This window comes from Promicromonospora sp. NPDC060271 (assembly GCF_042726755.1).
Classification (GTDB): Bacteria; Actinomycetota; Actinomycetes; order Actinomycetales; family Cellulomonadaceae; genus Promicromonospora.
In genome coordinates this window covers 1-43,685 of the sequence record NZ_JBHXBG010000023.1, presented here as the reverse complement: position 1 = coordinate 43,685, position 43,685 = coordinate 1, and the positions used below count along the sequence as shown (strand labels likewise).

Annotated in this window: 35 protein-coding genes; 18 read left to right on the top strand and 17 right to left on the bottom strand. The window is 69.9% G+C overall.

Annotation, left to right across the window (positions count from 1 at the left end; translation table 11 throughout):
- Positions 1–18 precede the first annotated feature (18 nt).
- Positions 19–1,176 carry a DUF3418 domain-containing protein gene (locus ACFWE2_RS06155; protein ID WP_377223328.1) on the top strand — a complete coding sequence of 386 codons (1,158 nt, stop codon included), beginning with the start codon at positions 19–21 and terminating at the stop codon, positions 1,174–1,176.
- 58 nt (positions 1,177–1,234) lie between these two features.
- Here ACFWE2_RS06155 and ACFWE2_RS06150 read toward each other — a convergent pair whose 3' ends face one another.
- Complete coding sequence (locus ACFWE2_RS06150) at positions 1,235–3,574, bottom strand: hypothetical protein (RefSeq protein WP_377223326.1); 2,340 nt, start codon at positions 3,572–3,574, stop codon at positions 1,235–1,237.
- Between the two features lie 285 nt (positions 3,575–3,859).
- Here ACFWE2_RS06150 and ACFWE2_RS06145 point away from each other — a divergent pair, with 285 nt between their 5' ends.
- From ACFWE2_RS06145 to ACFWE2_RS06135, 3 genes are all read left to right on the top strand, one after another.
- Complete coding sequence (locus ACFWE2_RS06145) at positions 3,860–4,057, top strand: PspC domain-containing protein (RefSeq protein WP_377223325.1); 198 nt, start codon at positions 3,860–3,862, stop codon at positions 4,055–4,057.
- A 1-nt stretch (position 4,058) separates the two neighbouring features.
- A complete protein-coding gene (locus ACFWE2_RS06140) occupies positions 4,059–4,247 on the top strand; it encodes a PspC domain-containing protein (protein ID WP_377223324.1) in 189 nt (62 codons plus the stop codon).
- A 150-nt stretch (positions 4,248–4,397) separates the two neighbouring features.
- The gene (locus ACFWE2_RS06135) at positions 4,398–5,837 is read left to right on the top strand and encodes an alpha-amylase family protein (protein WP_377223323.1); all 1,440 of its coding nucleotides are present in this window, start codon (positions 4,398–4,400) and stop codon (positions 5,835–5,837) included.
- 121 nt (positions 5,838–5,958) lie between these two features.
- Here ACFWE2_RS06135 and ACFWE2_RS06130 read toward each other — a convergent pair whose 3' ends face one another.
- On the bottom strand, positions 5,959–8,358 hold the full coding sequence (locus ACFWE2_RS06130) for an esterase-like activity of phytase family protein (RefSeq protein WP_377223322.1): 2,400 nt from the start codon (positions 8,356–8,358) through the stop codon (positions 5,959–5,961).
- 158 nt (positions 8,359–8,516) lie between these two features.
- Between ACFWE2_RS06130 and ACFWE2_RS06125 the strand changes: the two genes are divergently transcribed.
- The 3 genes from ACFWE2_RS06125 (at position 8,517) to ACFWE2_RS06115 (ending at position 13,931) form a co-directional block, all read left to right on the top strand.
- Positions 8,517–9,824: an MFS transporter gene (locus ACFWE2_RS06125; RefSeq protein ID WP_377223321.1), complete on the top strand. Its 1,308-nt coding sequence runs from the start codon at positions 8,517–8,519 to the stop codon at positions 9,822–9,824.
- Between the two features lie 106 nt (positions 9,825–9,930).
- On the top strand, positions 9,931–10,335 hold the full coding sequence (locus ACFWE2_RS06120; RefSeq protein WP_116677363.1) for a hypothetical protein: 405 nt from the start codon (positions 9,931–9,933) through the stop codon (positions 10,333–10,335).
- A 311-nt stretch (positions 10,336–10,646) separates the two neighbouring features.
- On the top strand, positions 10,647–13,931 hold the full coding sequence (locus tag ACFWE2_RS06115) for an SNF2-related protein (RefSeq protein WP_377223320.1): 3,285 nt from the start codon (positions 10,647–10,649) through the stop codon (positions 13,929–13,931).
- A gap of 5 nt (positions 13,932–13,936) precedes the next feature.
- On the opposite strand, the gene ACFWE2_RS06110 is transcribed toward ACFWE2_RS06115, so the two are convergent.
- On the bottom strand, positions 13,937–14,290 hold the full coding sequence (locus ACFWE2_RS06110) for an MmcQ/YjbR family DNA-binding protein (protein WP_377223319.1): 354 nt from the start codon (positions 14,288–14,290) through the stop codon (positions 13,937–13,939).
- A 73-nt stretch (positions 14,291–14,363) separates the two neighbouring features.
- Here ACFWE2_RS06110 and ACFWE2_RS06105 point away from each other — a divergent pair, with 73 nt between their 5' ends.
- Positions 14,364–15,119, top strand: a complete 756-nt coding sequence (locus ACFWE2_RS06105; RefSeq protein WP_377223318.1) for a response regulator — start codon at positions 14,364–14,366, stop codon at positions 15,117–15,119.
- 1,747 nt (positions 15,120–16,866) lie between these two features.
- On the opposite strand, the gene ACFWE2_RS06100 is transcribed toward ACFWE2_RS06105, so the two are convergent.
- On the bottom strand, positions 16,867–17,538 hold the full coding sequence (locus ACFWE2_RS06100; RefSeq protein WP_377223317.1) for a hypothetical protein: 672 nt from the start codon (positions 17,536–17,538) through the stop codon (positions 16,867–16,869).
- A 309-nt stretch (positions 17,539–17,847) separates the two neighbouring features.
- On the opposite strand from ACFWE2_RS06100, the gene ACFWE2_RS06095 reads away from it, so the two are divergent.
- A complete protein-coding gene (locus ACFWE2_RS06095; RefSeq protein ID WP_377223316.1) occupies positions 17,848–18,375 on the top strand; it encodes a PDDEXK nuclease domain-containing protein in 528 nt (175 codons plus the stop codon).
- Between the two features lie 41 nt (positions 18,376–18,416).
- Here ACFWE2_RS06095 and ACFWE2_RS06090 read toward each other — a convergent pair whose 3' ends face one another.
- The 13 genes from ACFWE2_RS06090 to ACFWE2_RS06030 all read right to left on the bottom strand — a co-directional run bounded on the left by ACFWE2_RS06090 (position 18,417) and on the right by ACFWE2_RS06030 (position 32,670).
- Positions 18,417–19,298, bottom strand: a complete 882-nt coding sequence (locus ACFWE2_RS06090) for a hypothetical protein (protein ID WP_377223315.1) — start codon at positions 19,296–19,298, stop codon at positions 18,417–18,419.
- Positions 19,295–19,867: a DUF6318 family protein gene (locus ACFWE2_RS06085; RefSeq protein ID WP_377223327.1), complete on the bottom strand. Its 573-nt coding sequence runs from the start codon at positions 19,865–19,867 to the stop codon at positions 19,295–19,297. The genes ACFWE2_RS06090 and ACFWE2_RS06085 overlap by 4 nt, the downstream gene beginning before the upstream one ends.
- A gap of 170 nt (positions 19,868–20,037) precedes the next feature.
- On the bottom strand, positions 20,038–24,624 hold the full coding sequence (locus ACFWE2_RS06080) for a LysM peptidoglycan-binding domain-containing protein (protein WP_377223314.1): 4,587 nt from the start codon (positions 24,622–24,624) through the stop codon (positions 20,038–20,040).
- A complete protein-coding gene (locus ACFWE2_RS06075; RefSeq protein ID WP_377223313.1) occupies positions 24,624–25,073 on the bottom strand; it encodes a pilus assembly protein TadG-related protein in 450 nt (149 codons plus the stop codon). The genes ACFWE2_RS06080 and ACFWE2_RS06075 overlap by 1 nt, the downstream gene beginning before the upstream one ends.
- Positions 25,070–25,498, bottom strand: a complete 429-nt coding sequence (locus ACFWE2_RS06070) for a TadE/TadG family type IV pilus assembly protein (RefSeq protein ID WP_377223312.1) — start codon at positions 25,496–25,498, stop codon at positions 25,070–25,072. The genes ACFWE2_RS06075 and ACFWE2_RS06070 overlap by 4 nt, the downstream gene beginning before the upstream one ends.
- A complete protein-coding gene (locus ACFWE2_RS06065; protein WP_377223311.1) occupies positions 25,495–25,875 on the bottom strand; it encodes a TadE/TadG family type IV pilus assembly protein in 381 nt (126 codons plus the stop codon). The genes ACFWE2_RS06070 and ACFWE2_RS06065 overlap by 4 nt, the downstream gene beginning before the upstream one ends.
- Positions 25,876–25,878: 3 nt before the next feature.
- A complete protein-coding gene (locus ACFWE2_RS06060) occupies positions 25,879–26,178 on the bottom strand; it encodes a hypothetical protein (protein WP_377223310.1) in 300 nt (99 codons plus the stop codon).
- An 86-nt stretch (positions 26,179–26,264) separates the two neighbouring features.
- Positions 26,265–27,158 carry a hypothetical protein gene (locus tag ACFWE2_RS06055; protein WP_377223309.1) on the bottom strand — a complete coding sequence of 298 codons (894 nt, stop codon included), beginning with the start codon at positions 27,156–27,158 and terminating at the stop codon, positions 26,265–26,267.
- Positions 27,159–27,186: 28 nt separating this feature from the next.
- Positions 27,187–28,065 carry a type II secretion system F family protein gene (locus ACFWE2_RS06050; protein ID WP_377223308.1) on the bottom strand — a complete coding sequence of 293 codons (879 nt, stop codon included), beginning with the start codon at positions 28,063–28,065 and terminating at the stop codon, positions 27,187–27,189.
- On the bottom strand, positions 28,062–29,678 hold the full coding sequence (locus ACFWE2_RS06045; protein WP_377223307.1) for a CpaF family protein: 1,617 nt from the start codon (positions 29,676–29,678) through the stop codon (positions 28,062–28,064). Before ACFWE2_RS06045 ends, ACFWE2_RS06050 begins: the two co-directional genes overlap by 4 nt.
- A complete protein-coding gene (locus ACFWE2_RS06040; protein WP_377223306.1) occupies positions 29,675–30,583 on the bottom strand; it encodes a hypothetical protein in 909 nt (302 codons plus the stop codon). Before ACFWE2_RS06040 ends, ACFWE2_RS06045 begins: the two co-directional genes overlap by 4 nt.
- 5 nt (positions 30,584–30,588) lie before the next feature.
- On the bottom strand, positions 30,589–31,293 hold the full coding sequence (locus tag ACFWE2_RS06035; protein ID WP_377223305.1) for a hypothetical protein: 705 nt from the start codon (positions 31,291–31,293) through the stop codon (positions 30,589–30,591).
- Positions 31,294–31,776: 483 nt separating this feature from the next.
- On the bottom strand, positions 31,777–32,670 hold the full coding sequence (locus tag ACFWE2_RS06030) for a hypothetical protein (RefSeq protein WP_377223304.1): 894 nt from the start codon (positions 32,668–32,670) through the stop codon (positions 31,777–31,779).
- Between the two features lie 202 nt (positions 32,671–32,872).
- On the opposite strand from ACFWE2_RS06030, the gene ACFWE2_RS06025 reads away from it, so the two are divergent.
- From ACFWE2_RS06025 to ACFWE2_RS05985, 9 genes are all read left to right on the top strand, one after another.
- Positions 32,873–33,202: a hypothetical protein gene (locus ACFWE2_RS06025; RefSeq protein ID WP_377223303.1), complete on the top strand. Its 330-nt coding sequence runs from the start codon at positions 32,873–32,875 to the stop codon at positions 33,200–33,202.
- A complete protein-coding gene (locus ACFWE2_RS06020) occupies positions 33,199–34,347 on the top strand; it encodes a hypothetical protein (protein WP_377223302.1) in 1,149 nt (382 codons plus the stop codon). Before ACFWE2_RS06025 ends, ACFWE2_RS06020 begins: the two co-directional genes overlap by 4 nt.
- A gap of 12 nt (positions 34,348–34,359) precedes the next feature.
- Complete coding sequence (locus ACFWE2_RS06015) at positions 34,360–34,644, top strand: hypothetical protein (protein WP_377141671.1); 285 nt, start codon at positions 34,360–34,362, stop codon at positions 34,642–34,644.
- Between the two features lie 117 nt (positions 34,645–34,761).
- Positions 34,762–35,421 carry a hypothetical protein gene (locus ACFWE2_RS06010; protein WP_377223301.1) on the top strand — a complete coding sequence of 220 codons (660 nt, stop codon included), beginning with the start codon at positions 34,762–34,764 and terminating at the stop codon, positions 35,419–35,421.
- Positions 35,422–35,427: 6 nt separating this feature from the next.
- Positions 35,428–37,959, top strand: a complete 2,532-nt coding sequence (locus ACFWE2_RS06005; protein WP_377223300.1) for an ATP-binding protein — start codon at positions 35,428–35,430, stop codon at positions 37,957–37,959.
- Positions 37,956–39,950 carry a hypothetical protein gene (locus ACFWE2_RS06000; RefSeq protein WP_377223299.1) on the top strand — a complete coding sequence of 665 codons (1,995 nt, stop codon included), beginning with the start codon at positions 37,956–37,958 and terminating at the stop codon, positions 39,948–39,950. Before ACFWE2_RS06005 ends, ACFWE2_RS06000 begins: the two co-directional genes overlap by 4 nt.
- Complete coding sequence (locus tag ACFWE2_RS05995; protein ID WP_377223298.1) at positions 39,950–40,576, top strand: hypothetical protein; 627 nt, start codon at positions 39,950–39,952, stop codon at positions 40,574–40,576. The genes ACFWE2_RS06000 and ACFWE2_RS05995 overlap by 1 nt, the downstream gene beginning before the upstream one ends.
- Positions 40,573–41,874 carry a M23 family metallopeptidase gene (locus ACFWE2_RS05990; protein ID WP_377223297.1) on the top strand — a complete coding sequence of 434 codons (1,302 nt, stop codon included), beginning with the start codon at positions 40,573–40,575 and terminating at the stop codon, positions 41,872–41,874. Before ACFWE2_RS05995 ends, ACFWE2_RS05990 begins: the two co-directional genes overlap by 4 nt.
- 188 nt (positions 41,875–42,062) lie before the next feature.
- Entirely contained in the window at positions 42,063–43,580 is a 1,518-nt protein-coding gene (locus tag ACFWE2_RS05985; protein WP_377223296.1) for an MDR family MFS transporter, read from the top strand.
- The last annotated feature ends 105 nt before the right edge of the window (positions 43,581–43,685 follow it).

The following is a 43,685-nucleotide window of genomic DNA, read 5'->3' as shown; positions in this document are numbered from 1 at the left end:
GACGTATTCCTTCCCGAAGTGGAGGGCCCCCTGGGGCCCGTGAACGCGTCCGCGCGAGGGTCTTCGCCTTCCACGCCCTCCGTAGGTCCGTCGCCTTTGGAGGTGGGGGCGCGCAGCTCCAGTGGTGGGGTGGTTGGCGGGGATGGTGCTGGTGCCAGTGCCGGTGCCGGTGCTGTTGGTGCTGTTGGTGCTGGTGCTGGTGTTGTTGTTGGGGAGCAGAGTGGGCTGGGGTCTTGGCCTTCTGGGTTGGGGGGCGGCGGGGAGCTGCCGCGTTCCGTGTCCACCGGGGTTGGGGCCGGGGTTGTCGTGCGGGGGTTCCCGGCGCTGGTGGAGGAGGTCGCGCCCAAGGTGAAGGGGCAGGCTCGGTCCGTGGGGGTCGCGCTGCGGATCCTGGCCGACGAGACGCGGCAGGATGCGTTGCACGCCGCAGGGGTTCGGCGGTTGCTGGTGTCCGAGGCTGCGCTCAGCACCGGGCGGGTGACGTCGCGGTGGACCGGGACGCAGTCGCTGACGATGGCGGCGTCGCCGTATCCGAGTACCGAGGCGCTGGTCGCCGATCTGCAGCTTGCGGCCGTCGTGTCGCTGACCTCGGGTGGTGACTCGGCGCGCTATGACACGCCTTCGGGTGGGCCGGATGCTGCGGCCGTCCGGTCTGCCGGTGCTTACGCCGACGCGCTGGCATTCGTGCGCCGGCACCTGGAGGACGAGGTGTACCGCGTCGTCGGGCACGTGGTGGCCGCACTGTCGGCGAGCCGGACGCTCGAGGCGGAGATCCGCGCGTCGGGCAGCCTCGCGCTGCTGAACACGTTGCAGGACCTGCGCGAGCATCGCGCGACCCTCATCCACGACGGATTCGTCTCGGCGACGCCGCCGCGGCGGTTGCCGCACCTCGCACGCTACCTGCGCGCGGACTCGCACCGCCTGACGAAGGCGGCGGAGAACCCGGCACGCGACTCCGACCTCGCGTGGCGGATCGGCGACGTGACCGCCGCGTACGAGAAGGCGCTCGCCACCTACGCGGCGGGCACCCCCGACGCCGCACGCGCCGCCGAGCTGGCAGAGGTGCGCTGGATGCTGGAGGAGCTGCGGGTCTCGTTCTTCGCGCAGCAGCTCGGTACGGACGGCACGGTCAGCGAGAAGCGCATCCGCAAGGTGCTGGTGCCGAACGGCTGGTGAAGCCGGTAGATGCTGAGGGGCCGGTCGTGGACGTCCGCGACCGGCCCCTCCGTCGGTCTCAGCGCTTGTACGCCGCCCGGCCGTAACCGCTCATCAGCGGGCGCCCACCCTTCTTCATCAGCACCACTTGCACGGCCGTGTTGCGGTGTGCGTATGACTCCGTGCCGGCGGCTCCGTTGTTCCTTGCCCAGCCGAGCCACCCGGTGCCCGCCACGTGCACCCGGTAATAGATGTCGTACTGCTCCGCCATCTCACCGGTGAGGCGCATCCGGTACGCGGCGGTCCGGTTGGTGCGGTGGTACGTGCCCGCGACCCTGTCCGTGCTCACGTACGGCCGCCAGCCGTCGCCCTCGACCTTGGCCGACACCTGGAGGCCGCCGGAGTAGGGAGCGTCGACGAGGTTCAGCTTCACCGCGTTGAGACGATGCGACGTCGAGGTCGAGCCCGCCGTGGAGCCACCCATCACCGCCGTCCGCCAGCCCGATGGACGCAGATAGGCCGAGACCTGCACTGCCTGCTGCGTCCCCTTGGAGTAGTACGGCGCGTTTCCGGACACCGACGCCGTCGGCACCTGGCCCTTCGGCAGCACACGGATATGGACGTCTTCCATGGGGTAACCAAATCCCGTGGTGCCAGAGGTCTCGCCGTTCTTGGCCCAGCCGAGCCACCCGTACCTGGGCACGTAGGCGCGGTACCAGACGTCGTAGAAGGACGCGTGGGGGCCGCCAGGCTTGATCCGGAACGCTTCCAGGCGACGCCTCTCGCCGATGGTGCCGACATACGGGGTGTTGTCCCTGTACTTCTGCCCCACCCAGCCACGGCCCGCGACGTAGCCCTCGGTCTCGAACCAGAACGACGCGGGCATCTCGTCGGTCTCGGACGATGGGCTCGTGCCTGTGGTGTACGACTGCGAGGTCGGGTAGGCGATCAGCGCCTGCGCCGTCCGACCGTTACCCGGAAGGCCCGCGCTCTGCCCGTCCGAGGCGACGCAGTAGCAGTAGTTGCTCTCCCACGGGGAGCCGATCCAGCTCAGCCCGTAATCGACGTGCATCGTGTCCCGCGCCCGGACGGTGAACGGTGTCGAGGTAACCGACCTCGGGCTCATGGACGGTCCCTGCGCCGTGATCCGTACGGAGATGCGGTGTCCGACGTCGGCCGGCGAACTGAGGTATTTCTCGGCAGTCGCGTTGGTGATCGCGGCCCCGTCGCGCAGCCACTGATACGTGTACGACGCCGGTTTCGGGGAGAATCCTTCGGTTACGGCCCAGTAGGCGCTGTTGTAGCTCGGGTCGGACTCGCCGCTGAACCACCACGACTTCACCGTCGCGCTGCCCCCGGTGAACGGGCAGGACGAGAGGCAGAACTGTGCGGTGTCAGTCAGGGTCACCGCGCCGGGGAACTGCACGTACTCGAAGCGGAGATCGCGATAGCCACCCCCAGCCAGGCTCCGCCGCACGAGCACGTCTTCCGTCCGGCTGTCGAACGCTACCCGGGCGAGCTCGGTGGTGCCGTCGTAGAGCGCGACCTGACCGGCGCCGCTACCCCAGGGCACCAGGTCTTCGGTAAGGGTGAAGCGGAAGGGCGCCAAGTCGTCGTCCGGCAGACCGTCGGCCAGTCTGCTGACCGTGACGGCGGGCGGGACCGTCTGAGCCGTGCCCTCTGCCGCTACCCGGACGCGCACACTCGTCGCCTGACCGATCAGACCCGTCGAGTCGACCTCGGCCACCCGCAGGTACTGCTCGCCCTCCCTGGTCGGGACGAAAGGGATCACGGCGTTCTCCGTCGCGGGTACGGTCCGCCACTCGGGCTCGAAGCGGAGGTCCATCGAGTAGCCGTAGGCGAACGAGACCGCGTCCGGAGTCCGAGGAGATGCCACGGCGAACGCACCGGGCACACCGACACCACCTCGTCGACTGCCATCGGAGACATAGACGGTCTCGGCGCCGAGCACCGGGAACACCGAGAGCACGGAGGACGGTCCGCGGTGCAGCAGGAACGAGCACTCCACCGCAGGGCCGGTAGTGCCGTCCTCGTTCCGAGCCCGGACCGTGAGCGTATTGACGGCGTCGTCGGTGAGATCTGACGACCCAGTACTGCCGTCCAGCACGCCGCCGATCAGCTCGTACGTGCGGTGGCTCCGTTCGACACCCGCCGCATCAGTGGTGACGGCCACGGCACCCGTGACGCCGGCGCCGTCGAACACCGCGCCGAACTTCAACGACGTGGAATCCTCCCGATCGAGGGTTACCTCGACCGGTTCTGTTCCACAGACCTGGCCACCCACGGTGATGCTGGACGGGGCCGGCAGGTCCGCCGTGCCCGCGAACGCTGGGCCCACCGGAACCAGCACCGACGCGACGAGCGCACCGCCCGCGAGGGCCGCGGTGGCACGAACCACGGCGGCCGGACCACACGCGAAGAAAGAAAGACGTACCACCACAGCGACCCCCGGTCGTCGAACGAGCGGACCAAAATTAGGGTGCGTCTCGTACGCTCCCGGACCATCTAGCCACACTTCACCCGCACCTTTCGCGGATCGACGTGGCACGCTCAGCGCCCGGTCGGGGGATCCCGACCCTGCTTCCCCGGTCACATGTCCCTGGTTTTTCCCTGGGCTTGATCAGGGACAGGCGGGGGGATTACCGGATAGCCCCGGACCCACGGCGGAACTACCGTCGATGACATGAGCACACCTACACTCTCCCGCCCCCGGCAGGGCCGCATGATCGGCGGCGTCTGCGCCGGGATCGCCCGCCGCTTCGACTGGAATCCGACGATCGTGCGCGTGGTCGCCGTCGCTTCGATCTTCATCCCTGGCCCGCAGGTCCTGGCCTACGTGATCGGCTGGATCTTCATCCCTAACGAGCGCCAGGAAGCCTGACATGACCACGCAGACACTCTCTCGCCCGCGCCAGGGACGCATGATCGCCGGCGTCTGCGCCGGGATCGCGCGCCGGTTCGGTTGGGATCCCACGCTGGTCCGGATCCTCACCGTCGCCTCGGTCCTCATCCCGGGACCGCAGTTTCTCGCGTACATCGCGTTCTGGATCCTCATGCCCAACGAGGACTGAGCGTCCGCACCTCCGACACGCCAGGCCCGGGTCTTTCACCCGGGCCTCTGGCGTGTCGCCCAAGCCTCTGCAATTCTTGCAGCAAGATCCGGAAACAGCCGTGCAGCGCCGCACGTGCCTCAGCCCGGGACCACGCCGCAAGGAGCCGCTATGACGCGCCGTCCGAACGCGCCCCGACGAATGCTCGCCGCCCTGACGACCTTCGCCGCCGCACTCACCCTTGGCCTGGTAGCGACCACGGCCACCCCCGCCGTCGAGCCCGCCCGGGCCGCGACCCCCACTCACGGCGACGGGGACGTCATCCTCAACCTGTTCCAGTGGACCTGGGACTCCGTCGCCGCGGAGTGCACCAATGTCGTCGGCCCGGCCGGGTTCGGCTACGTGCAGGTCTCCCCGCCCATGGAGCACGTCCGCGGCTCACAGTGGTGGACGTCGTACCAGCCCGTCAGCTACCGGATCGAGTCCAAGCTGGGCACCCGCGCCGAGTTCGCGAACATGGTCGCCGCCTGCGACGCCGCCGGCGTGGGCGTGATCGCGGACGCCGTCGTGAACCACATGGCGGGCGCCGGCCGGTCGGGCACCGGCGTGGCAGGGACTGCCTACTCGGACGACAACTTCACCGGCACGTACGGGTATCAGGACTTCAACGACTGCCGCACCGACATCTCGGACTACACGAACCGGTACCAGGTCCAGAACTGCCGCCTCGTCGCACTGCAGGACCTGCGCACGGGCTCCGACTACGTCCGCGGCAGGCTCGCCGCGTACTTCGACGACCTGGTCTCGCTGGGCGTCGACGGGTTCCGGATCGACGCGTCGAAGCACGTGCCGGCGTCGGACCTGGAGGCCATCAAGTCGCGGATGCGGAACCCGAACGTGTTCTGGGTGCACGAGGTGATCGGCGCCGCCGGGGAGCCGATCCAGCCGTCCGAGTACCTGGGCAGCGGCGACTCGCACGAGTTCAACTACGCGCGCCAGCTCAAGCACGACTTCGACGGGCAGATCAAGAACCTGCGGTTCATCGGCGACGGCAAGCTGCAGTCCGGACGGGCGGGCGTGTTCGTGGACAACCACGACACCGAGCGCAACGGCGAGTCGATGAACTACAAGTGGGGCGCCAAGTACGTGCTGGCCAACACGTTCCTGCTGTCCTGGCCGTACGGATCGCCGACCGTGTACTCGGGGTACGAGTTCTCGAACAACGACGCCGGCGCGCCGGGGGCCGGCGAGACCTCCGTGCCCGACGCGACCTGCGGCGCCGGGCGGTGGACGTGCACCCAGCGTTGGACGGAGATCCGCGGCATGGTCGGCTTCCACAACGCGGTGGCCGGCACGGCGGTCACCAACTGGTGGGACGACGGCGGCAACCTCATCACCTACGGGCGCGGCAACCGCGGCTACGTGGTGCTGAACAACACGGCGTCGGCCGTCCAGCGCTGGTTCCAGACGCCGCTCCCGGCGGGGACGTACTGCGACGTCGTCGCGTCGTCGAGCTGCTCGGTGAAGCGGACCGTCAACGCTGACGGCTGGTTCACCGCGACGATCCCGGCGTACGGGGCGCTGGCGATCCACGTGAATGCCCGGGGCTGAGCGAGGGCTCCGGGAGAACTAGTACGAATGCGGGGTCTGTTGCTCTGTGTAGACCTTGTCTACGCGGAGCAACAGACCCCGCAGACCTGTGGTCACCTCGCCCGATGACCGCCTGCTCGCCTCATCCGAACAGCCGGCGAGCCTTGCCCAGGTCCAGGAAGACGGTCTCGCCCGTCGCGTCCTGCACGCCGTCGTTGTCCGTGACCGCGTACACGTGGCCGTCGCCGCCGATCGTGAGGCCCTCCAGCTTCTCCTGCGTCCACCCGTTGGTGGCACGCAGCGCAGGCAGGACGTCGATCGCGAGCCGCTTGCGCAGCACCGGGACCGTCCCCGGACGCGGATCACGCTTCGGCAGGTCCACCGTGTAGACGGCCTTGAGGGCCGCCGCCGGGCCGTTGAGCTTGTCCCGCTCGATGACGGCGAGCGTGTCACGGTCCACCACCGTGATCTCGGACAGGCCCACCCAGTCGCCGTCGGACGTCGGGGCGGACAGCGGGTAGCCGAACCAGGTCCATGCGCCGGTCGCAACGTCGTACCGCCCGATGCGGGCGTAGCCACCCACGCCGTCGTCGCTGGTCAGCCCACGCTGGAGGGCTACGAACAGGTGCTCGCCGGCCCGGTCCACCGAGCCGGTCACGCCCTCGATGCCCCACTTGCCGAGACCTGCCGCGACGTCGGCGGGCAGGCTCACACGCTCCTGCACGCGGCCCGACGACGACACGCGCACCAGCGCGTTCTCCGCGCCCGTCGCACCCTCGACGCCGAGCCAGAACCCACCGGACGCACCCCGGACGGACGGCCGCGCCCAGATGCCCTCGGCGTCCAGGCCGACGGGCTCACCGTCCTCCGTCACGACGATCTCGCGGTCGATGACCGCTGGATCTTCCGCGCCACGCCGGCCGGCGGTCGAGACGGAGAGGATCGACGTAGGCGACTTCGCGGCGTCGGTCACGGTCCACAGCCGGTCGCGCTCGCGCGGGTCGGCCGAGAGCGCGCCCAGCGCGGACCAGCCGATCGGCTTGACCGCACCCGTCGTGGTGCGGACGTCGGCCGACACGACGGACGGGAACGCGGGCGTACCGGCGTCCCGCGCGTAGCGGTGACCCTTGCCGAACACCGAGACGGACGCGCGGACGCCGTCCTCGGCCGAGTCCTCCTCGGAGGACACGACGAGCAGGTTCCGCGACGGCACCGGCAGGATGCCCTCCGGACCGTTGGTCGTGGCCAGGACCTGCACGAACCGCGGGGAAGTCGGGTCGGACACGTCGTACACGGCCACGAAGTTGGAACGTTCGGAACCCACGAACGCGTAGCGGACGCCGTCGAGCGTGGCCACCGCGAGGCCCTCGATCTCCACGCCCTTCTTGCCGGCGCGGTCCTCGTTGTGCAGGCCCACACGGACGGCCAGCTCCTCGAGGTCCGCCCCCGCGTCCCAGACGACGTCGCCGGTGGCGGCCTCGAAGACCGTCCAGCCGCGTGTGCCGCCCTTCCAGTCGCCCTCGTTCGCGGTCGCGACGTGCTCGTCGTCGACCCAGCCGATCGCGTCGGGCTCGCGCGGGGCCGCGTCGAGCGAGCCGGTCTGGTCGATGGCACCCTCGTCGTCCGTGTCGACGCCCTCGAGGGCGACGTCGCCCGCCGAGAACACGTTCTCGAGCTCGCCGGACACGACGTCGAGCACCGCGACGCCGTTGTTCTCCTGGAGCGTCACCGCGACCCTGGTGTCGGACGGGTTGATCGAGACGTACTCCGGTTCGACGTCCTGCGGGGTGTCCAGGCCGGCGGCCGTGAGCGCCGCCACGTCGAGCGTGACAGGGCGGGTCCGCCAGGCCTCGGGGTTGGTGCCCGGCAGGTCGACGAACTGCAGGAACCCGGCGGGAGCCTGCGGCAGGTCGCCCTCCTCGCCGTCGCCGGTGTCGGGGAGCACGTCCTCGTCGCGCTGGTTCTCCATCGCGATGACGGCGTGGGCGCCGTCGTGCGTGACCGCGATGGAATCGGGCTGGCCGCCCAGGTCGATGGAGCGCACGCGGGTGCGGGTCGCGAGGTCGACGACGTCGAGGCGACCTGACGGTGCGGTGAACGACGACGAGCTGTCGACCACCACGAGCACGTGGTCACCGACCACGGCGACCGACGTCGGCTCGTCGTGCTCCGAGCCGAGCTCCGCGAGGGAGAGCGAGCCAAGACCTCGGGGCGAGCCGGGGTCGCTGATGTCGACGAACCCGATGCGACGCGCGGCGGCATCGGTGTGGACGAGGGTCTTGCCGTCCGCGCTGACGGCGGAGATCTCGGCGACCGTCTCGTCGGCGGGATCGGTGCCGACGGGAACGTTCTGGAAGACGGGGTAGGTGGCGAGCCGGTGGAAGGTCTCGCCGTGACGGGCGGAGCCGAACCCTCCGGTCGAGCTCGTCGAGACCCCACCGCGCTCGGTCAGGGGAGCCGCGAAAGCCGGGAAGGCGCTCAGTCCCAAGGCGAGGACGGCGCCGGAGGCGATGAATGCCGCGTGGCGGCGATCGGGAGACACACGGGCAGGTTGGCGCCGGCCCGTGGCAGGCCGGCCGACCCCCGGTGACGACAAGATGGACACCGCATGAACTTCGGCGGCGGGCCTGGTCCCGCGCCCGCGCTTCACGTACCGCCGTCGGCCGTCACCGCAGCAGGTCCGACAACTACTGTGAGCGAGTGACCGTCCTTGCCGAGCTACGCGCGCTGCTGCGTCTGCCCGGGTTCCGCAAGCTGTTCACCGTACGTCTCGTGTCCCAGGCCGGCGACGGCATGTTCCAGGTGGGCCTCGCCAACCTCCTGTTCTTCAGCCCGGCGTCGCAGGGGTCGGCGGCGGCTGTCGCGGGTGCGTTCGCGATCATGCTGGCGCCGTTCACGATCGTCGGACCGTTCGCCGGCGTGTTCCTGGACCGGTGGCAGCGGCGGCAGGTGCTGGTGTACGGCAACGCCGTGCGCGTGCTGATCACCGGCACGATGGCGGTGCTGATGCTCACGCAGGGCGTCACACCCGCGATCTATGTACTGGGGCTCGCCGCCCTGAGCGTCAACCGGTTCCTTCTCGCCGGCCTCTCGGCTGGCCTGCCGCGCGTGGTCCAGGGCGACCTGCTGCTCACGGCGAACGCACTGACGCCGACGCTCGGTGCGGGTGCAGCGTTCCTCGGAGGCGGCATCGGCTTCGTGATCGGCCTGGCGTTGCCCGTGCCGGCCGGCCGTGTCCAGGACGCGGCGGCCCTGACCTGCGCCTGTGTTGTCATGGGCTGTGCCTCGCTGCTGGGGCTGCGGATGTCCCGCACGCTGCTCGGACCGCTGCAGCCCGCCGTCGGCTCGATCCGGAACGAGCTGGCGGTGGTGGCGAGCGGGCTGGTCGACGGCGCCCGCTACCTCGCCGTGCGACGTACGCCCGGTCAGGCGCTGCTGGTGATGGCGCTGCACCGCTTCCTGTACGGGGTGGTGTTCATCGCGGCGATCCTGATGTCGCGCAACCTCCTGGCCGAGCCCGGCGACCGCACTGCCGGTCTCACCACCTTCGCAACGGTGATCGGCGCGACAGGTGTCGGCGGCGGGCTCGCGATCCTGCTCACCGCCGTGCTGGCGCGGCGGATGGCCCCGCAGTCGTGGATCGCCGTGATGCTGGCGGTGGCCGGGGCGTCGCAGCTGATCCTGGTACCCGAGCCCGGTTTCGTCAGCGTGGTCACGGCCGCCGCCCTGCTCGGGCTTGCCGCACAGGGCGCGAAGATCGCGGTCGACACGATCGTGCAGCGCGACTCCGAGGACGCCTACCGGGGCCGCGCGTTCGCCTTCTACGACGTCCTGTACAACGCGGCCTTCGTAGGTGCGGCGGCCCTCGCGGCCTTCCTCGTGCCCGACGCCGGATGGTCGCCCGGGCTCTTCGTCGCCCTCTCCCTCGGGTACCTGGCGACCGCGATCGCGTTCGGCATGCGTGGCTCTCGCACGGCTTCGCTTCCTCGGCAACCGCTGGACGGGTGAATTAGTGGATGAGGTCCGGTCTCTAGAGCCGATCATGCCTGTTTTGCCGGCCGAACGGTGCAAGGATTGACGTACTTACCTACACAGGGAATGGAGGCATCCGTTCATGTCCGACGCACCCGCCGTCACCCCGACACCCACCTGGGGCGAGGTGTTCCCATGGTTCCGCGAGGTCATGGCTGAGGACGACGCCTGGTACGTCGGTCAGGTCGACAGCAAGACCGACATCGGCACCGCCCGCCTCGCCGAGGCCGCCGTAACGCGCCTCAAGTCGTTGCCCGTCGGCCGGCTCTTCCCCGCAGTGCGGCGGGTCGAGCGCCTCGACGAGCTCGACTGGCCCAAGCACCGACTCGTCAACGCGCTGCACCGCGGCGGCTGCTTCACCGGGGACGACCTGTCCTACATGGTGATCGCCGAGATGCTCTCGTGGGAGTCGGTCGGCCCGATCATCGTGAAGCAGATCCTCGAGGTCGTCGCACTCGAGGAGATCCGGGCGAGCACGGCAAAGTAAGCGAGTCAGCGGTCCGGCTGCCGGGCCGCTGCCTGCCGCCGGACCGCGATGACCGCGAGCGGCACGGTCCCCAGACCATCCCGGGACGCGGCCCGCCATGGGGCAGGGCCGCAACCACCGGAAGCAGCACGTTTGTCCACAGGGTGTGGACAAACGTCCCGGCCAGAGCCACGCCGAGACCGGCCCGGCAGGCCGGCGTCGGGCAGAGTGGGCAGGGCAACGCTCTCCCAGAGGCCACCCACACCCTGGGGTTGACGGCACGCTGTGGATAACTCCGCGGACCGGTGGCCCGGGCGTGGAACCATGGAGGGGTGCCCGCTACCGTTCCCGCCCCGCGCGTCCACCCCGCGGCGATCAAGCTCCTGGTGGGCAGTGGCGCATACCTGCGCGGCGAGGACTACCAGAAGCAGGGCCGGGTCATCTCGTGGGACTGGCTGCCGGACGATCTCCTGCTCATCTCGTGGGTGCGCGGCAGCGGCCGCAGCACCTACTCCTGCTCCATCCAGTTCAGGACCAACAGCCCCGGTCCGCCCGTCGTCGTCGGTACGGACTGCACGTGCCCGGTCGGGTCCGCCTGCAAGCACGTCGTCGCGACACTCATCGAGTCCGGGTCGGACGGCCTGGCGTCGATGGTCCGGCCCGCGTCCTCGCTGAAGCGCACGCCGCAGGTCCCCGAGTGGAAGGCTGCGGTGCAGCAGCTCGTGCCGACGACGCCGGTCGAGGCCCCGCCGGTGCACTCGTCGACTGCCGACCCCCCGCCCGTGCTGGCGCTGCAGCTCCGCGTGGACGGCACGTCCGTCGACGACAACCTCTCCCTGTCGATGCGGCCGGTCCAGCGCAACGACAAGGGCTCGTGGGTGGGCGGCACCGCGTCGTGGAACTACATCCGCAACGGGTTCCTGCGTGACGTCGATCCCGTTGTCCGGGAGTGGTTCACCACGCTCGACGCCCTGCGCGCCACGAGCCCACGCGGCTACGGCTACATCAGCGCTGGTGACTGGATCGGTCTGGGCGATGTGCTCCCCCGCCCGTTCTGGCGTCATCTCGCCGACGCCGCCGCCCTCGGCATCGAGCTGGTCGGCAAGTCGAAGCGGGAGTCGTTCAGGCTGGCCGGCGAGGCGTCCATCGCCCTCGACCTCTCCCTGCCCGACGGCGGCGCGCGCCTCGAGCGGACCGTCACCTTCGACGACGCCGTCCCCATGGCCACCTCGGTCGGCGCGCTCGGCCGCCACGGCCTGTTCGCCATCGAGGAGTCCCCCTCGGGCCGCACCATCACCCTCGGCCCGACGGCGGCGCCCCTCACCGACCAGGAGCTCGCGGCGGTCCACCTGGCCGATCTCAAGATCCCCGCCGACGCGGTCGACGAGTTCCTGGCGGACTACCTGCCGCTGCTGCGCCGGGAGGTGCAGGTGCACGCCGACGCCGACGTCGAGCTGCCGGACCTGCCTCGGCCCGAGCTGGTGGCCACCGTCACGGCGGTCTCGCCGGCGGAGATCAGCGTGGCGTGGCGGTGGGCGTACCCGCCGTCGGACAAGGAATATCCGCTGACCACTGCCATGGAACCCGGCGCGGACCTGCGTGATCTCGCGGCGGAGGCCGCGACGCTCGGCCGGGTGATCGCCGCCGTGCGCGAGGTGCCGGGCTTCGGTCACTTCCGGGTGGCGCCCGAGGTGTTCCGCGGGCTGCAGGCGATGGACCTCGCCACCACCGTGCTGCCCGTCCTCGAGGAGCAGCCGGACGTTCGCGTGGAGAGCGAGAAGCTGCCCGAGTACCAAGGCCTCGAGGCGACGCCGGTCGTGAGCATGCGTGCGGACGACAGCACCGACCTGGACTGGTTCGACCTGGGCGTCATGGTCACGATCAACGGGCGCGAGATTCCGTTCGGCCCGGTGTTCGACGCGCTCGCGCGGGGCAAGAAGCGGTTCATGCTCACCGACGGCACCTGGCTGCGGACGGACCTGCCCGTGTTCGCGCAGCTCCGGGCGCTGATCGAGGAGGCACAGCGGCTCTCCGACCAGCCGGGCAAGCTGCGGATCAGCCGGTTCAACGCCGGCCTGTGGGCAGAGCTGGAGCAGGTGGCCGACATCGTCGAGCAGTCCGACCGGTGGCGCCGCTCGGTGAGTGACCTGGTTTCGCTGACCGCCGACGGCGTCGACGGACCGGAGCCCGTGCCGCCGCCCGTCGGGCTGAAGGCCGATCTGCGCCCGTACCAGCAGCATGGTTTCGAGTGGCTCACGTTCCTCTGGCGGCACGGCCTGGGCGGAATCCTCGCCGACGACATGGGCCTCGGCAAGACCGTGCAGACACTCGCCTTCGTCGCCCAGGCCAGGCAGGAGCGGCCCGACGAGGACGCACCGTTCCTGGTCGTCGCGCCGGCGTCCGTGGTGAGCAACTGGGCCGCCGAGGCCGCCAGGTTCACGCCGGACCTGAAGGTGGCCATGCTGTCGACCACCGCCGCGAAGGCACGAACCACCGTCGCGCGGACAGCCGCGGGCGCCGACATCGTCGTGACGTCGTACGCGATCTTCCGCCTGGACTTCGAGGCGTTCGCCGACGTCGAGTGGAGCGGTCTGATCCTGGACGAGGCGCAGTTCGCCAAGAACCACCAGACGCGCGCCAACGAGTCCGCCCGCCGCCTGAAGGCGCCGTTCAAGCTGGCGATCACGGGCACACCCATGGAGAACAACCTCATGGAGCTGTGGGCGATGCTCGCGATAGTGGCGCCGGGACTGTACGGATCACCGACCAAGTTCCGGGAGGACTACGTCAAGCCGATCTCGGGTGAGGGCGACTCGACCCCGCTGCTGGCCCGGCTGCGCCGTCGGATCCGGCCGCTGCTCCTGCGCCGCACCAAGGAGCAGGTGGCACCCGAGCTGCCCGAGCGGCAGGAGCAGGTGCTCCGCGTAACGCTGGACCCGAAGCACCGCCGGATCTACGACACGCACCTGCAGCGGGAACGGTCGCGGCTGCTGGGTCTGCTCGAGAGCTTCGACGAGAACCGGGTGGCGGTCTTCCGCGCCCTGACCACGCTGCGCCGCATGGCGTTGGACGCCTCCCTGGTGGACCCGGAGTACGAGGGTGTCCCGTCGGCCAAGCTGAGCCTGCTCGCGGACCAGCTCGCGGAGGTCGCCGCCGAGGGGCACCGCGCGCTGGTGTTCTCCCAGTTCACGTCCTTCCTGACCAAAGCCGCGGAGGTGTGCACGTCGCTGGGGATCCCCTATGAGTACCTCGACGGGTCCACCCGGCAGCGCGCCGAGGTGATCAACCGGTTCAAGAACGGCACCGCTCCCGTGTTCCTGATCAGCCTCAAGGCCGGCGGGTTCGGGCTCAACCTCACCGAGGCCGACTACGTCTACCTGCTCGACCCCTGGTGGAACCCAGCGACAGAGGCGCAGGCGATCGACCGGACGCACCGGATCGGGCAGACACGGAACGTGATGGTGTTCCGGATGGTCTCGGAGAACACCATCGAGGACAAGGTGATGGCCCTCAAGGCACGCAAGGCCCGGCTCTTCGACGCGGTGCTGAGCGACGACGCCGGAGCATTCGCGGGCTCGCTGGGGCCGGAGGAGATCCGGGGCCTGCTGGAGGCCTGACCTGCCTACCTCTCGTCCAGCTCGGCGAGCAGCCGCCGAGGTGCAACCTGCCGATAGGCGTCCTCGACGATCGCGGCAATCTCGTCCCAGTCGACATCGACGTCGAGCCGCACCCCCAGCCACCCACGCACCCCGACGTACGGCGGCCGGTAGAACCGGTCCGGTTCCTTCTCGATCGCTTCTTCCTGCGCGCCGGGCGCGGCCGCGCACCAGATCGCGAGCGGACCGCCGTGCCCGTGGTCGGAGAAGCTCACGAAGGTCTTCTTCACGAACCAGGTGGGCGAGCCGTGGCTCAGCTTCTCGGTCACCTCGGGCAGAGCGAGGCAGATCTCGCGGACACGATCGAGTGGCTCGGTCACCGATGGACCTCCAACGTCTGTGGTGGCGGGCATCTGTCCCGTCCCATCATCCTCTGACCGGTACCTTTACCTCGTGGCCAACCTGATCAGCGCTATCGCCGCCCTCCTGTGGCCCCTGCTCGTGATCGTCGTCCTGCTGGTCTTCGGGCGGCAGCTCCTGTTGAAACTTCGCAGTTCTGACGATGTCACCCTCGAGATCGGTGGGCAGCGTCTCAACTTCAAGCAGGCGACCGACCAGCAGTCGGACATGATCACCGACCTGCAGCGCGAGGTGGCGTCGCTGAAGCGGCGGCTGGACCACGCGGCCGGTGTCCCCGGAGGAGCGACGTCCCAGGCAGGATGGGGAACCCCGCCGGGTTACGTCTTGCCGGATCCCGGGGCGGAGTCCGAAGGCCCCGACACCTCTTGGATGCCGGAGGAGCAGGAGCGCCGGATCTCGGTGCCGACCGGACCCGTACTCCGCTCCATCCTCTGGGTCGACGACCACCCGGAGAACAACGCCGTCCTCGCCGACTCCTGGCGACGCGACGGCGCGCACGTCGAGATCGCGCGCTCGACCAGCGAGGCGCTGCAGCTCCTCGAGAGCCATGCGTACGGCCTGATCATCTCGGACATGGGCCGACAGGAGGCGGGTGTCGAGGTCCCGGACGCCGGCCTACGACTGCTGACGAACTTCCGGGCGACCGACCCGGTTACGCCGTTTGTGCTCTATGGCAACGTCGGGCCGTTCGCGGTAACAGCGAAGGCGGCCGGCGCAACGATGGTGACGGGCTCGACGTTCGAGCTGATGGAGTTCGCTAGTGGGCTGGGGATGCTCGACCAGGTGTGAGGGCGCGCATTCGATCGCACGCGTGCCGCCGACGGGGCCGCCGCTGAGGCTGGCTCTGCCATCACCGGTCAGGCCGAACTCAGCCGAGGAGTCCACCTCGGTGGTCGACATCACATCCGCGGGTCGAGCTGCCGGGACCTTACTTCCGCGTCGCGGCCAACGCCCACGCGACCAGAACCGGCTGCCCGATAAGCCGGAGCGCGCTTGCGATCGGTATCGAGACGGCACCGAATAGACAGCATCGGCGCAGCTGACTAGCGAGCCTTTGACCTGGTCGGCCCACCCGTCCTCATCCAGCGCCCGGTCCTTGCCCGTAAAATGCGCCCAGCCGGGCAATGTACTCACCAATCAACCCTCCGGCACTTTCGAGGACACACACCCCCAGAACGATCTCGCAAGTACCTTTCGCACCACGCAGCGAGCCCTCAAGCGACAGTGCAAGTCCCTGTAAGAGAACTTACTCCAAGAGGGAAAGCTGGGTGGAGGCACAGGCTGCCTCAGCCACGCGGATTCGCTCACTATCGAGAACCATCTCCTCTGATGGATCTAAACCATCGCAGGGTTCACCGTCCTCATGCGGTTCACGGACAAGACACTTAAGGCCACGGTCCCACCTATTATCGCCTGCGCCGGACCGTATGGGAGCGCGCTGGAGATTGAGCGATATATGCGCTTCCACGGACAACTGTGTCGGCTCACCCTGTCCGAAGCGCCATCCCTCGGCGCGCGAAGTGTCGCTAGTTGATAAGGATTTCGACGGATCAGTCACGGACGAGGGCCTGGAGCTCGCCGATCCGGATTTGGGTGCTATTCGACGGTGGCGTAAAGGGGATCACGCCGCTCTGTCCATCATTACTCTGCCACTCGACGACCCAGTGAGCTGTACCAGTTAGAGTCAGGGTTCCTGGGCTGTCATTCAGATCGGGCCCGAATCCGCAAGTTGGGGATGGCTCCGCACTGTTGCGGCCGTCGTAGGGTGTGCCCGGCGCGTTGGCGCCGTCGCACGTGATAGCACCAATCGTGGCTCCATCTGCTGAGGTCAGTGTCCACTCGACGCGGTCAAGCGTGCCCGTGGCAGTGACGAAGAGTCCACCTAAGCCGCGCTCCGGGTCACCCGTAATCGGACCGGTCGTGTTCCTTGCGGGGTTAGCAATCCACAGCCAGATGGGGAGGCCGATGGCGCCGACGGCATTTGGTCTGCTCGTGGTTGCTGGTGGAGTGGAGCCGATCTGACCCATCCTGAGGTTCAGGGCCACGAGAGCACTTTGGGCGAGTTCTTCAGCAGTGGGGCCGACAGGAGCCGGAGCGTCGGCCGACCAATAGAAGGAATGACCCGGGCAAGAATCCACATCCCCTGAGGAGACACAGTCGTAGGAAGTACACTCAATGATTACGCCGTCATCATTGCCTTCCCACACACTTGCATCCTTCGGGGGTTGCGGCGAGGCCGCCCGCGTATAGCAACGGCCGTTCCAGCTCCCGTAGTCGCCCGAGCACGGGATCTCCTCGCCTCTGAACTCACACGTGGCCGGTGCTTCGCCACCACCACCGGACCCGTCTCCGTTGCCCGGCCCACCTGGATTCCCCGGGCCACCGCCGGTCTCACATGGAATAACTACTCCATCCGGACCGGTCACAGGGACGCACACCGACGCCATCGCAGGCGCGCCAGCAACGGTCGCCGGGAGCAAAAGCGCCCCCAATAGGAATGCAAGCCAGATTTTCCCGGTTCTCGCATGCGCTCGAATCAGCATGCTCGCTCCGTCTCTGGAATCTCCTCATGGACCGTCCAAGATCCCTCGTCTCCTTGGTGGCGCATAACATATGCGAGCACGTAACGGGCAGGCGCCCCGCCAGCCCGCCGAATCTCGTCGCCATTCGAGTCGAAGTTCGTTACCTTCGAGAAGTCGACGCAAGCGTCAAGAGCGACGTCCTCAAATCCCGATCGGTCGTCACGGTATTCGGTCAATTCAATTGACTCGACTGTGGCGGCACCCGTCGTGTAACGGCCATCAACACGATATCCCTCAAATAGATTACTCAATGGCTGCCAGATCTGCGGCCGCCCCCAAAAGGGCAGCAGTTTGCTCTCCCAGTCGTCGTACCCATTGTTCGCCACGACAGCCGTCGTCTCGTAGTACTCAACGAGCCGCGCCTTTGCGTCTGCGATGTTCTTCGCCTTGATCTGCGCCGGTGTCGTCGGCTCGGGTTCGACAGTCGGCTTCGGGGACGGCGAGGTCGAAGGGCTCAGCGACGCGGAGACCGAGGGCGATGACGAACCCGGACCGGGGATCGCACCCTGGACTGTCTCCGGCTCGAACACTCCCGAGCGCACGACCGCGAACCCGGCTACCGCAACGACTGCGACTCCGATGAGGATGGCGATGGTGCGCGTAGGCGTGATGGCGGACGAGACCATCCGGCGACTCCCTCAACTTCGGGCAGAACTCAGTGAACACGGCCGTAGCAAGGGTGCGCTATATCCGTCTTCCCGGCAAGGTGCTTCCGTGATAATTCACAACATCCAGCCAACGTAGGGCATGGGCATCCCAGGAACTCGTCATGGACCGTCCCTGTCTCCGCTCGAGCACATATGGTTTCGTTGCACATATGCAACTCGGGTGGCGGATGGTGTAGTGCCTCTACAGGCTTGGGCTATGAGCGATTTCACCTGGCCCGATGCCAAACACCGCCCCGATCGCGACGAAGAGACCGCGGGGAGCGTTTCATGAGCTTCTTCCAGCGCACCGAGGACTTCCGGCCTGAGGGGTTCGAAGGCGTCGTAGGCGAGCTCGTCGACTCGATCCGGCGGTCGTTCACCGGAATCTTGGTGGATCACCTTGAGGACCTGCTGGCCACCCCCGATCGTCACATGTGCCTGGTCGATCGCCACATGAGCCTCACGGAGGACGACCGGGACTACACGGTCGACCTGCTGCTCTTCCACGTGACCCAGATGCGCTACATCGCTATCCAGGTTCAGGCCGGCCGGTTCGATCCAGCCCTGGTCGCACGTGCCCGTTACACGCTCCACCTGGTGGATGACCTGGTCCGCGTGCCCGACGTTCACGGCCCTACGGTTGGTGTTCTGCTCTGCACCGATGCCGCGGCTGACCAGCGTCCTGGGCCCGTCGCAATCACGCTCTACGACGGCGTTGCCGCCGCTCAAAAGGCCGAGCTCCCGCTCTCGGTGGAGCTCACCGCGCTCATCGACCGCTGCCTCGACACGACCGGATCCCCGCCCTCTACGCCGTGAGAGCTCGGCGACGCCGAGCATCTTCTGGCGCGACGCTGGCGTCAGCCGCCGTACAGGTCTTCCACCAGTCGCGCCCTTGCCTCGAGAACCTCCAGGCTGCCCGACGACGACACGGTCGTACCCTCTCCCGCCACGTCGTACCAAGTCGGTTCGCCGGCCAATCGGAACTGTCCGTGCCACGTGGTGGTCAGGGAGATGACCACCTCGCCCGTCTTCGCGTAGGCGTGGGCGATCGTATGCGCCGGGTAGGGCGCGCCGGGGTCACTCGTCACCAAGGCGGCCGATCCGTCGCCGAAGTCCCACGAATAGTTGCTCGGTACCGCCCGGATTTCTACGGGTATGCCGAACACGCTGGTGCTCATTGTGCGGGGTTGGCTCTCGGTGAAGACGATCGTGTCGACGTTGACAAGAGTCCAACCGTCCGGTGGTTGCACGTTCACCTCGGACGGTGCGATCTGCATCTCCTGGAACGCCTTCGCCGCGGCCGCCGGGATGTCGACCTGCTGGCGGCGTTCGGCCAGACAGGACTCATCCTCGACCAGTGCGGCATCTGACCAGCCGTTCGCCTCCCGTCGCTGCTCGAACAAGGCACCGACCGCCTGCTCGCCGTCCTCGCACTCAATCCCGGCATAGGCGAGCTGGTGGCCCTCATCGCACGATTCGGCGAACGCAGTGGCACCTCCGAGATCGCGGAGGAAGCACATGGCGGGAGTGACGCGCCATTGACGTACAAGCGGGACATTCGGGGCCGATCCTCCGCTACGACCCTTGCCGACTTGAAGGCTTAGATCACCTGATGAGACGACCGCTTCGACTGAAATTTGATCGTACTCCGAGGTGCCGCTGAAGGTCGGCTGCTCTTCGGGCTGGAAGGCGGACAAGGCCAGGGCGACTACTACGCTCACCGCAGTCGTGACACTCACGATTCTGGCCTCGGTGCGATTGCAACGACAACCCAGCGATCATCCTTCCTGCCAACCTCAACGCGGTGTGCTGAGGTCTGTGGTTCGGCGGAAGCGACTACGGAACCTGCTGGATCTAGCGTCGTGGACGCTTCCTGGGTCACCTCGACATCCAACGGGTAGATTCCCGTCAAGTCGTCACGAAGATATCGCCTGAGAACCTTCACCTCAGTTGTTCCGCCCACGAAACGCTGGTCACGGTCCTGGATCCGATGTGCATCTCCCAGCGCTTGTTCGCAGAACCCACAAGCCCTGTGCGACATCGCCTCGAACTCCTCGGTATCCCCCGTCGCCATCACATACGGGTAGAGCTCGATGAAGTACTCCGCCGCAGCTGCAGCACCCTCCGCGTCCTCGCGCTCCATAGCCTTCGGGCGCTCCGGCTTGGTAGGGACAGAGGGAGACGGGCTCGCAGACGCCGCAGGCGTCGGATCCCCGGTCGGGCCGGTGCTCACCTCAGGATCCGGGGCCGCACCTGTGCAAGCAGACAAGGCCAGCCCAGCCGCCAAGACCAGCCCCGCACTACGCATCGCCGCGCCATCCATCCGCGTCCCCCTGCCGCTCACGCCCCACCGTTGCATATCCGCAACGGCCAAGAATGACGCTAGCCCGGGCGACGGAATCCGGAAAGTGGGTGCTGTGGATAACCGAGGTCGAGCCTGTCGAGACATGTCTCCACAGGCTCGACCAGACAGCCGGGTTAGCCCCTGGTGCTTCGGCCCGCGTCCGCCTCCCAGCGGCGGTCCTGCTCGTCCACCTGTGCCAGCAGCTCCTCGGTGTCCGGCTCCGGCTCCATGGCGAGCTGCTCCAGGTGGTCGCGCAGGCGGTCGACGAGCCGGCCCACCGCGTCCCGCCGTCCGGAGGCGATCTCCGCGCGGATCCCGTTGCGCCACGACCGTTCGTCCACAGGGTCGGCGAGCCGCCCGACCTGCGACGCGTGCCGTGCCATCGCCACGTCGCCGGCGAGCAGTGCCCGACGCGCGACCTCGTGCGACACGTCCACGACGCCGGACGAGATCGTGTGCATCAGCTGCTCCGCCCACACGTACTTGCGTAGCGCAACACCCTCGAACGGCCGTCCACGCACCAGGTCAAGGGCAGCCAGGAGGTCCGACGTCGGGGTCTGCGTAAGGTCCGGACCGACCAGGTCGCAGAAGGAGTGCCAGTCGGTCCGCACCCCGCGCAGCCGGTAGCCGGCGGACTCGAGGTCGGCCTGGCCGCCGTCGTCGGCGGACCAGTAGCGCGGCAGGTACTCGAAGCCGTTGGCGTCCGTGCCGAGCCAGCGCCGCGCCCGGGAGACCGCTGAACGACGGGTCGCAAGGTTGGGCTCGCGCGACGGCCACAGCGCCTTCGAGATGTCCGACCCGCGCGAACCCGGGTTGAACGCCAGGAAGGCGATCAGCTCCGTCGCCTGCCGCTGATGGGTGGACGGCAGCTCGACGCCCGTCGTCCCGGCGAGCTCGACACTGCCCAGCACTCGCACGACCGGGGCCTGAAGAACCTGGGTCTCGACAGGCTCGACCAGCGGACCAGACTCGACCAACGAGTCGGACCCGACCCGCGAGGCAAGCTCGACCCGCGACCGCGGATCCGAGACGACCGGCGTGCCCAGCGGCGGCGTCGCCACGCTCACCGCGGCAGTCGCCCACGGCGAGAACCTCTCGGGCTGTCCTGACGCCGACCCACCGCCCGTCCCGAAGCCTGGCGCCGGCACGTGCCCGGCCACCTCACCGACAGCGACGTCGGAATCCGCGGCACCGGCGCGGACAACATCCATCGGGATCTCCTCCAACGTCGGTTCGGTGCGGTCGATCGAACGGCTCCAGGTGGGGCCGGGCGCTGTCTCGGGGTCGGCCAACAAGGCCAGGGCTTGTGCGTACGTGGCGGCGTCGAGCTGCTGTGGACGCACCGCGATGTACGCGGGCATGAGGATGCCGCGGGTGGTATCGCCGTTGGTGAGCTCGCCCGTGAGATCGAGCGCCCAGTCGCCCACCTCCGCGCTGGACGTCACGGCCGCGATCCCTACGCCGGGCACTCGTTCGACCAGGCTCTCGAGCTTGGCGCGCTCGACCAGGCCGAGCCGCTCCCCCACGAGGAGGATCTCCGGTGTCCAGGCATCCGTCGCCAGTCCGCGACCACGTGCTTCGGCGACAGAACCCGCGCCCACCTGGGCTAGCGTCCGGTCGACGTCGGCCGCGCGGGCCTCCAGCTCGCGGATGATGCCCGCGAGGCTGGGCACGTGCCGGACCCGGCCGGTGTCGACGACGCCCGGCAGCTCGCCGAGCGTACCGACCACCGTGACCTGCAGGTCGTCGGCCCAGAGACTCGTCGCCAGCTCGACCGCGAGCGCCGCGAGCGTCGCCTGTGCGGCGGCGTCGGTGCCGCGGATGTCGAGGCATGCGAGGTGCTCGAGGTCGAGCATGAGGTGCGTGTCCTCGTCGTCGTGTCCGACGGTGACGAGGGCCGGGTAGGGCGCCTCGCCGGCGTCGATGCCGGTGGCCGAGGCCTCCGGTTCCCGCGCGTCGACCCGCGCCGCCGCATCGGCGTCGCCCGCCGAGAGCTGCCAGACGAAGCGGTCGGTGGTGCCGGCCCAGGGCTCGGGCAGGTCGGCGGCGCGATCGAGGTGGAGCTCGACGAACTCGCCGCTCTTCAGCCGTGCGACGCGTACGCCTGGTAGCGGGAGGCCGCGTTCGCGGTGCCACCGCGCGAGGCTGCGTAGCGCGCTGTCGACCTGGCTGCGCCCGAACGGGTCCTCGACCGTGCGGAGGTCGCGTTCGAGCGCGCCTGCCGGAGTGTCGGGCCCGGGTACGACGACAGTCTCGCCGGGCGCACGGCCCTTGTGCACGCGGCGGCGCTTCACGGCGACGAGCGCGATGAGCCCGGCGGCGAGCAGCCCACCGACGCCGGCCACCGTGCGGATGTCCACGGATTCGTCGATGTCGTCGACGACATCGGACATGGCGTCGGACGCTGAGTCGAGCAGCGCCGTGCCGTCGGCGGTGACCGTGGCTGCTGCTTCCACCGACGCCGTGGGCCGCGCGGTGGTGGCACCGGCCACGTCGACGGCCTCCGAGGCTGACACCGGCGGCGACGTCTCCACGGCGACCTCGGGTGCGTAGTCCCCGGCGACGGGTTCGTCGCCGGCGAGCTCGTCGGGCAGCACCTCCTCGGTGACGGCGTCGCCGACGTACGCCTCGCTCACGTTGGAGTCCGGTACGGGGGCGGCTTCCTCGGCCGTGCCCTCGGCGCCGGTCTCGGGTGGCCGCTCGTCGTCCGACGTCCGATCGCTGCCCCTGGCGGCGTCGCCGGAAGCCGTCTCCGCCACGGAGGGCTCCTCGAACGGCATGAGCTCGTCGGCGATCAGGCCTTCGCCGAGCGTCGTGTCACCCGGCGTGCGGTCCTGCGGCGCCGACCCGTCCGGCTCGAGAAGGTCGTCGTTCCGGAGGTCCTCGGGTGTCACCTCGTCGAACTGCGGCCCGGTCTCGTCCTCGCCCGCGGGCGGAGCCTGCGGGACGAGGTTTCCCTCCGCGGTCTCCTCCGGAGCGGGCTCCCTGGTTCCGGGCCCGCCGAGTCCGGCGGCGCCGGTTCCCGCGTCCGCGGGGCCGGGCGTGCCCGAACCTTCCGAACCGCTCTGGTCGTCACCCTGTCCCGCGCCGTCCTTGTCCGCGGTGGGTTGTTGCTTGGGTCCCGCGTTCTGGCCGGCGCGGTTCGGCTCCGTTGCCGCCGGTGCCTCGCCGGCAGGCTGCTCGTCCGCGGGCTGTTCTCCGCCCGGCTCCACGACGTCGTTCCCCGCGCCACCCGGCTCCTGGATGTCCTCCGGCTCGACCTCCACCGCGCCCTCGGGCGTCACCTCGGTATCCGGTGCGGCCTGCTCCGGCTCGGGCTGCACCGGTGGGGGCGGCGCCGACTTCTGTGCGCGCGCGGCAGCCCCGGCCGCGGACTCCACACCCGGTCCATCGTTGCTCGCCTCATCGGCTCCGGCATCCTCCGGTGCCGACACCGCGGGGCCGGCGGACTCGCTCGGCTCGACGGCCCCCTCGCCCGCCCCTGCGTCGGCGCCCTGATCGGCCGGCTGCTCGGCCTCGTCGGCCGGCTCGTCCCCCTGCTCGTCGGCACCCGGCGAAGGCTCTGCCGCGTCGTCTGCCCGCTCGTCCTCGGTGCCGGTGTCCCTCGTGGACTCCTCCGCACCCGGGACGGTGACGGTCCAGCCGGGATAGATGAGATCGGGGTCCGTGAGCCTGAGCCCTCCCGGCTGCTCGGTGTCCCGCGAGGCCTCGAAGACCTCCGGGTACTTGGTCCCGTCGCCGAGCTCCTCCTCGGCGATGCCCCAAAGCGTGTCGCCCGGCTCGACGACGACCTCCACGGCCTCGGCGCCACGGTTGCGCACATCGACGGTGCCCTCCGGGTCGTTCGACCCGACCGGTTCGGCGGTGTCGCCGGCGGTGCTCTTCGACGGCGCGATGCCGACCGGCTCGTCGCCACCCGCGTCGTCGCCGTCACCGGGCTGGCCGACCGAGGTCGCGGCGACCCCTACGTCGACGGCCGGAAGCTTCAGCACCCACCCCGGCTCGATCCAGTTCCCGGCGTCGAGCGCATTGCCGTCAGCCTGACGGACGCCGTAGTTGAGGTCGGCGATCTGCTTGAACAGCGCGCCGTCACCGAGGGTCAGCTCGGCGATCCGCCACAGCGAGTCACCGGGCTGCACCGTATAGGTGGCCGCCGGCGCCTCGTCGGCCCGGACACGCTCATCGGCCTTCTCGGCGGTGCCGGCAGCGACCTCGGTCACGGCACCGGGCGAGACCGGCGCGGACACCGCTGTCCCGGTCGCTCCCGTCTCGAGCGGCGTCGTCGCCGCCATGGCCGGTGTGACGGCGGGAGCCGCGACGAGCATCGTGATCACCGCGCCGACCAGCGCTGCCGCGGCACGCTGCTGCGTCCCGAGCCCGCGCACGTGCGGCGAACGCCGTCCGCGCAACGCCGCGACGACCTCGACGACCACCGCGAGGGCGAACGTGAACCACGCGATCCAGCCCACGAGCTTGACGAGCCCGAGCAGCACGGAGCCGGTCACGTCGGGACTGGACAGCACAGTGATGATCCGGTTGACGCTGACCGGTCCGGTCCACACCGGCCCGCCGAACATCCACAGGCCGACCGGGATCCCGACGACGAGCGCGAACAGCAGCAACGCCGCGCCCAGCCCTCTGACCACGCGTGCGCCCGTGCCCGGCCGCGGTCCGCCGGGCCCGCCCGTCACCGCACGACCCTGGACTGTCGAGGTGCTCATCAGGGTTCCTCCTGTCCTATCCCGCGGACTGCTCGCGCCTCGGCATCGGCCGTGACGCCGAGCGAGCTGATTCCGATCAACCTGAGGAACGTGGTCTCGTAGGTGAGCTGGGTACCGACGCTGACGGTCGCACCGTTGACGGCGGTCACACCGCCCTGCACGCCCAGCGCCGCAAGGGTGTCGGCGGCTGCCTGTGTCGCGCGCACGGGATCGATCTCAGGGGGCAGCCCCATCTGGGCGCGGTCGATCCGGATCTGCTGGGCGGCGGCTCGTGCCGCCTGGTCTGCGGCGTACTCGGCCTCGTCCTCGGCCTGCAACCGGCCGCCGCCGTCCACCACCAGGCCGATCGCGATGATGAGCGCGGGCACCATGCCGGCCGCGAGGATGTTCACCTCGCCCCGCTCGGTCCGCAAGCGACGTCCCCACATCCGCCCGACCCCCTTGGTCATGACCGCCCCCGGTAGGCGTCCAGCACCGATGTCCCGGTAGCACTGATGGTCCGTGATCCAGGCGCTCCCGGCAGCCCGAGATCGCTCAGCGGCACCACGCACTCCACGCGCACGGTGATGGTCCCGACGGTCCCGAGCGGCAGGTCGAACGCGTCGGTCGCCGGCACGACCGACGTCGACGCGCAGCTCACCCCGGAGTTCACCAGGGTCGACGTCGCGGTCGATGTCGCCTGGGCGCCGGCGACGACCGCCGTCCGGCTGATCGACGCGGCCCGTGCGGCCTCGTTCGCCGCGGACTGAACCACGCCCTCCGCCAGCACCAGCCGCCCCGCCATCACGAGCAGCAGCCCGATGAGCAGCAGCATCGGGACGACGACGGCGGTGTTGATCGCGACGTTGCCGCGCTCGGAATGCCCAGGACTCATGGCCCCACCGCTCCGGAGGTGAACCGCTCGACCGGACCGGTGGCGGACTGCTCGATCTCGAACCCGAGGAACCCCGGCACTATCGACGGGGCCAGCCCCGTCACGGTCGCGGTGGCCATCTCCTCCCCACGTGTCACCAGCACATCGACCCTCGCGAACGCGTCGCGGCCACGAACGAGGCGTGCGGCAGCCTCCGCGTATCCCGAGTCGACGCTGCCACCCTCGACGCGAGCGGCCTGGACGGCCCCGTTGGCAACCGACTGGGCGGTGTTCTGCGCGTGGAAGTAGAGCATGCCCTGCACCATCGCGAAGATGAGCATCAGGACCATCGGGTACGTCACGACGGTCTGGATCGAGGCGGCACCGCGTTCGTCCATGTTCTACCCGCCGCCCTCGAGCCGCCCCATCCAGGTCCTGACCAGACCCTGGATCGCAGCACCGAGCGCGATGGCGATGCCGAGGCCGATCACGGACAGCACCACGACCTCGATCGACTCCAGGCCGGCCTCGTCGGGCTCACCGTCGCGTCCCGCGGCCAGCCGACGGCGGAGCTCCGCCGAACGCTCGGCGAAGCGGGTGTTGAGGGCGTCGACGCGACCACGCGCCGCTGCCGCATGCAAGGACGCCCGTGCCGCGGCGTGCGACGCCGCCGACCGGCCCTGGCTCAGGTACTGGTTCATGGTGACTCCTGGGGTGCTGTCGACTTCAACAAATGGGTAAGAAGCGGCTCGTGTGACACCGAGGTGCCACCAGGGGACGAGCCGGTTCAGGGCGCAGTCTGAAACATTGTGACCCCGATGGGAAATATGAGCATCAAAAAGTACACAAAGACTGTCATAGTCCCCGGCACGGTCATGCGGACGGTGGCGTCGTGAGCAAGCTGCTGCTCGATGTCGAGCTGCGCGTCGCGCATCGCCGCCGCCTTCGACTGGAGCTGGTCATGGATGGCCGAACCCTGCGTGCCCGCGAGCTCCACGATGGAGGCGACCTCGCCGAGCGCGTCCACCTCGACCTCCTCGCCGAGCTCGCGCAGCGCCACCCACGGTGCCTGCCCCTCCCAGCGGCTCCGTTCCAGCGCGGCGGCGATCCGCCGGAACGGCCAGGAGCCGGCCACCTGCGCCGCGGCGAACGTGGCCTGCGTGGCGCCGGCACCGGAGATGCGCTCGATCGCGAGCAGCTCGAGGTAGGTCGACACGGCGCGGGAGAACTCCTGGCGGGCGCGTTTCGCCTTGCTCCGGGCGTCGAGGTCGGGCAGGAACCAGGCGCCGAGGGCGAGGACGAGCGTCACCCCGAGCGGCACCGAGACCGGCATGCCCAGGTTCAGCATGCCCACGCACAGTCCGAGGAACGGCACCGCGACCAGCACGATGACGGTGCCGAGCGCCTTCTCGCCGTAGTGGTCCGTTGCGGTCTTGCCGATGAGGTCGAGGTCCGAGCGGGTGGGGCCCCAACGGCCGAGCACCGAGACGGGCAGCCTGCGCTGCGCCCATGCCCCGAACGTCTGGGTGTACCGCTGGGTGGCGGTCAGCTCACCGCCGTCCGAGACCGTGATGGGCTCTACCTTGTCGTCACCGCTCAGGCGGTCCAGCGCGGACTGGAGCCGCGGCGTCGACGGCAACAGCTCGCGCACGACGAGGAACAGGCCGAGCCCGGCGATCACACCGCTTCCTACTGCCCAGGGCCACATGTCAGGCCTCCCGCTCGTCGGGCAGGAACCGCGGGATCGGTTGCCCCAGGCTGATCCTGCGCATCCACAGCAGGCAGACCACGTACGCGGAGAACAGGATCACCGCCACGACCTGGCCCAGCGGGGAGTCGTACCCGCTGAGGTACCCGGTCATCGCTGTGCCGACCAGCACGACGAGGGTCACGATCGTCACCCAGCGCACCGTCGCGCGCCCGGTCGAGCGCTCGGTCTCGATCTCGCGCCGCGCCTTGGCCTGCGCCGACAGGGACTCGGCGAGCTGCCGGAGTGCCGGCGCGACGGCACCCGTGCGGTTGTCCGACTCCAGGATCATCGCCGAGGCGATCATGTCCGCCGAGTAGTCGTCCATCTCGTCCGCCCACCGGTACAGGGCGGGCTTGATGGGCTGGCGCGCCTCGAGCCGCGCCACGAGGCGGGCGAGCGAGGGACGCACGGACGGCGCCGCGCTGTGCAGGGTTGCCGCGATTCCCTGCTCCAACCCGACGGCTCCGCCGGACAGCACGCCGATCAGCGAGCGCACCCAGGCGGTCAGGTCGGTCAGCTTCTCGACCTCGCTGGACTGCGTGGTCGTGCGGAACAGTGCGGGCAGGCCGACGATCAGCGCCGGCACGATGAGGATGAGGGACCACCATCCGGTCACGATCCCGATCACGAGGCCCACCACCGCGCCGATGCCGAGCAGCCGGCGCTGTGCGTAGAGCGGGCCGCCCTTGGTCAGGCCGAACAGCCGGAGCAGCCCGTGGAACGGCGGCGTGGTCCGGACGGGCTTCGGCGTCGCCTCGTGCTTCTGTGCGCCGACGACCACGAACCACAGCCCGAGGCCCAGCGCCAGGCCGACCAGCACCGCGATGAGCGTGGTCATGGGTTCCCCCAGAGCCCGTCCCGGTAGTTCAGCAGGCCCGCGTCGAAGCCTTCAGCCTCCAGGTCGGCGAGGAACGACGGGGTCGTCTTCGGCACCGCACGGCCGTTCGGGCCCGGCTCGAAGACGTCGGTAATTGCCACCGGGTTGCCTGCCTCGCCGCGCGTCACCTCGATCACCTCCGAGACGTACCGACGGCGGAGGCCGTCGCCCCCGACGTCGACCCGGAGGAAGACGATGAGGTCGACCGACTGCGCCACCTGCCGGTACGCGTACGTCTCGGAGAGCGTCGAGTCCTGCACGGCCATGCCGACCAGGCGTTCGACGACGTCGCGCGCGCCGTCGGCGTGCACCGTCGACAGCGAGCCGTTACCCATCTGCATCGCCTGGAACATGGACACGATCTCGGGCCCGCGCACCTCGCCCACGATGATGCGCGAGATGTTGTGTCGCAGGGACTCGTACACGTTGACGTTCGTGTTGATCTCGCCCACGCGGCGGCCCGAGGTGTTCATCTCGCCGGAGCCCTCGCGCGTGCGCAGGGCTACCACACGCTTGTGCTTCTCGGGCTCGAGGTGCAGGTAGAGCTCGTAGTCCGTCTCGATGGTGGCGATGGACTCCCAGGGGTCCAGGCCGGCGCAGAGCGCTCGGAGCAGGGTCGTCTTGCCAGATCCCTGGCCCTGCCCGGAGACGACTATCGACTTGCGCGCCCGGACCGCCGCCGTCAGGAACTCGGCGAGCACCGTGTCGATGGTGCTGTTCCGGCGCAGCAGCTCCAGGTCCACCGACTGCAGTCGCTGCAGTCGGATGGTGACGCGCGGCCATGGCACGACCCAGCCGACCGCGGCGAGGCGCACGCGGCCGGGCAGGTCCAGGTTGAGGAACGGGTTGGCGCGCGTGAACGACCGCTCGTTCGCGGGGTCGCGCGCCGCGAGGAACTGCAGGAAGTCGATGAGCTCGGCGTCGGAGTCCGCGATGGGCTCCGCGTACGCGCGGCGGCCGTCGCCCATCAGCATGAGCACGGGCGCGGTGCCCGTGATCTCTATGTTCTCCACGTCCGGGGTGTCGATCAGCGGCTGCAGCCGGCCCAGCCGGAACAGGGCGTCGAAGAGCGCCCGCGTGACCTCTACCTGGTACTCCGGCGTCCAGTTGCGCTGGCCGCCGGAGAGCAGGGCGTCGTTGTGGTCGCGCACCACCTGCTGGATCAGCTCCTGGCCCAGCGCCTCGCGCTGCTCCTCGTCGAGCTCCCGCGACGCGAGTGCCGTCGTGAGCCGCGAGGAGACCTCGCCACGCAGGCTGTTGACCTGACGCCAGAACTCGGAGTCGCGCAGCCGCGGGTTGCCTGGCTGGCCGTGGTACTCCCGGCCGGCACGGGCGACCGCCCCGACCCAGGGCGAGGCACCGCCGCCGGACGTGCTGGCGGCTCCGGAACCTGTGCCGCGCGCGCCGCCCACCGGTTCCGCGGGCGGGGTCCGGTACAGCGGCGGGGCCTGCCCGGGGCCGTCCTCGCCGGTGCGGGTCCGCTGGGGCAGCCCGGAGGCCTTTCGGTCCGCCTCGCGCTTCTCCTCGTGGAAGATCGGCAGCGAGGAGAGGTCGGGAAACTCCGGGGCGGTCATGCGTGTCCTCCGCTGTCGCCACGCCAGGGCGCGCCTGCCTGCACGGTCTGCGGGTCGCCGTCGGCGTGGGCAGGTGGGCGGCGCGGGCCGGACCCGCTGCCGCCGCCGTCGCGCGGACCGGTGGCGAATCTCGCACGCCGCTTCTCGATGCGCTCCTGGATACGTGAGATCACGGGCCCTGCCGACCGGACGAGCGGAGAGGTCGGGTACCGGCGTCCAGCGGGCGACCCCACCGACAGCACGTTGGCGTTCACCGGGTCCCACGCGATCGAGCCCACCGTTCCGAGGCCCAGCGTGCGCGCGATCTCGCTTGCGTCGTACGGCCGGCCGGGCCCGACGGTCAGTGCGGTGAGGTTGGTGAGCTCCCGCGCGGCGGCGTCCACCACCGAGGTGCGGGACTTGACCAGCTCACGCGTCACCGCGATGTCGGGCAGGCGTGAACCGGTGGTGATCAGTACCTGGTCAGCGAGCCGGACGAGCGGTTCGCGGTCCTCCCGCACGATGCCGCCGGTGCCGAGCCGTCCCAGGTCGACGAGGACGTCGATGCCGCCGCGTTCCAGGGCGACCAGCTGGTTGGCGAGCGGCCCCCAGAGGTTCGCGACGGCGGGGGCGGTGTGCGGGCTGACGATGCCGGGCAGCAGCTTCCGGTCCGGATCGTTTCGAACGAGAGGAATCGTCTGCCCCCAGAAGGAGGCTTCGAGGTCGCCGTGGGAGTGCGCGATCGCGAGCGGTTGCAGGCCGCGGTCGTGCGGGAGCTGGCCACGGAAGTATCCGGCGAGGATCGAGGACCCGGCCAGGTCGGCCTCCACGAGGAGCACCGGCCGGGGCCACTGGAGCGCCAGCACGAGGGCGGCCGTAGTGGTTCCCGGCGAGCCCTTCGCGTTGGCGAGGGCGATGAGGGCCACGCGAATCACCCGGCCCCGACGGCGTCGATCACGATGGCCACACGTCCGGTCGCGGCGCGGGCGGCGAGGGCCGCCGCGTTGGAGGACGTGACCTGCACGTCGACGACCCTCTGCTCACCGACGGTGGTCTGGTTCGTCGAGATGACGGTGGCCGCGATCGCGAACGGTGCCCGGGCGGGCGGCTCGCCACCGGTCGCGGGCGTCTCGACCACGCGCACGCTGTCGCCGGCCTTCAGAGGCTGGGTGGGCATCTGGTTCGGGGCGAGTGCGATGCCCACGATGGACTGCCCGGCCGGTGGCTGGAGCTCGGTCGCGACGCTGTCGGCCGTCAGGAGCTGGCCGGCCTTGAGATCGGCCGTCGCTACCGTGCCGGTCGTCATCTCGTCGAGCTGGTCGGCGCGGACCGGCTTGAGCAGGGTCGACCCCGACCCTTCGGGCAGCTCGGCGACCCCGAGGTCCCCTGGCGTGATCGGGGCGCCGCGCGGTATGTCGCTCGTGACCGCCAGGACCTGGTAGGTCTGCCCGAGGGAGGTAGCCAGGTACACCGACCCGAGCACGCTCACCGCCACGAGCGCGAGCCCGAGCGCGATGAGTGCCGGACGGCGACGGGCGCGCGTCGGTTTGAGCGGCCCCGGGGGTGCGGGTCGCTGAGGTCTTGTCGCGGACCGGGCGTGCTGGTCCTGGTTCGCGACCTTCGTGCTACTGCTCACCGTGCCGTCTCCTCCGAGCCCGTCGGCGGAGTCCGCCTCGGGTTCCCCCGGTGCGGGACCCATCGAGGTTCCCATCCGTGCGCCTGTCTCCACCGTGCTCCCTGCCCCTGCTGGTCGAGGGCCTCCCGCGGGTGTCACGTGAGTGTCACCGCAGGTAATCCTCAACTACACGGGCGGACCCGGCAGGTTGAACGCTAATCAGCGTTCCAGGTGACCGCTAGGTCAAGGAGACTTCAAAGTTGTGGAGATGGCTTGAATATTGAGTGACCTTGAAACGATCTGCCGCTTACGGGTCGATACCACGACCGTGGTGTTGACTCGGCAGGTCCGGCCATGAGAAGAGGGTCCCCCACCACCTGGCATGCGCCAAAACGGGCCAGGGTGAACTTTCCGAAAAACCGAGAGGGCCCCGCTGGCGGTGGGGCCCTCTCGCGATGACATGAACTTCCGACAACCTCAGGGGCTTCACGCACCCCCCAGTGCTCAGCCCGTCGGCCGTCGTCGTCCCTCACCGTCCCGTTCGCCCGGCTGCCCCCCAGACAGACCACCGGACTGAACGGCTTCCGCCAGCCGTCGCACTGCGCGACTCGCCCGCTGGCGCAAGGCTGCGTGCGAGATGCCCAGCTCCTGGGCCACCCGCCGCTGATAGTTCCCGCGACCCGAGCCGAGCTCGGCGTACTCCGGGAGATCTGGGTCCGGCGCGTACAGCCGCGCCAGAAGTGCTGACTCGTCCCGCGTCAGGACGCTCTTGTCGAGGCCCCACGCGATGACGTCGAGGACCTCGCCGGTGGCACCCAGCGACATGCTCGCGAGCGAGTAGACGACGTCCGGCTCGGGCTCGGGCATCGCCGGCCGCTCGAGCACGGTCAGCGTGGTCGTGTCGGTAGGGATCTCCGCCACCCGGGGACCGCGGCTCGCTCGCCCGCCCTGTGCGTGCGGCGCCCGGTCACCGACGACGCGCGTGAGGGTGTGCCCCTGCAGCCGCATCGCGACCCGGCTGCTGCGCTCGAGGTCGTAGTGGGTGATCGCGTCCCACATGGCGGCGGCGGCCTCCTGCTCGAGGTCCTGCACGTCCGGGTAGTGGCGGCGGGACCGGCGCACGATGGTGCGGACCGCGGGGAGCATGCACTGCAGCACCGCACGGCCGGCGGCGAAGCTGCCGCCCGCGTGCTCGACGATGAGCGCGTACAGCACCCTGTCGGCGTCGTCGGGGGCGAGCTGCACGGTTCCACCCGTACGCAGTCCGGCGAGCTGCGGGAAACGTCCGACGAGACGCGCGATCTCCAACGCGAACGACCGCGTACGCACCAGGTCGGCCCAGTCGTGGTCGAGCTCGCGCATCAGCGTCCCGGCTGGTGCAGGTGTACGTGCGGGCATGGCGGTTCCCCCCTCCGATCAGCCCCGAGTCCATCCGGGGGGTGTTGCCCGCCACTGTTGCCCGCCCTGTCCGACCGTGTGTGACCTGCGTCACAGTCGGCCAAAACCCGGGCATCACCGATGTCACACGAACTGTCGACCTGCCATTTGTGCTGAGCAGACGCAAGAGACGTATTGGAGACGGAGAAACGGGAGAGGCGAGATGAGCAAGGACGAGCTCGACCAGGCGCCCGGCGCCGGACTCGGCAGCACCGACCTCGGCAGTGCGGGCGTCCGCAGTGCGGATCCCGATGCAGCGGACTTCGACCACACGTGGTCGCTGCTCCGTGACACCGCTGAGGTGCACGCAGCCCGCGGTGAGGTGGCACCCCTGGTGCGCGACCTCATCGCATCCCTCTCCGAGGACCCCCTCGGCGAGGAAGACACGACCGTCCGCCTGACCGAGGCGCTCGACAGCCCTCGAGTACGCAGCGCCCGCGAGGCTCGCGCGCGCATCCGGGCGGACCTGCAGAACGAGGTGCGGACGCGATGAGCTCGGTCCTCGTGCGCCGGCGCGGCAAGAAGGCGGCCAAGCCGGCCGAGCTTCCTGCCCCGGCAGACGGTGCTTCCAGCACCGGCTCACCCTGGGCCGGAGGGTCCGACCAGCCCGCGACTCCCCCGTCGTCGGGCGGCGGAGACGACGGCGGGAGCCCCCCTCCCCAGGTCGTCGAGTGGTCCAACGGGCCGGCCCTCGTGACCAAGGCCTGGGGCGCTGTGCTCGCGCTCGCGCTCCTGGCCGGGCCCGCGGCTCTGGCCTGGACCCTGCTGCGCCCCCAGCCCGCACCTGTGTCCACGGCTGCCGGTACGGCCAGCACCGCCGAGGAGGCCGCCGCGAACGAGCGTGCGATCGAGCTCGTGGAGACCTGGCTGCGGGCCGACAGCAACGACCAGCAGCTCCTTGCCTCCCTGACGAACGCCCCGGTCGGCTCTCTTCCCCAGACGGGCCTGACCATCCGCGACTCGTCGGTGGCACAGATCGAGCCGGCGGACGACGACGTGTGGTCCGTGACCGTCGGCGTCGACGTCGCGGAGCCGGCGCCCGGTTCCACACCCCCGCCCGCGGGCGACGGAGCCGAGGCCGGCGAGAAGACCGAGGTGCCGCTCGTGTGGGTGCGCCGCTACTTCCAGGTGCCGGTCCTCGTCGATCGCACGGACACCGAGTGGTCGGGCGCCAACCTGGCGGTGACGGCTCTCGCGCTGCCCGCACCCGTACCGGGGCCTGCCGCGGCCGCCGAGCCGCCGGACCTCGACTACCCGGAGACCATCTCCCCGACGTCCGCCGCGGGCCAGTCGGCCACCGGGTTCCTCGCGGCCATGATCGCCGGCGACGGCGAGATCACCCGTTATCTCCGCCCCGGCACGTCGATCTCCGCGATCACACCCGCCCCCTACACCGCGGTGACCGTGTCGGGTATCAAGGGCACGCACGAGGTCACGGACGACCCCGCCGACAACGACGGGACGCACGCCCTGATCACCGCCGAGCTCACGCGGCTCGACGGCAACAAGACCACCGCCCAGTACGTCCTCACGCTCGTCGCGCGGGACGGCCGCTGGGAGGTGGCCGGCCTCGAGCCGGCCGTCCGTATCAACACGACGCCATCCGGCACGATCGACTCCGGCACCGCCGGGAACTAGAAGGAGAGAACCATGATCAACGAGATTGTTATGGCCGGCGGTTTCCTCGACCTCATCACCGTCAAGTCCGAGGAGGTCAAGAGTGCTATCGAATCGGTGACCTTCGTGGTCGTCATCCTCATGGTCGTCATCACGGCGGTGAAGACCAAGATGTCGATCGCCGCGATCCTGATGTCCGCGATCGTCGGCGGCATCGTCCTGTGGCTGGTGAACGGAGGCATCAACGTGACCTCCGACCTCGCGAGGGACGAGTTCGACTCCGCTCCGGCGATCGTGAACACGCAGACGGTTCTCTGACGGTCGCTGGGCTGGGGCCGACGGGGCCACGCGTATGGGCAGGATGCTGAGGGCACGACACAGGGTTGGTCAGGTGGGCGCGTTCGCGCGCCCGGCTTTTGGTGAGGAGGGTGTCCGGTGACCGAGACCGCGAAGTTCTACACGAAGGCCCGACGCATCCCCATGCTGGTGGGGAAGCTACCCAGCGGCGGGCGCATCTGGGGCGGCCCGTACACGATCACCCAGGTGGGGGCGGGCGCCGTGGTGGCGTTCGCGCTGTGGCAGACCGCCCCGTTGTGGGCGCGGCTGGGCGGCTTGATGAACATAGTGGTCGCCGTCGGAGTGGTCGTGGGTGTCGTCTGGGCGACGGGCAAGCTCCCGAGCAGCGGACGCAACCCCGTCGCGTTCGTCATGGACGCGATGAACCTGACCACCAGCCCGGGGCGCTTGTCAGGAGGGCAGGTAGCCCTGCCCAAGCCGCGGCTGATCACCCACCGGGTGATGGTCGTGCTGCCCCGGCAGACCGGCGCCACGTCCCGTGCCGAGATGGCGGCCGGACAGCTCCGGCCGGCGGCCGGTGTGCGGGCCGGAGCAGTCGAGCCACAGCCCCCAGCCGTGGCCCGGCCGATCTCGACCGAGCTCCTGCCCGAGCTGACCGGGCCAGGGCCTTGGGCAGCGGCAGCGGCCGCGGCGGCCGCCGGGCGCAAGAACACCGACCTCACCGGCGTCGGGCAGCTGCTCGCCGGCAGACCGCAGGACACCGACCGCACGGCCCCCACCACCCCGCGAGAGGACTGAGCCCCCATGCTGAGCCACATCTCGGCCCTGACCGACGGCCTCATGTGGACCCGCACCGGGACCGTGTGGGCGGTCTGGCGCGTGTCACCCGTGCCGTACGCGTTTCAGCCCGACGACAAGAAGCACGCCGCGCGACGGCACCACACGGCGCTCTATCGCGCGCTGCGTGGTGAGTCACTGCACCTCGGCCTGACCGCCGCCACCGACCCGGCGTCGGTGGTGCTCTCCATGATCGAGGGCGTCGACCTGACCGAGCGCGAGGCGTGGGCCGCCGAGTGCGAGGCCACCCTCGACTTCCTCGAGCAGATCCCGATCGGACGGCGCGTCCACTGGATCGCCGCACCCCTGGCCAACCCAGGCGCGAAGGCGTTACTGGAACCGCTGCACGCGAGCTGGACCACGCTCCAGGACACGCTGATGATGCCGCGCTCCGTGCCCGGCAGGCACGCGGTGGGCGAACGAGCTGCGCAGGCGGAAGCGCTGCGCAAGGAGATGCCGTCCGCGTTCGACCCCCGGCCGGCGACCGTCGCCGAGATGGCCTGGATGTTCGGCCACGCGATGCAGCGTGGCCTGGGGCTGGACACCGCTGTGCCCGTCGACGGGTCCCTCGACGCCGAGATGCACCTTTCCGGCCCCTCGGTCCTGCCCTCCGCACTCGTCGACCCCGCCGGGCAGACCGACTCCGAGAAGAAGCTGGGCCCGCTGCAGATCCTGAAGCGGCCCTACGTCAAGGTCATCGACCCGACCAACCCGGAGCTCGCCTCGTACCAGACGACGCTCGTGGTGAGCGACACGCCGTCGGGCGGGATCGTGTACCCGGGCTGCGAGTGGATTGGGCGCGTGGACGAGTCGGGAGTGCCCTGCGACTGGGCGATCCGCATGACCGTGCGGTCCCGCGACGAGGTGACCAACCGCAACCGGCGCGCGGTGCGCACCCTGAACGACCAGTTCGACCAGCGCTCCGAGGAGGAACGCGCCGGGTCCTCCCTCGACACGACCGCACGCGCGCTCGGCGAGTACCAGGCGGTGATGGACGCGGACGAGCTCGAGGTAGAGGTCGACGCGACCACCATGTTCACGGTCTCCGGCCACACCCCGGAGCAGGCGCTCGACGACGCCCGCGACCTGACCAAGTACTTCGCGGCCATGCAGTTCTCGCTGCGCACCGACCCCACGATCCAGCCGACGCTGTTCGACGCCACCCTGCCCGGCATGCCGACGCCGCGGGCGGTACGGGAGTACTCGCAGATCACCACCGCACGGGCGTTCTCGGCGGCGGTCCCGTTCGCCACGACGGAGCTCGGGGACACCTCCGGCGCACTGTTCGCGCTCGAGATCTCGAACGGGGCCGCACGGCCCAACCCGGTCTTCGTGAACCTGGCGGGCGCGACCGACAAGCTCGACGTCGCGCTGGCGATGGGATTCGTCGGCGAGCTGGGCGCCGGCAAGTCGGTGAGCATGAAGACGGTGGCCATGGACAACGTCGACATGGGTGCGACGCTCATGGCCGTGGACCACACCGAGATGGGCGAGTGGGGTGTCGCCGTCTCGGAGATCCCTGGCTCCCAGGTGGTCGAGATCTCCGAGGACGCGACGGTCTCCATGGACCCGCTCCGGATCCTGCCACCCGCCCAGGCACCCCGTGTGGCCCGTGCCTTCATCACGGTGCTGCTGTCGGTGCAGACCAAGTCCGAGCAGAACGTGCTGCTGTCCAAGGTCCTCCAGACCGAGTACATGTGGCGGCACAAGATCACCTCGCTCGGCTCGCTCGCCCGGCACCTCGAGAACGACTGCGAGTACCCGGGCGCCCGTATGCTCGCCGACGAGATGCGGATCTTCTCCGAGCTCGACTTCGGCCGCGCCCTCTTCGACGACGCGCTGCCGCCGCTCGACCTCACCTCGCCGGCGATCGTGCTGCACACCCACAAGATGCAGCTCCCCTCGAAGGCCGACATGGAGCACGGTCACCTGTTCGCCGAGCTCAAGGCCGAGAAGGTGTTCGGCAGGGCCACGTTCGCGCTGATCGCCGCCCTGGCCAGGTACCGCTGCTTCGCCGACCGCTCCCGGCTCGACATCTTCGCCGCCGACGAGGCGTCCAAGACGATGTCCTCCCCCGAGGCGGCCGAGGAGATCGGCATGTTCATCCGGGACGGCCGCAAGCACAAGGCCGCCCTCCTGCTCGGCAGCCACGACGCGGAGGAGGACTTCGGCAACGAGGTGGTCCGCGGTCTGATCCCGTTCCGCGTGCTGCTGCGCCACCGGGACGCCAACCTCGCCCGGCGCGGCCTGCGCTGGCTCCACGGGTTGCCCGTCGGCGCCCCGGTGGACGAAGGACTGGTCAAGCTCATCACGGAGGGCACCGCCCCGGTGACCGACGCCGCCGTCGGCGTGACGGAGGAGCGGCGGGGCGAATGCCTCATCCGCGACTTCCAGGCCCGGTACGGCCGGGCCAAGGTCATGGCGCCACTGGTGGAGTCACGCGCACAGACCGTCAAGACCACACCGACGAGCTCCACGGGCGCGGTGATCGGGTCATGATCCGGCTGGCGCCGCTCGCGGCAGCGGCCGATCCAGGCGGTGGGCTGGACCTGGAGGACACCCAGGGCGTGAACATCGACCGGTTCATGCTCCAGTGGGACACGGGCTCGCCGTGGAACCCGCTGAACGTCGACTCCGAGATCTTCTCGACCCTCGCCGGCATGTTCTGGGTCTGGTACCGGGACATGGTCGCCGTGCAGATCTGGGTGCTCGACTGGGTGCTCGGCATGGACTGGCTCGGCTACATCCTGGCGCCGCTCGCGGGGCTGAGCATCATCATCCAGGGCATGATCGCGCAGATCGGCCTGCTCAACCTGATGCTGATCATCCTGGCGTTCGTCGTGGGCTTCTGGCTGCTCAAGGGCCGGTACGCGGGCGGGTTCATGGAGCTGCTGATCGGCTGCCTGATCGCCGCCCTCGCCACGGGGTTCCTCGCCAACCCGATGGCGACCATCGGCGGTGAGCAGGGCGTGATCATGCAGGCGCGGAACGCCGGCATGGACATAGCCACCGGTTTCGCGACGGAGGGTGCCTCGTTCGAGCGCGACTCCGTGGTGATCCGCGAGGGTCTCAAGGGTCAGCTCGTGGACACCCTGCTTCGCGCGCCGCACCAGATCATCAACTACGGCACGGTCATCGACGGCACGGGCTGCGAGGACACGTACACCGAGAACGTCGGCCGGGAGAACGCGGTCGAGGCGATCGGTGGCTGTGACGAGGCCTACCAGGAGGCGGCGTCCACCGTCGACGCCGGCACCGTCGTCTCGACCCTCAGCCTGCTCACCACCGGCTTCGTGTTCCTGCTGCTTTCCGTGGTGATCGTCGGCGGCACCATCTTCGCGGTGCTGCTGCTGGGCTGGTCGGCGATCAAGCTGCTGTGGCAGCTCCCCGTCGGCGTCATCTCCAGCGGCACGCGGGCCCAGCTCTTCCGCACGTTCGCGAGCGTGGCCTTCGGCGCTGTCCTGGTGGCCATGGCCACGATGTTCCTGGTCGCGTGGATGAGGATGCTGCTCGGCTTCTACGACGCCACGAGCGGCCTGCCGTTCCTGGTACGGCTGTACCTGTTCAACACGCTGGTCATCGCGGGCGCCGTCTTCTACGTGCTCATGGGCGCCAGCGTTCGGCAGGCCCTGCGGGGCCTCGCCGACAAGCTCGCGGCGGCCGGCGTCCCCTCCCAGGTGGGCGAGCCCGCCGCGATGCCGTGGGACGGCACCGCGAAGTGGCGCGACCGCTACAACAAGGCGAAGGAGTGGGCGGGCGTCGGCATCGGGCCCGCCCCGGTCAAGCCGAACGGCGACGGCGTCCAGATCGACGGCGACGGCGTCCAGGCCGCCGGCCCGTCCACCATGGACGGAACTCCTGGCGGCGGACCGGTCGGCAGCTCGGCGGGCGGTGGCGGGGGGACGTCGAACGGCGCGCCGGGCGACGACAACCGCACGGTCCCGATCCCCGTCGGCGCTGCCGGACAGCCGGTGGGGCCCGACGGCACCCCGGCCGACGGGGACGGCAGCGGCAACGCCTGGACCTCTGCCGCACGCACCGTCCAGGACGGATCACCCGACGGCGGCCGTGCCGGCACCGAACCGTTGCCCGACGGGACGAACGCCGGCGAGAAGCCGTCGAACGAGCCCAGCCCGCACCTGCCGCCGACGGCCGGCGAGCGCCTCAGCGACCGGCTGGGCAGCGCACGCCGCACGGGGACGTCGGTGGCGCTGCAGGCAGGGGCGATGGTCGCGAGCGGTGGCACGTCCGGCGCAGCCGTCGGCGCCTCCAAGGCGCTCAGCATGGTGCAGAGGGCCCGGCAGGCCAAGCAGGCGCTCGGCGCCGCGCGAGGTCTGGGCAAGAAGGGTGAGCGGTCGAAGAGCGCTGCCCGGCTGGCCCAGTCGTTCAACGCGGCACGTCAGGCTGGGGCGCCGCAGGCCGGCGGGCCGCAGCCGTCGGCGATCGTCCACAACCCCGGCCGCCGTCAGATGCGAGGGCTGGGCCGCTGATGAGACGTGTAGTCATCGGGGTGATCATCGTGGTCGCTCTCGCGATCGGGACCTGGATCGGCTGGCCGCGCGAAGGCGGCTTCGTCGACCCGACCGCGCAGGAGAGTGGCGGTGTCGTCACGCCAAGGGGGCAGGACGACTTCGCCGATCCCGAGGGTTCCTCCGAGAACGACACGGGCGACACGTCCGCCACCGAGGAGGTCGAGGGCGAGCCGGGTGCCGGCGAGCCTGCCGTCGAGGTGACCGCCGAACCGGAGTTCGACGAGACGGCACCCAGCGAGCCGGTCGAGGCGATCTGGGACGAGACCGTCCGGACGGCGGCGCGCGAGGCTGCGGTCGCGACGATCACCGCGTTCGCGGCGACCGACCAGGCCGCCGACGCCTGGTGGGCGGACCTGAAGCCGCTCCTCACTCCGCAGGCCCGACCCGTCTACCAGGACGTGGACCCGCGGCTCGTGCCGGTCACCGAGGTGACCGGCGACCCGGAGGTCACCGACGAGACGTCGACGCTGCTCGCCGAGGTCGCGGTACCGACGGACATCGGTCCCTACACGGTGCTCCTGACCCGAGCCGACGGCGCGGCCCCCTGGCTCGCCGAGCAGATCAGGCCGCCGGAGGGATCGTGAACGGGCAGGCCGCCACCGGGATCGCGACGCGTGCGGTGGCACAGGCGGTCCGGTCCGGAGGCGGCCGGCCCGGCAGAGGCAGGAAGAAGGACGACCCGACCAGGCGCGCGGTGCTGGTGCTGGCCGTGCTGGTCGCCGCCGTCATGGCGGTGCCTGCGGCGGTGATCGCGATGGTCGTGCTCGTGGGCGGCGCGGTGAGCGAGAACCAGTCGCAGAACGGCTGCAGCATGTCGGCCTCGGTCGTCCCCGCGGGCGGTCAGGCGACGTCGGCCGGGGGCTTCACGGGTGAGCAGCTGCAGAACGCGACGGTGATCCTGCAGGTGGGCCAGGAACGCGGGGTGCCGGCCCGCGCCCAGGCCATCGCGGTGATGACGGCGCTCGGCGAGTCCGGCATGCGCAACCTGAACTACGGCGACGACCGGTTCGGGGTGCGCAACCCCGACGGGACGCTCACGTCGTCGATCGGCATGTTCCAGGAGCAGAAGTGGTACGGGACCGTCGAGGAGCGCCTCGACCCCGTGCAGTCGTCGGGCCGGTTCTACGACCGCCTGCTGGCGGTCACCGGCTGGGAGACGCTGGAGCCGACGCTCGCCGCGCACAAGGCCCAGCGCAACGCCGACCCGTACCACTACCAGAAGTACTGGGACCAGGCGCTCCAGGTGATCCAGCTCGTCAGCGGGGCGGACGAGCAGGACCTCGAGGCGCTCTCCCGGTCCATCCAGGGTGCGGCGGCCGGTGCGCCCTGCATGTCCGGCTCGATCGGGCACGCCGCGGTAGGCGCCGGCGGCTGGGCCAACCCGGCAGTCGGCTCCAAGGCGTCGGGGTTCGGGCCGCGCAGCACGGGCATCGCCGGTGCGTCGACCTATCACCTGGGCCAGGACATCGCGGCGTCCTGCGGTACGCAGGTGTACGCGGCCGCGGCGGGACGCGTGGTGATCTCCGGGGCGACCGGCTGGGGCACCGGCAACACGATCCGCATCGAGCACGGCCTCGGCCTCGACTCGACCTACGGTCACCTGCTCACCGGTACCAACCTGGTGCGGGTCGGCGAGACGGTGCAGGCCGGGCAGCAGATCGCGTCGATGGGTGGCGACTCGCGCATCGACCCGGCGGGTGCGGGCACCTCGTCCGGCTGTCACCTCCACTACGAGGTGCGGGTCAACGGCCAGGCGGTGGACCCCGAGCCGTTCATGGCCGCGCAGGGCGTGACGCTGGGTGTCGCCGCACCGGTCACGGAGTCGGTGTCTCCCCGCGACACGACGGACTCCGGGGAGCCCGCGGACGCGGCCGGAGGCTGACGTCTCGGCGGTCGATCAGACAGCCACGGCCGGACCGATGATTTCTGCTGTCCGCAGACGTCGGTAGAAAAGAGGTCGCAATCATCGAAGGGAATACCCGACGATGTTCCGGCGTCGTTTAGACGTAGGTCGCGTGCAATGTCGCTCTCGATCTCGGCCCGCGCGCACCGTACCGAGAGGGCAAGCCTATGAGTACCGACATCATCAACACGTCCGACCACCTGAACGAACCACCTGCCACCGCGCCCGCCCCGGGCGAGGAGGTCGCACCAGCGCCCGCCGACAAGCTGGCTCCAGGCCACATCAGGGTCATCGCACTGCTCATGGCGAGCGCGTTCACCGTGATCCTGAACGAGACCACCATGGGCGTGGCCCTGCCGCTCGTCATGGAGGACCTCGGTATCACCGCGACCGTCGGCCAGTGGCTGACGACTGCGTTCCTGCTCACCATGGCGGTTGTCATCCCGGCGACGGGCTTCCTCATCAACCGGCTGGGCACGCGGTGGGCGTACCTGCTCGCGATGGCGCTGTTCAGCGCGGGAACGCTGATCGCGCTGGTGTCCACGTCATTCGGCATCCTCGTCACGGGGCGCGTGGTGCAGGCGACCGGAACCGCGATCATGATGCCGCTGCTCATGACGACGATCATGACGATCGTGCCACCGCACCTGCGCGGCCGGATCATGGGCAACATCACCCTGGTCATCGCACTGGCCCCGGCCATGGGTCCGACCGTGTCCGGGATCATCGCCGACGCCCTGGGCTGGCGGTACGTCTTCGCTGTCGTCCTGCCCATCGCCATCGCGGCACTCGTCGCGGGGCTGCTCTGGATCAAGGACGTGTCCGAGAAGGAACACCACCGGCTCGACCCGCTCTCCCTGCTCCTCGCGCTCGTCGCGTTCGGTGGCGTGGTGTGGGGCCTGTCCGAGCTCGGCGAGTCCGCACGCGGCGAGACAGCGGTCAACCCGTGGCTGCCGCTTGGTGTCGGCGTGCTGGTCCTCGGGGTGTTCGTGTGGCGCCAGCTCGCCCGGCAGCGCACCGACTCCGCTCTGCTCGACCTGCGCACCTTCCGCTCCAGGAACTTCTCGCTGTCGATCGGGATCATGGCGATCGCGATGCTGGCGATGCTGGGCACCATGGTCATGCTCCCGCTGGTGCTGCAGGACGCCCTCGGCTACACGCCCACCCAGTCCGGCCTGGTCATCCTGCCCGGCGGGCTGGCGATGGGCCTGTCCGGTCCCGTCGTCGGGCGTCTGTATGACAAGTACGGACCTCGGCCGGTCATGGTCCCTGGCCTGATCGCGGTGGTCATCGGTACGGGCATGCTGTCATTCATCAACCCGGCCATGCCCTGGTACCTGATCGTTGTCTCGCAGCTCCTGCTGATGCTCGGTCTGAGCTGCACGTTCACTCCGCTGTTCAGCGCGGCCATGGGTGAGCTCCAGCCGCACCTGTTCTCGCACGGCTCCGCGACGATCAACACGGTGCAGCAGGTGGCGGGCGCCGCCGGCACCGCACTCTTCGTCGCACTGCTCACCATCCGCTCCACGTCGCTGGCCGACGCCGGTGCGGGGACTGCCGAGGCCCTGACCGGCGGAGCCAGCCTCGCGTTCATCGTGGGCGCGAGCGTGCTGGTCGTCGCGGTCGGCCTTGCCCTGATGGTCAAGCGCCCGGAGTCGAACGGCGAGTTCCAGGGCGGGCACTGAGCTCGTACGTTGATGGCTCACGCGACTTCGGTCCGTTGGTGAGCGGCTCACGCGACTTCGGTCCGTTGCTTTGAGATCGGTCGGTTGATTGACCGATCTCAAAGC

Coding starts and splice junctions, on each gene's coding strand:
- ACFWE2_RS06145 (WP_377223325.1), top strand. CDS start 3,860: ATGAGCACACCTACACTCTCCCGCCCCCGGCAGGGCCGCATGATCGGC.
- ACFWE2_RS06140 (WP_377223324.1), top strand. CDS start 4,059: ATGACCACGCAGACACTCTCTCGCCCGCGCCAGGGACGCATGATCGCC.
- ACFWE2_RS06135 (WP_377223323.1), top strand. CDS start 4,398: ATGACGCGCCGTCCGAACGCGCCCCGACGAATGCTCGCCGCCCTGACG.
- ACFWE2_RS06120 (WP_116677363.1), top strand. CDS start 9,931: ATGTCCGACGCACCCGCCGTCACCCCGACACCCACCTGGGGCGAGGTG.
- ACFWE2_RS06100 (WP_377223317.1), bottom strand. CDS start 17,538: ATGGTCTCGTCCGCCATCACGCCTACGCGCACCATCGCCATCCTCATC.
- ACFWE2_RS06095 (WP_377223316.1), top strand. CDS start 17,848: ATGAGCTTCTTCCAGCGCACCGAGGACTTCCGGCCTGAGGGGTTCGAA.
- ACFWE2_RS06085 (WP_377223327.1), bottom strand. CDS start 19,867: ATGCGTAGTGCGGGGCTGGTCTTGGCGGCTGGGCTGGCCTTGTCTGCT.
- ACFWE2_RS06080 (WP_377223314.1), bottom strand. CDS start 24,624: ATGAGCACCTCGACAGTCCAGGGTCGTGCGGTGACGGGCGGGCCCGGC.
- ACFWE2_RS06075 (WP_377223313.1), bottom strand. CDS start 25,073: ATGACCAAGGGGGTCGGGCGGATGTGGGGACGTCGCTTGCGGACCGAG.
- ACFWE2_RS06070 (WP_377223312.1), bottom strand. CDS start 25,498: ATGAGTCCTGGGCATTCCGAGCGCGGCAACGTCGCGATCAACACCGCC.
- ACFWE2_RS06065 (WP_377223311.1), bottom strand. CDS start 25,875: ATGGACGAACGCGGTGCCGCCTCGATCCAGACCGTCGTGACGTACCCG.
- ACFWE2_RS06060 (WP_377223310.1), bottom strand. CDS start 26,178: ATGAACCAGTACCTGAGCCAGGGCCGGTCGGCGGCGTCGCACGCCGCG.
- ACFWE2_RS06050 (WP_377223308.1), bottom strand. CDS start 28,065: ATGACCACGCTCATCGCGGTGCTGGTCGGCCTGGCGCTGGGCCTCGGG.
- ACFWE2_RS06045 (WP_377223307.1), bottom strand. CDS start 29,678: ATGACCGCCCCGGAGTTTCCCGACCTCTCCTCGCTGCCGATCTTCCAC.
- ACFWE2_RS06030 (WP_377223304.1), bottom strand. CDS start 32,670: ATGCCCGCACGTACACCTGCACCAGCCGGGACGCTGATGCGCGAGCTC.
- ACFWE2_RS06025 (WP_377223303.1), top strand. CDS start 32,873: ATGAGCAAGGACGAGCTCGACCAGGCGCCCGGCGCCGGACTCGGCAGC.
- ACFWE2_RS06020 (WP_377223302.1), top strand. CDS start 33,199: ATGAGCTCGGTCCTCGTGCGCCGGCGCGGCAAGAAGGCGGCCAAGCCG.
- ACFWE2_RS06015 (WP_377141671.1), top strand. CDS start 34,360: ATGATCAACGAGATTGTTATGGCCGGCGGTTTCCTCGACCTCATCACC.
- ACFWE2_RS06005 (WP_377223300.1), top strand. CDS start 35,428: ATGCTGAGCCACATCTCGGCCCTGACCGACGGCCTCATGTGGACCCGC.
- ACFWE2_RS06000 (WP_377223299.1), top strand. CDS start 37,956: ATGATCCGGCTGGCGCCGCTCGCGGCAGCGGCCGATCCAGGCGGTGGG.
- ACFWE2_RS05995 (WP_377223298.1), top strand. CDS start 39,950: ATGAGACGTGTAGTCATCGGGGTGATCATCGTGGTCGCTCTCGCGATC.
- ACFWE2_RS05985 (WP_377223296.1), top strand. CDS start 42,063: ATGAGTACCGACATCATCAACACGTCCGACCACCTGAACGAACCACCT.